Source organism: Sphingomonas sp. LY29, assembly GCF_035593985.1.
In the GTDB taxonomy this organism is placed as follows: domain Bacteria; phylum Pseudomonadota; class Alphaproteobacteria; order Sphingomonadales; family Sphingomonadaceae; genus Sphingomicrobium.
Genome location: NZ_CP141587.1, coordinates 845,853 through 902,560 on the forward strand (window position 1 = coordinate 845,853; position 56,708 = coordinate 902,560).

Annotated in this window: 57 protein-coding genes, 2 tRNA genes and 1 pseudogene (2 of these 60 cut by a window edge); 36 read left to right on the forward strand and 24 right to left on the reverse strand. The window is 64.6% G+C overall.

The genetic code is table 11. The annotated features are described in order from the left end of the window. Both SH584_RS04295 and SH584_RS04300 read right to left on the reverse strand, forming a co-directional pair. Positions 1-1,379 carry the 5' portion of a TolC family outer membrane protein gene (locus SH584_RS04295; RefSeq protein ID WP_324808822.1) on the reverse strand. The gene continues 76 nt to the left of window position 1, outside the view, so 1,379 of the gene's 1,455 nt are visible here — the first part of the coding sequence; its start codon is at positions 1,377-1,379; the stop codon falls past the left edge of the window. A gap of 22 nt (positions 1,380-1,401) precedes the next feature. Next, positions 1,402-1,983: a protein-L-isoaspartate O-methyltransferase family protein gene (locus SH584_RS04300; RefSeq protein WP_324808824.1), complete on the reverse strand. Its 582-nt coding sequence runs from the start codon at positions 1,981-1,983 to the stop codon at positions 1,402-1,404. Positions 1,984-2,150: 167 nt separating this feature from the next. On the opposite strand from SH584_RS04300, the gene SH584_RS04305 reads away from it, so the two are divergent. From SH584_RS04305 to SH584_RS04315, 3 genes are all read left to right on the forward strand, one after another. Then, a tRNA-Cys gene (locus tag SH584_RS04305) sits at positions 2,151-2,224 on the forward strand. Between the two features lie 22 nt (positions 2,225-2,246). Beyond that, entirely contained in the window at positions 2,247-2,684 is a 438-nt protein-coding gene (locus SH584_RS04310; protein ID WP_324808826.1) for a copper chaperone PCu(A)C, read from the forward strand. Between the two features lie 6 nt (positions 2,685-2,690). Continuing rightward, positions 2,691-3,287, forward strand: coding sequence for an SCO family protein (locus SH584_RS04315; protein WP_324808828.1), 597 nt, complete (start codon positions 2,691-2,693; stop codon positions 3,285-3,287). Here SH584_RS04315 and SH584_RS04320 read toward each other — a convergent pair. Continuing rightward, a complete protein-coding gene (locus tag SH584_RS04320) occupies positions 3,284-4,162 on the reverse strand; it encodes an alpha/beta fold hydrolase (protein WP_324808830.1) in 879 nt (292 codons plus the stop codon). The two genes, SH584_RS04315 and SH584_RS04320, sit on opposite strands and share 4 nt — an antisense overlap. A 41-nt stretch (positions 4,163-4,203) precedes the next feature. Here SH584_RS04320 and SH584_RS04325 point away from each other — a divergent pair, with 41 nt between their 5' ends. After that, complete coding sequence (locus tag SH584_RS04325; protein WP_324808832.1) at positions 4,204-5,565, forward strand: protein adenylyltransferase SelO family protein; 1,362 nt, start codon at positions 4,204-4,206, stop codon at positions 5,563-5,565. 49 nt (positions 5,566-5,614) lie between these two features. Continuing rightward, positions 5,615-7,060: a succinylglutamate-semialdehyde dehydrogenase gene (gene astD, locus SH584_RS04330; RefSeq protein ID WP_324808834.1), complete on the forward strand. Its 1,446-nt coding sequence runs from the start codon at positions 5,615-5,617 to the stop codon at positions 7,058-7,060. 3 nt (positions 7,061-7,063) lie between these two features. Here the strand turns inward: astD and SH584_RS04335 are convergent, their stop codons facing one another. Beyond that, entirely contained in the window at positions 7,064-7,501 is a 438-nt protein-coding gene (locus SH584_RS04335) for a VOC family protein (protein ID WP_324808836.1), read from the reverse strand. Between the two features lie 64 nt (positions 7,502-7,565). Further along, entirely contained in the window at positions 7,566-9,083 is a 1,518-nt protein-coding gene (locus SH584_RS04340; RefSeq protein ID WP_322842590.1) for a replicative DNA helicase, read from the reverse strand. Between the two features lie 149 nt (positions 9,084-9,232). Between SH584_RS04340 and dcd the strand changes: the two genes are divergently transcribed. Together dcd and kynU are read left to right on the forward strand one after the other, a co-directional pair. Continuing rightward, positions 9,233-9,787, forward strand: a complete 555-nt coding sequence (dcd, locus tag SH584_RS04345; protein ID WP_322842591.1) for a dCTP deaminase — start codon at positions 9,233-9,235, stop codon at positions 9,785-9,787. Beyond that, positions 9,784-11,007: a kynureninase gene (gene kynU, locus SH584_RS04350; RefSeq protein WP_324808839.1), complete on the forward strand. Its 1,224-nt coding sequence runs from the start codon at positions 9,784-9,786 to the stop codon at positions 11,005-11,007. The genes dcd and kynU overlap by 4 nt, the downstream gene beginning before the upstream one ends. Here kynU and SH584_RS04355 read toward each other — a convergent pair whose 3' ends face one another. The 5 genes from SH584_RS04355 to SH584_RS04375 all read right to left on the reverse strand — a co-directional run bounded on the left by SH584_RS04355 (position 11,008) and on the right by SH584_RS04375 (position 17,846). Continuing rightward, the gene (locus tag SH584_RS04355) at positions 11,008-11,607 is read right to left on the reverse strand and encodes an NADPH-dependent FMN reductase (protein WP_324808841.1); all 600 of its coding nucleotides are present in this window, start codon (positions 11,605-11,607) and stop codon (positions 11,008-11,010) included. A 34-nt stretch (positions 11,608-11,641) separates the two neighbouring features. Then, positions 11,642-12,862, reverse strand: a complete 1,221-nt coding sequence (locus SH584_RS04360; protein ID WP_324808843.1) for an ArnT family glycosyltransferase — start codon at positions 12,860-12,862, stop codon at positions 11,642-11,644. Continuing rightward, the gene (locus tag SH584_RS04365; protein ID WP_324808845.1) at positions 12,862-15,138 is read right to left on the reverse strand and encodes a ribonuclease R family protein; all 2,277 of its coding nucleotides are present in this window, start codon (positions 15,136-15,138) and stop codon (positions 12,862-12,864) included. Before SH584_RS04365 ends, SH584_RS04360 begins: the two co-directional genes overlap by 1 nt. Positions 15,139-15,220: 82 nt before the next feature. Beyond that, complete coding sequence (locus tag SH584_RS04370; RefSeq protein WP_324808847.1) at positions 15,221-16,303, reverse strand: S8 family serine peptidase; 1,083 nt, start codon at positions 16,301-16,303, stop codon at positions 15,221-15,223. A 121-nt stretch (positions 16,304-16,424) separates the two neighbouring features. Continuing rightward, positions 16,425-17,846 carry a M28 family peptidase gene (locus SH584_RS04375; protein ID WP_324808849.1) on the reverse strand — a complete coding sequence of 474 codons (1,422 nt, stop codon included), beginning with the start codon at positions 17,844-17,846 and terminating at the stop codon, positions 16,425-16,427. 91 nt (positions 17,847-17,937) lie between these two features. On the opposite strand from SH584_RS04375, the gene SH584_RS04380 reads away from it, so the two are divergent. The 21 genes and pseudogenes from SH584_RS04380 to metK all read left to right on the forward strand — a co-directional run bounded on the left by SH584_RS04380 (position 17,938) and on the right by metK (position 36,836). After that, positions 17,938-19,437, forward strand: a complete 1,500-nt coding sequence (locus tag SH584_RS04380; protein WP_324808851.1) for a CoA-acylating methylmalonate-semialdehyde dehydrogenase — start codon at positions 17,938-17,940, stop codon at positions 19,435-19,437. A 1-nt stretch (position 19,438) separates the two neighbouring features. Continuing rightward, positions 19,439-19,837 carry a RidA family protein gene (locus tag SH584_RS04385; RefSeq protein ID WP_324808852.1) on the forward strand — a complete coding sequence of 133 codons (399 nt, stop codon included), beginning with the start codon at positions 19,439-19,441 and terminating at the stop codon, positions 19,835-19,837. Beyond that, the gene (locus tag SH584_RS04390) at positions 19,824-20,339 is read left to right on the forward strand and encodes a hypothetical protein (RefSeq protein ID WP_324808854.1); all 516 of its coding nucleotides are present in this window, start codon (positions 19,824-19,826) and stop codon (positions 20,337-20,339) included. Before SH584_RS04385 ends, SH584_RS04390 begins: the two co-directional genes overlap by 14 nt. Positions 20,340-20,350: 11 nt before the next feature. Then, a complete protein-coding gene (gstA, locus tag SH584_RS04395) occupies positions 20,351-20,956 on the forward strand; it encodes a glutathione transferase GstA (RefSeq protein ID WP_324808856.1) in 606 nt (201 codons plus the stop codon). 27 nt (positions 20,957-20,983) lie between these two features. Beyond that, entirely contained in the window at positions 20,984-22,126 is a 1,143-nt protein-coding gene (locus SH584_RS04400) for an acyl-CoA dehydrogenase family protein (protein WP_324808858.1), read from the forward strand. Then, a complete protein-coding gene (locus SH584_RS04405) occupies positions 22,123-23,808 on the forward strand; it encodes a PHA/PHB synthase family protein (RefSeq protein WP_324808860.1) in 1,686 nt (561 codons plus the stop codon). The genes SH584_RS04400 and SH584_RS04405 overlap by 4 nt, the downstream gene beginning before the upstream one ends. A gap of 13 nt (positions 23,809-23,821) precedes the next feature. Continuing rightward, positions 23,822-24,904: an enoyl-CoA hydratase/isomerase family protein gene (locus SH584_RS04410; protein ID WP_324808862.1), complete on the forward strand. Its 1,083-nt coding sequence runs from the start codon at positions 23,822-23,824 to the stop codon at positions 24,902-24,904. After that, positions 24,901-25,677, forward strand: a complete 777-nt coding sequence (locus tag SH584_RS04415) for an enoyl-CoA hydratase (protein WP_324808863.1) — start codon at positions 24,901-24,903, stop codon at positions 25,675-25,677. The genes SH584_RS04410 and SH584_RS04415 overlap by 4 nt, the downstream gene beginning before the upstream one ends. Positions 25,678-25,715: 38 nt before the next feature. Then, positions 25,716-26,621 carry a 3-hydroxyisobutyrate dehydrogenase gene (gene mmsB / locus SH584_RS04420; protein WP_324808865.1) on the forward strand — a complete coding sequence of 302 codons (906 nt, stop codon included), beginning with the start codon at positions 25,716-25,718 and terminating at the stop codon, positions 26,619-26,621. 31 nt (positions 26,622-26,652) lie between these two features. After that, complete coding sequence (locus tag SH584_RS04425; protein WP_324808867.1) at positions 26,653-27,231, forward strand: NifU family protein; 579 nt, start codon at positions 26,653-26,655, stop codon at positions 27,229-27,231. Between the two features lie 16 nt (positions 27,232-27,247). Beyond that, on the forward strand, positions 27,248-27,916 hold the full coding sequence (gene tsaB, locus SH584_RS04430; protein WP_324808869.1) for a tRNA (adenosine(37)-N6)-threonylcarbamoyltransferase complex dimerization subunit type 1 TsaB: 669 nt from the start codon (positions 27,248-27,250) through the stop codon (positions 27,914-27,916). 83 nt (positions 27,917-27,999) lie between these two features. Then, on the forward strand, positions 28,000-28,410 hold the full coding sequence (locus SH584_RS04435) for a GNAT family N-acetyltransferase (RefSeq protein ID WP_324808871.1): 411 nt from the start codon (positions 28,000-28,002) through the stop codon (positions 28,408-28,410). Between the two features lie 111 nt (positions 28,411-28,521). Continuing rightward, positions 28,522-28,944 carry a Ros/MucR family transcriptional regulator gene (locus tag SH584_RS04440; RefSeq protein WP_322842609.1) on the forward strand — a complete coding sequence of 141 codons (423 nt, stop codon included), beginning with the start codon at positions 28,522-28,524 and terminating at the stop codon, positions 28,942-28,944. A gap of 74 nt (positions 28,945-29,018) precedes the next feature. Then, entirely contained in the window at positions 29,019-29,441 is a 423-nt protein-coding gene (locus SH584_RS04445; protein ID WP_322842610.1) for a Fur family transcriptional regulator, read from the forward strand. Between the two features lie 22 nt (positions 29,442-29,463). Further along, positions 29,464-30,183 (forward strand): lysophospholipid acyltransferase family protein, encoded by a 720-nt coding sequence (locus SH584_RS04450; protein WP_324808874.1) that lies wholly within the window; start codon positions 29,464-29,466, stop codon positions 30,181-30,183. Further along, positions 30,180-31,521 (forward strand): annotated as a pseudogene (gene miaB / locus SH584_RS04455) (tRNA (N6-isopentenyl adenosine(37)-C2)-methylthiotransferase MiaB). Before SH584_RS04450 ends, miaB begins: the two are co-directional and overlap by 4 nt. After that, a complete protein-coding gene (locus SH584_RS04460) occupies positions 31,521-32,522 on the forward strand; it encodes a PhoH family protein (protein ID WP_322842612.1) in 1,002 nt (333 codons plus the stop codon). Before miaB ends, SH584_RS04460 begins: the two are co-directional and overlap by 1 nt. Then, positions 32,519-33,025, forward strand: coding sequence for an rRNA maturation RNase YbeY (gene ybeY / locus SH584_RS04465; protein ID WP_324808876.1), 507 nt, complete (start codon positions 32,519-32,521; stop codon positions 33,023-33,025). The genes SH584_RS04460 and ybeY overlap by 4 nt, the downstream gene beginning before the upstream one ends. Continuing rightward, complete coding sequence (locus SH584_RS04470; RefSeq protein WP_322842614.1) at positions 33,025-33,921, forward strand: hemolysin family protein; 897 nt, start codon at positions 33,025-33,027, stop codon at positions 33,919-33,921. Before ybeY ends, SH584_RS04470 begins: the two co-directional genes overlap by 1 nt. A 128-nt stretch (positions 33,922-34,049) precedes the next feature. Beyond that, positions 34,050-35,567: an apolipoprotein N-acyltransferase gene (gene lnt, locus SH584_RS04475; RefSeq protein WP_324808878.1), complete on the forward strand. Its 1,518-nt coding sequence runs from the start codon at positions 34,050-34,052 to the stop codon at positions 35,565-35,567. A 57-nt stretch (positions 35,568-35,624) separates the two neighbouring features. Further along, a complete protein-coding gene (gene metK, locus SH584_RS04480; RefSeq protein ID WP_324809468.1) occupies positions 35,625-36,836 on the forward strand; it encodes a methionine adenosyltransferase in 1,212 nt (403 codons plus the stop codon). 40 nt (positions 36,837-36,876) lie between these two features. On the opposite strand, the gene SH584_RS04485 is transcribed toward metK, so the two are convergent. Beyond that, positions 36,877-38,931: a catalase gene (locus tag SH584_RS04485; protein WP_324808881.1), complete on the reverse strand. Its 2,055-nt coding sequence runs from the start codon at positions 38,929-38,931 to the stop codon at positions 36,877-36,879. 173 nt (positions 38,932-39,104) lie between these two features. Here SH584_RS04485 and SH584_RS04490 point away from each other — a divergent pair, with 173 nt between their 5' ends. Both SH584_RS04490 and SH584_RS04495 read left to right on the forward strand, forming a co-directional pair. Next, on the forward strand, positions 39,105-40,898 hold the full coding sequence (locus SH584_RS04490) for a M28 family peptidase (protein ID WP_324808882.1): 1,794 nt from the start codon (positions 39,105-39,107) through the stop codon (positions 40,896-40,898). A 37-nt stretch (positions 40,899-40,935) separates the two neighbouring features. Continuing rightward, a complete protein-coding gene (locus tag SH584_RS04495; protein ID WP_324808884.1) occupies positions 40,936-41,808 on the forward strand; it encodes a dienelactone hydrolase family protein in 873 nt (290 codons plus the stop codon). Between the two features lie 89 nt (positions 41,809-41,897). On the opposite strand, the gene SH584_RS04500 is transcribed toward SH584_RS04495, so the two are convergent. Beyond that, complete coding sequence (locus SH584_RS04500) at positions 41,898-42,635, reverse strand: Bax inhibitor-1/YccA family protein (protein WP_324808886.1); 738 nt, start codon at positions 42,633-42,635, stop codon at positions 41,898-41,900. Positions 42,636-42,725: 90 nt separating this feature from the next. Between SH584_RS04500 and thpR the strand changes: the two genes are divergently transcribed. Then, positions 42,726-43,295, forward strand: coding sequence for an RNA 2',3'-cyclic phosphodiesterase (gene thpR, locus SH584_RS04505; protein WP_324808888.1), 570 nt, complete (start codon positions 42,726-42,728; stop codon positions 43,293-43,295). Positions 43,296-43,396: 101 nt separating this feature from the next. Continuing rightward, positions 43,397-46,363 carry an excinuclease ABC subunit UvrA gene (uvrA, locus tag SH584_RS04510; protein WP_324808890.1) on the forward strand — a complete coding sequence of 989 codons (2,967 nt, stop codon included), beginning with the start codon at positions 43,397-43,399 and terminating at the stop codon, positions 46,361-46,363. Here the strand turns inward: uvrA and SH584_RS04515 are convergent, their stop codons facing one another. The 4 genes from SH584_RS04515 to SH584_RS04530 all read right to left on the reverse strand — a co-directional run bounded on the left by SH584_RS04515 (position 46,364) and on the right by SH584_RS04530 (position 49,058). Then, positions 46,364-46,987: a superoxide dismutase family protein gene (locus SH584_RS04515; protein ID WP_324808892.1), complete on the reverse strand. Its 624-nt coding sequence runs from the start codon at positions 46,985-46,987 to the stop codon at positions 46,364-46,366. It lies immediately after the preceding gene. Positions 46,988-47,041: 54 nt separating this feature from the next. Continuing rightward, positions 47,042-47,470: an OmpA family protein gene (locus tag SH584_RS04520; protein ID WP_324808894.1), complete on the reverse strand. Its 429-nt coding sequence runs from the start codon at positions 47,468-47,470 to the stop codon at positions 47,042-47,044. Positions 47,471-47,619: 149 nt separating this feature from the next. After that, positions 47,620-48,438 (reverse strand): outer membrane protein, encoded by an 819-nt coding sequence (locus SH584_RS04525; RefSeq protein WP_324808896.1) that lies wholly within the window; start codon positions 48,436-48,438, stop codon positions 47,620-47,622. 158 nt (positions 48,439-48,596) lie between these two features. Beyond that, on the reverse strand, positions 48,597-49,058 hold the full coding sequence (locus tag SH584_RS04530; protein ID WP_324809470.1) for a DUF2793 domain-containing protein: 462 nt from the start codon (positions 49,056-49,058) through the stop codon (positions 48,597-48,599). 220 nt (positions 49,059-49,278) lie between these two features. On the opposite strand from SH584_RS04530, the gene SH584_RS04535 reads away from it, so the two are divergent. Further along, complete coding sequence (locus SH584_RS04535) at positions 49,279-49,458, forward strand: hypothetical protein (RefSeq protein ID WP_324808898.1); 180 nt, start codon at positions 49,279-49,281, stop codon at positions 49,456-49,458. Here the strand turns inward: SH584_RS04535 and SH584_RS04540 are convergent. The 5 genes from SH584_RS04540 to SH584_RS04560 all read right to left on the reverse strand — a co-directional run bounded on the left by SH584_RS04540 (position 49,455) and on the right by SH584_RS04560 (position 53,338). Next, positions 49,455-50,972 carry a sensor histidine kinase gene (locus SH584_RS04540; RefSeq protein WP_324808900.1) on the reverse strand — a complete coding sequence of 506 codons (1,518 nt, stop codon included), beginning with the start codon at positions 50,970-50,972 and terminating at the stop codon, positions 49,455-49,457. The genes SH584_RS04535 and SH584_RS04540 overlap by 4 nt on opposite strands. Positions 50,973-51,060: 88 nt before the next feature. Next, complete coding sequence (gene folE / locus SH584_RS04545) at positions 51,061-51,672, reverse strand: GTP cyclohydrolase I FolE (RefSeq protein WP_324808902.1); 612 nt, start codon at positions 51,670-51,672, stop codon at positions 51,061-51,063. Continuing rightward, the gene (locus SH584_RS04550; protein ID WP_324808903.1) at positions 51,669-53,009 is read right to left on the reverse strand and encodes an FAD/NAD(P)-binding protein; all 1,341 of its coding nucleotides are present in this window, start codon (positions 53,007-53,009) and stop codon (positions 51,669-51,671) included. Before SH584_RS04550 ends, folE begins: the two co-directional genes overlap by 4 nt. Next, positions 52,999-53,244 carry a DUF6356 family protein gene (locus SH584_RS04555; RefSeq protein ID WP_322842671.1) on the reverse strand — a complete coding sequence of 82 codons (246 nt, stop codon included), beginning with the start codon at positions 53,242-53,244 and terminating at the stop codon, positions 52,999-53,001. The genes SH584_RS04550 and SH584_RS04555 overlap by 11 nt, the downstream gene beginning before the upstream one ends. A 17-nt stretch (positions 53,245-53,261) precedes the next feature. Continuing rightward, positions 53,262-53,338, reverse strand: a tRNA-Arg gene (locus tag SH584_RS04560). Positions 53,339-53,487: 149 nt separating this feature from the next. Here SH584_RS04560 and SH584_RS04565 point away from each other — a divergent pair. Further along, the gene (locus tag SH584_RS04565; protein WP_324808906.1) at positions 53,488-53,874 is read left to right on the forward strand and encodes a PilZ domain-containing protein; all 387 of its coding nucleotides are present in this window, start codon (positions 53,488-53,490) and stop codon (positions 53,872-53,874) included. On the opposite strand, the gene SH584_RS04570 is transcribed toward SH584_RS04565, so the two are convergent. The 3 genes from SH584_RS04570 to SH584_RS04580 are packed head-to-tail and all read right to left on the reverse strand — an operon-like array spanning position 53,871 to position 55,738. Beyond that, a complete protein-coding gene (locus SH584_RS04570) occupies positions 53,871-54,704 on the reverse strand; it encodes a carbon-nitrogen hydrolase family protein (protein ID WP_324808908.1) in 834 nt (277 codons plus the stop codon). The genes SH584_RS04565 and SH584_RS04570 overlap by 4 nt on opposite strands. Continuing rightward, positions 54,701-54,961, reverse strand: a complete 261-nt coding sequence (gene grxC, locus SH584_RS04575) for a glutaredoxin 3 (protein WP_322842668.1) — start codon at positions 54,959-54,961, stop codon at positions 54,701-54,703. Before grxC ends, SH584_RS04570 begins: the two co-directional genes overlap by 4 nt. Before the next feature lie 30 nt (positions 54,962-54,991). Further along, a complete protein-coding gene (locus tag SH584_RS04580; RefSeq protein WP_324808910.1) occupies positions 54,992-55,738 on the reverse strand; it encodes a ComF family protein in 747 nt (248 codons plus the stop codon). Positions 55,739-55,781: 43 nt separating this feature from the next. Between SH584_RS04580 and SH584_RS04585 the strand changes: the two genes are divergently transcribed. Together SH584_RS04585 and SH584_RS04590 are read left to right on the forward strand one after the other, a co-directional pair. Beyond that, positions 55,782-56,576, forward strand: a complete 795-nt coding sequence (locus SH584_RS04585) for a methyltransferase domain-containing protein (protein ID WP_324808912.1) — start codon at positions 55,782-55,784, stop codon at positions 56,574-56,576. A 75-nt stretch (positions 56,577-56,651) separates the two neighbouring features. Further along, positions 56,652-56,708, forward strand: partial view of a Flp family type IVb pilin gene (locus SH584_RS04590; protein WP_324808914.1) — the 5' end (the start) only. It continues 132 nt past the right edge of the window; the window shows 57 of its 189 coding nt (coding positions 1-57); the start codon lies at positions 56,652-56,654; the stop codon falls past the right edge of the window.

Below are 56,708 nucleotides of genomic sequence, written 5' to 3' on the forward strand. Positions count from 1 at the left end.
GGATCGTTCGCCCAGTCGTTCCAGTCGCCCGCGACGCGACGATAGTTGCCGAGCGGGTCGTAGAGCGGTCCTCCGTCGAGCCCGAGGTCGTCGGCTTCGGCCTGACCCATGGCGTTGAGCAGCTGGAAGCCCGCGACATACTGGTCGCGTCGCGCGGTCACAAGCGCGACCTGGCTGTTGAGCAATTCCTGTTCGGCGTTGAGGACGTCGAGGATGGTGCGGGTGCCGACGCTATTCTCGGCCCGCGCGCCTTCGAGCGCGAGTTCGTTGGCGCTGACTGCCACCTGGTTCGAATTGATGGCGTTGGTCGCGGCCTGGTAGGTCGCGAACGCCGAACGGGTGTTGGCGACAACCGCGCGTTCGGTCGCGACTCGCTGCTCAAGCACCTGGGCTTCGATCGCCTGTGCCTGGCGAATGCGCGCGGCAGGCAGTCCGCCCTGATAAAGCGGGATCCGGCCCTGAACGCCGATCGCGGTGGCGGTGCCGCTGCGCGGGTTCGACGAGCCGTCGAGGTTGGTACCGGAGCTGCCGCCGAGCGTGTTCACATAGTCGGCCGACGCGACGCCCGACACCGTCGGCAGGCGCGACCCTCGCGTCGAACGCACGTCGAAGTTTGCCGCCTCGGCCTGACGCGTGATCGCGATCAGGTCAGGGTTGTTGGCAAGCGCGATCTGCGCCGCCTGGTCGGGATTGGTCGGCAGCGGCGGAAGCGGCGGCGGTGGCGCAAGCGCGTCCGGACGGCGGCCGATCACGCGGCGATAATTTTCCTCGCTTGACTGGAGCCGCCCCTGCGCGGTGACGAGGTTGGCACGACCGAGCGACAGGCGCGCCTCGGACTGCGCCACGTCGGTGCGCGTCAGGTCGCCGATCTCGAATCGGTCGCGAGTCGCCTCGAGGTTGGTGCCGAGCACGCGAACGTTGTTGGTGTTGAGCTCAACGATCGCTCGATCACGAATAACGTCCATGTAGGCCGCGACCGCTTCGGTGAAGACATCACCTTCGACCGCGCGCAGCGTGGCCCGGCCCGCCGCGACGCGAGTGCGAGCGGCGTTTACGTCGTTGCGGACCTGGCCGCCCTGGAAGATCGGGACGCTGAGGTCGACGCCGCCATTGAGGAACGGCCCTTTGCTTCCGACCCGGCGCAGCGATCCCGACTGGGTGATGTCGCGGGTGACGCCGACGGTGCCGGCGACGGTCGGCCGTCCGGCCGCACGAGCGACCGCCACCAGCGCGTCGGTGCTGCGGAGGGCCTCACGCTGCGCGGTGATCGTCGGGTTGGTCGAATAGGTCGACACCAGCGCTTCGCGCAGCGTGTCGGCCGACGCCGTGCCTGCGACAAGCGCAGCGACGAGCGTGGCGAGGGCAAGATGGCGCGTCACGAAAACTCTCCGAACAACAGGGTTAGAACGTAAAGGCGCGTGGCCGGTCGAAACCGGGGAGCCGCGCGACGTCGGCATCGACGATGGTTCGAAAACCAAGCACGCCGCCCGACAGGCGACCGATTCCGAGGCGATTGACGCCGCGGTCGGCAAGGGCGACGGCCAGGCGGCCTTGAGGGGCAAGCAGCGCGGCGATCGAAGCGGGCACATGCTCGACCGCGCCTTCGATCAGGATCAGGTCGAAAGCGCCGCCTTCGACGCTTCCAGCCAGCGCGGCGTCGGCGGCGATGCTGGTCACGACGACGCCAATCGCCTTCAGGATCGCCGCCGAATAGCCATTTACAGGCCCAATCACGAGCGCGCGTTCGCCGGCCGCAGGCTCAGCCTCGCTGAGCAGGCGACCGAGCGCGGCCGGCGGCATCATCGAGCTACCGTCGGCGAGCCGAAGCGGGCGATCGAAATAGGCCAGGGCCTTCGCCTCGTCGGGAACATATTGTTCGCGCGGCACCGACCCCATCGCGGCGAGCACGCCGCGATCGATCACGCCTTCGGGGCGAAGCTGGCTGTCGACCATCGCCCGCCGGGCGAGGCTGTAATCCTGCATCTCGTCAAACCTCTTTCCGCCAAGCTGTCGTATGTCACTAATACAGCAAGGGATCAAGTTGCTCCATATCCGCTGCGGTCCGCATCGCCAAGCGAAGCCATCCCCCATTCGTCGAAAGCCCTGCATTGACAAGCGACCGACCCGTCCCCCAAAGCGCCACCCGCCGAGGCCCGATGGCGGAGTGGTGACGCAGAGGACTGCAAATCCTTGCACCCGGGTTCGATTCCCGGTCGGGCCTCCATCCTTTTGCATCAAGTGTGAATATGCGCCGCTCGCTGTCCCTTGCCCCCATCGCCCTGCTGCTGATCTCCTGCGGCCAGCCGGAACCCGCGAACATCATGGTAAGCGACGCCTGGGCGCGCGCGACCGCGCCGGGCGCGAAGATGGGCGCTGTCTATGCGACGATCGAGAATCGCGGCGGCACTTCCGATCGGTTGACCAAGGTCGACAGCGATCGCGCGATGATGGCGATGGTGCATGACAGCAGCAGCGAGAATGGCGTGATGCGGATGCGCGCGGTCGGACCGCTCGACATTCCCGCCGGCGGCTCGGTGGCGCTGGCGCCGGGGGCCAAGCATATCATGCTCGAGGGGCTCCAAACCCCGCTCGTCGCAGGGCAGAAATTCTCGATCACTGTTACGTTCGAAGGCAGTGGCGCGCGCGCCGTGCCCATTACCGTCGTAGCGCCCGGCGAGCGGTAGACGGCGATGAAGCGCCTTCGCCTCGTGCTTTGGATCCTGGTCGGCCTCGCTGCCGCGGCGGTCATCGCGCTCCTGCTCAGAACTCCGGAACCATCGACTGGGCAGGTCGAGCAGACCGTCATGGCGCCGATCGGCGGCCCCTTCACCCTGACCGGGACCGATGGCCAACCTTTCGCCAGCAGTCGGCTTGCCGGAAAGCCGGCGGCGGTGTTCTTTGGCTTCACCAACTGCCCGGACGTCTGCCCGACCACGCTTGCCCGCCTGACCAAGCTGCGGCGCCAGGTTGGCAAAGGCGAAGATGCCTTTTCGATCGTCTTCATCAGCGTCGACCCGGAGCGTGACACGCCTGCCGAAGTCGGAAAATATATGGCGCTCTACGACACGCCGGTGGTCGGCCTGACCGGAAGCGCGGCCGATATCGAGCGCGTGAAGAAGCAGTTCGGTGTCTACTCGGCGAAGGCACCGCAGCCGGGCGGCGGCTACAGCGTCGACCATACCGCCGCGGTGTTTCTGATGGACCGCAACGGCGGGTTCGTCTCGACGCTGGCGTACGAAGAGGGCGACGACGTCGCGCTGGACAAGCTCCGGCGGATTACAAACTAGGCTTCGGCGCTCTCGCGGGCGAGCACTCGCGTCAGCAGCCGTTCGATTCCATCCAGCGATTCGGGCTCCTCGAGGTTTGGCGTGTGGCCGACATCGGGCACGGTCACCAACTCGGCATCGTCGATCTCGCGAGTCATCCGTTCGGCCACTTCGGCGTCTAGCAGGTCGGTCAGCGCGCCGCGCAGGATGAGCACGGGGCGGCCGTCGAGCGCCTTGTAATAGGACCAGGTGTCGCGCGCCGGTTGCTCGACCGCGATCCGGAAATTGTCGGCGATCCGCATGTCGTAATCGAAGCGCACCTTGCCATTCTCGTCCTCGCGGCAGACGCGGCGCACGAAGCGTTCCCACTCCGCATCCGACCAGTTCGGGAATTTGTCGCGGTTGCGCTCGGCCAGTTGCCGCGTTGCGTCAGCCCAGTCGGCGTATTGCGTGTCCATACCGACATAACCGCTGATGCGGTCGATGCCCTCACTCATGACCTCAGGGCCGATGTCGTTGAGCATCGCGCCCGCGATCCGTTCCTGGTCGCTCGCCGCTATGACCATCGTCACGAGGCCGCCAAGCGACGTTCCGATGAAGACCGCGTCGGCGATTCCAAGCTGATCGAGCAGCTTGAGCACGTCTGCAGCGTAAGTGCCTGGATGATAGTTGGCGGGTACGGGATCGAATTCGCTGCCGCCGCGCCCGCGAAAGTCGAGACACAGCACGCGCCATTCGCCGGCGAAGCGATCGGCCACCGGCTCGAAATCGCGTGCGTTGCGGGTCAGGCCGGGGAGGCACAGGATCGGCGGGCGGTCGCGCGGTCCGTCATAATCGCGATAGTGAAGGGTCAGCCCATCGGCGCTGTTGATCGTACGGTCGGTCCATTTCGCCATCGGCGCTTTTCCCCTTGTCTCGCCTCCCCTATCGCGGGCCGATGGCCAGCCTGCAACCATATCGTGCCGACCCGGCGATCCTCACGCTCGGCGACGGCTTCTACGATCCTGTGAAGCCCGCGCAATTTCCAAAGGCGATCAAGCGCTTCGCCAATATCCGGTGGGCCGAGCGCGTCGGGCTTGGTCAAGTGAACTGGGAAGCACATTTCGCGCGGTTCGAGCCATTGCCAGACAATCTGCCCCTGCCGCTCGCGCTTCGCTATCATGGTCACCAGTTCCGCCACTATAATCCTGACCTTGGCGACGGGCGGGGCTTCCTGTTCGCGCAGGTGCGCGACGACCGCGGCCGCCTGCTCGACCTTGGAACGAAGGGCAGCGGCCAGACTCCATGGAGTAGACAGGGTGACGGACGACTGACGCTGAAAGGCGGCGTGCGCGAAGTGCTCGCGACCGAAATGCTGGAGGCGCTCGGCGTAAACACGTCGAAGACCTTTTCTCTGTTCGAGACCGGCGAGCAATTGTGGCGAGGGGACGAGCCTTCCCCGACTCGCTCCGCCGTGCTGACCCGACTCAATCATGGCCATGTCCGCATCGGCAGCTTTCAGCTGCTGGCGTTTTTCGAGGATGACGAGGGCCTTCGCGCTCTGACCGCCTATGCGCTGAACAACCTCTTCGACGAGGAAGGCGACGATGCAGTGCGCCTGCTCGACCTCGTCTGCAGCCGAACCGCGACGCTCGCCGCTTCCTACCTCTCCGCCGGCTTCGTCCATGGCGTGCTCAACAGCGACAACATCAACATCACGGGCGAGAGCTTCGACTATGGCCCATGGCGCTTTGTCGAGCACTGGGACGAGGAGTTCACCGCCGCCTACTTCGATCAGACCGGCCTCTACGCCTTCGGCCGCCAGCCCGAAGCGATCCAGTGGGACGTTGCCCAATTGGCCGGCTGCCTCGCCCGCATCGCGGAGGCGCCCGCCCTGGCCGACCTGCTCGCCGACTGGCCGAAGCGATTCGAGGGTCAACTCATCGAGCGCTTGCGTGTTCGGTTGGGGGTCGCCTCGGCGGATGAAACAGCCGACGGTGCGCTGACTTCCGCGCTTCTCTCAGCCCTGCGGTCGCGGAAAGTCGGCGTCGATCGCCTCTTCTTCGACTGGCGCGGCGGTCGAATTCCCGATGCGGACATTTATGCGGACCCGGCATTCGATGCACTGAAGTCGCAAGTGGAGGGACGCGAGCGACCGCGATCGCATCCATATTGGTCGGATGCGGTTCCCTGTTCGATGTTGATCGAGGAGGTCGAAGCGATCTGGTCCGCGATCGACCGCGACGACGATTGGACGCCGTTCAACGACAAGGTCGCTGCGATCCGCCGCATGGGCGACGCCATGGCGTCGGATGCTTGACCGCCGCGGGCCGGCGTGGGAACGGCGGCCAACGGACGTGGGAGCAGCAATGAGCGAGCGTGTCATCTCGACGGAGCCGGCCACCGGCGCCGAAATCTGGTCCGGAAGCGTCGGCGACGCCGCCACCGAAGTGGCCGCTGCACGCCTGGCCTGGCCGGAATGGGCCGCGCACTCGCTCAGTTACCGCATGGAAGCGCTGCGCCGCTTCGCCAATGTCGTCCGCGCCCGCGAGCAGGACTTCGCCGACCTGATCGCCCGCGAGACCGGCAAGCCCTTCTGGGAAGCGAAGACCGAAGTCGCATCGGTCGTTGCCAAAGTCGACATCAGCATCGGCGCTTATGCCGAACGCACCCCGACGCGCCGGCTGGAGGCCGCGATGGGGAACAAGGTCGCGGTCCGGCACAAGCCGCATGGCGTCCTGGCGGTGCTCGGCCCCTATAATTTCCCGGCGCATCTTCCCAACGGCCACATCGTCCCCGCGCTACTGGCGGGCAATGCGGTCGTGTTCAAACCCAGTGAGAAAACCCCGGCCACCGGCGCGTTCCTCGTCGATTGCTTGATCGAGGCTGGCATTCCCGAAGGCGTCATCCGCCTGCTGATCGGCGGGCCGGAAACCGGCAAGGCGCTCGCCGCCGAACCGGGGATCGACGGCCTGCTCTTTACGGGGTCGGCGCGCGCTGGGCTGGCGCTCAATCGCCAGTTCGCCGACACGCCGCAGAAGATTCTCGCGCTCGAACTGGGCGGCAACAACCCGATCGTCGCGTGGGACACGCCCGACCTGGAGCAGGCGGCGACGCTGATCGTACAATCGGCATTCCTGTCCGCGGGGCAGCGCTGCACCGCCGCTCGGCGCCTCATCGTCGAGGATGGCGTGCACCAGCCGCTGATCGACGAGATCGTCAAGCTGATCGACCGGATCATCGTCGATCATCCGCACGCCGATCCGCAGCCATTCATGGGCCCCCTGATCGACGTTGCGGCTGCCGATCACCTGCAGGAGCAGTTTGTCGGGCTGATGATGAAGGGCGGAAAGCCGATCCGGCGCCTGGACCGCGCCTATGAGGAACGTCCCTACCTCACCCCCGCGTTGATCGACGTAACAGACATTAAGGATCGCCCCGACGAGGAAATGTTCGGCCCTGTCCTCCAGTTGGTCCGCGTGAAGGATTTCGATGCAGCGATCGACGAGGCCAACCGCACCCGCTTCGGCCTTGCCGCCAGCATCCTGACCCGCGACCCCGCGCTCTACGACCGCTTCTGGGCGAACGCGCGTGCCGGGGTCATCAATTGGAACCGCCCGACCAACGGCGCTCCATCGACAGCTCCGTTCGGCGGCGTCGGCATGAGCGGCAACCACCGCCCGAGCGCCTTCTATGCCGCTGACTATTGCGCCTATCCCGTCACGAGCGTGGAAGCCGAAGCGGTCCGAGTGGCGATCGGCGAAGGCTTGCGCGCCGCTTATGTGCCAGAGAATGACCGGGTGACCGACCGCTAGGCGTCACTGCTTGAAATTGATTTCGATGCTGTCGGCGGAACGGTCCGCCTCACCGTGATAAACCGCCTCGATGTTGCTTCCGTCGGGATCGAGAAAGTAGCCGGCGAAATAGCCCGGGTGATACTGCTGCCGTTCGCCCGGCGCGCCGTGATCGGTGCCGCCGTTGGCCAGAGCGGCATCGTAGACGGCCTGTACCTGCTCACGGTCCTTGGCTTGGAAGGCGAGATGGACCCGGCCGGTCAGCCTGCCTTCCGATGCCTCTGAATCGGCGCTCGAAACGACCAGCTCGTCGGCATAGAAGAAGCCATGCTCGGTCTCGACGAGGTCGATCCCAAGTACCTCGAAAACCGCGGAATAGAAACGTTTCGATGACTCAAGGTCGCGGACGACCAGTTGGATATGGTCGATCAAGCGGCCGCGATGCAGTTTCTGGGCTTCCACGTTCGTCCTCCGCCACAGTGGTCAGGATAAAACGAGAAAGGCCCAGAGAGGTTTCGGCCGATGCCTAGCTGCGCATCTCCGGCATGTAGCCTTCGTCGATCGGATCGCTGAACTTGGTGATGCGCGCGTCGAAACGCATGCGGACCTTGCCGGTGGCGCCGTGGCGTTGCTTGGCGACGATCAGTTCGGCCATCCCGTAGACGCGCTCCATGTCGCGCTGCCACTGCTCGTGCGCTTCCCACACCTTGCCGTCGTCGCCGTCCATCGGCCGCTTCGGCTCCTTGGCTGCGACGTAATAATCCTCGCGATACACGAACAGCACGATGTCGGCGTCCTGCTCGATCGAGCCCGATTCACGAAGATCGGAAAGCATCGGCTTCTTGTCCTCCCGCTGCTCGACCGCACGGCTGAGCTGCGACAGCGCCATCACCGGTAGGTCTAGTTCCTTGGCAAGCTGCTTGAGCCCGCGGCTGATCTCCGAAATTTCCTGGACGCGATTGTCCCCCGACGATCCCTTGCCCGATCCCGACAGCAGCTGAAGGTAATCGACCATCACCATGCCGATGTTTTTCTGTCGCTTGAGGCGGCGCGCACGCGCCCGAAGCGACGCGATCGTCAGGCCGGGCGTGTCGTCGATGTAAAGCGGCAGGGTGCTGAGCTCCGCCGCCGCACGAGCGAGACTGCGGAATTCCTGCTGGCTGATCTTGCCCATGCGCAGGTTTTCGGAGCTGATCCCCGACTGCTCGGCAAGGATACGGGTGGCCAGCTGATCGGCCGACATTTCCAGGCTGAAAAAAGCCACCGGCGCGCCGGCGGTCTTGGTCATGTCGATGCCGTCTTCCTGGTCGCGGATATACCGCTGCGCCGCCGCGAAGGCGATGTTGGTCGCCAACGACGTCTTGCCCATGCCCGGCCGGCCGGCGAGGATGGTGAGATCGCTCTTGTGAAGACCGCCGATCTTCGCGTTGATCCCGTCGAGACCCGTCGTCAGGCCCGACAGGTTGCCGCCAGTGTTGAGCGCCTTTTCGGCCTGCTTGATGGCAAGCTGGCTCGCCTCTCCGAAGCTCTTGACCTTGCCCTCGTTGCCGCCCTCTTCGGCGACACGATAAAGCTCGCTCTCGGCGCGTTCGATCTGCGCCAGCGGCGCAACCTCTTCGGAGGTATCGAGCGCGCCTTCGACCATGTCGCGGCCGACTCCGACCAGCGCGCGGAGCAGCGCTAGGTCGTAAATCTGCGCGGCAAAGTCGCGGGCACCGATCACCGCTGCGCCCGACCCGGTCAGTTGGGCGAGATAACCGACGCCGCCGACCTGCTTGATGCCCTCGTCGCTCTCCAGGATCGGCTTCAGCGTGACCGGGTTGGCGACCATATTCTTGTCGGTCATCCGCAGAATCGCGTCATAGATGCGGCCGTGCAGCGGCTCGAAGAAATGGTGCGCTTTCAGCCGGATCTGGACATCCTCGACCAGTCGATTGTCGATCATCAGCGCGCCGAGCAGTGCCGCCTCGGCGTCGACGTTCTGCGGCAGGGTCTGGATCGCGGGCGCCTCGGCGCCCTCGTTAAGTCGGATAATTTCGGCCATGGCGGGACCTTAGCATGTTACCGCCGACGATGAATACGGACCCCGCCGATTTCGGTGGAGGAGCCTGTGGAAAAGTCCGGATGGGGTCGGCGTTTGGCAATTCGGCAACAGCGATTGATGGCGCGCGAGGCGCCCGCTACGCCATTGCCATGAGCATTCTTTCCGACCGCTGGATTCGCGAGCAGGCCACGACCCACGGCATGATCGAGCCGTTCGTCGAGGCGCAGCGCCGCGACGGCTGCATCAGCTACGGCCTTTCCTCCTACGGCTACGACGCCCGCGTCGCCGACGAGTTCAAGATTTTCACCAACGTCGATTCGGCAGTGGTCGATCCGAAGGACTTTGCCGCCAACAGCTTTGTCGATCGGAAGACCGACTGCTGCATCATCCCGCCCAACAGTTTCGCACTGGCCCGGACGGTTGAATATTTCCGTGTGCCCGAGGATGTGCTGGTCATCTGCCTCGGCAAGTCGACCTATGCCCGGTGTGGAATCATCGTCAACGTGACTCCGCTTGAGCCCGGCTGGGAGGGGCATGTCACGCTCGAATTCTCGAACACCACCCCCCTGCCCGCCAAGATCTACGCCAACGAAGGCGCATGTCAGTTCCTGTTCCTCAAGGGCAACGAGCGCTGCGAGACCAGCTACAAGGACCGCGCGGGCAAATATATGGGCCAGCGCGGCGTTACGCTGCCGAAGTTGTGACCCTCGACGAGGCGAAGGCGCGCGACGCCGCCGATCCGCTGCGCCACTGCCGCGATCGCTTCGCGCTTCCCGACGGCATCATCTACCTCGACGGCAACAGTCTTGGCGCGCTTCCCCGCTCAACCGCGCCTGCGGTCGCGGACCTGGTCGAGCGACAGTGGGGCGAGCACCTCATCACCAGCTGGAACCGCCACCGCTGGATCGAGGCGCCTCGCCGGCTGAGCGCCAAGCTCGCCCCCCTGATCGGCGCGGCACCTACCGAGATCGCCGTCTGCGATTCGACGTCGGTAAATCTATTTAAGCTGCTCGGCGCCGTTCTTTCGGCCCGACCGGGACGGCGGACGATCCTCACCGAAGCAGGTAACTTTCCCACCGATCTGTATATCGCCGAGGGCGTTGCCGGCCTAATTCCCGAGGCGCACGTTAAGGCTGTCGAGCGAGACGACCTCGAAGGCGCGCTCGACGATGACGTTGCGGTCCTGATGCTGACCCACGTCGATTATCGGAGCGGCGCGCGGCACGACATGGCAGCGCTCAGCGCCGCAGCGACATCGACCGGTGCGCTTAGCCTGTGGGACCTGTCGCACAGTGCGGGCGCATTGGCGCTTGATCTCAACGGATCGGGGGCAGATCTCGCGGTCGGGTGCGGGTACAAATATCTGAACGGGGGTCCCGGCGCGCCGGCGTTCCTGTTCGTCGCCGATCGCCATCAGGCCGAAATGTCGTCGCCGATCCGCGGCTGGATGGGGCACGCCTCCCCCTTCGCATTCGACGCCGACTATCAGCCGGTCGCGGGCATCGACCGTTTCCTTGCCGGGACGCCATCGATCGTCGCGATGACGGCATTGGAGCAAGGGATCGATAGCTTTGGCGATGTGGGCATGTCGATCGTCGAGGACAAAGCCGCCGCGCTGACCGACTATTTCATCGATCGGGTCAGTGAGGAAGCACCGTCGCTGGCGCTCGCTTCACCGCGACGGGCTGAGGATCGCGGGAGCCATGTCTCGCTCCGCCATCCAAACGCCTATGCCGTCATGCAGGCGCTGATCGCTCGCGGAGTCATCGGCGACGTTCGCATGCCCGACTTGATTCGCTTCGGCTTCGCGCCGCTTTATAACGGCTTCGAAGATGCATGGCGCGCGGCCGCGATCCTTGGCGAGGTGATCGCTCAGGAAAGCTGGCGCGACCCCGCCTACGAGGTTCGCGCCGCCGTCATTTGATTAGCCCTGCGTCGACGGATCGCCGGCCAGCTTCGATCGCCCATGCCGGATCAGGTCGACCCAATCGGCAAGCGACGATGCGAAAGCCTTCACCAACTTGCCCAGCATCTCATCGTTGATCGTGCCGTCGGTGGCCAGCTTCTCGTCACTCACCATGCCCCAATAGGCCTCGGGCTGCTGCATCACGGGCATGTCAAGGAAAACGCAGCTTTGGCGGAGGTGGTGATTGGAGCCGAAGCCACCGGTCATTCCCGGCGACGCGGAAAAAATGGCTGCGGGCTTCTTTGAGAAGACGCTCTTGCCGTACGGGCGCGACCCCACGTCGAGCGCGTTCTTCAACGCGCCGGTCATCGATCGATTATATTCGGGAGTTCCGAACAGGATGCCGTCGACCGGGCGAACCTCTTCGCGGAAGCGCTTCCACGCGACGGGCGTATCCGCGCCTTCGATGTCCTGGTTGTAGAGGGGGAGGTCGCCGATCGAGATCGCTTTCAGATCGAAGCGGTCCGTCCCCGCCTCCGCGATCGCGCGGCCGAGCCGTTCGTGGAAACTGTCCTTGCGGAGCGAGCCGCAGATGAAGCCGATGGTTGTTTTGGTCATGGGATGACGAAGCGACGAACGGCGGCGATGTTCCCTAGGCCCCTTCGACCGTTCGCTTCGTTCCCACGAGCAGCGTCACGCACGCAATCAGGAGAAACGGCGTCAGGAACAGTCGGTGCCGTTGGCTAAATTCGAACCAGATGCAGAACAGCAGGATATGCGCGACGCCCGCCAGAATCATGCGCGTGTTCGTCGATCGAGGAAACCGGATCATGGCAACGGCAGCGCAAATGAAAGCGACCACTTCGGCGTAAGTCGGGGTCGCGCGGAGCAAGGAGGGATGAGACATGCGATGCTGCCCCGGAGCGAAGACAATCTGGTCCACAGCCCAGTTCGAGAGGATCAGGCTTTTCGGCAATTTGGCCAAGCAGCGAACGACGTATCCAACTGGATCGGACCGAATGATCCGCCACGCCGCATCGCTCGCTTCCTTGGCCCCCGCCAATTCACCGCCCACGTAGAAAGCCGCAGGCGGCATCTGCCATTTCATCCCTCCGCCTGGGAGCGCACCCACCCACAGCGCCAAACCGCTGCTGGTCGTAATTGGGATGAAGCGATCGAAAACCAGTGCATTGCGCAACCACCATGGGGACATGGTCAGTCCCGCTACCACGGCCGCCATGACACTCGCTCGTAGCCAATGTGTCTTCGACTGAAACGTTGGGAGAAGGACTAGAAAAGCGAGAACGAAGAACGGTGCGATAGCGGGTTGCGCGAGGATGGTCAGACCAGCGCACGCTCCCGCAATAATAGACCACTTCCATTGGTTGGCCTTCGCCCCCGTTTGAAACGCAACGATCGTGGCCAACATCAGGGCGATCACCAGCCCCTCCTTGTAGGCGAATGGCGCCATGAGCGCGATCGATGGCCATAGAAGGTAGAAGGCGCCAACGAGGACCGACAGATCTGGCCGCCCCCATTGCGTCACCAACCGGCCGAGCAATACCGCGGCGCAGAGATCGATGACGGAATTTAAGGCGGTCAGCGTCAGCGCTGTTAGGGGAACGATCGACCCGACTGCGGCCAGCAATAAGGGCAACGCCGGGGGAAACGACGCCGTCGGCAAAACGATCGGATCAGTAGACCCGCGAACTGCTAGACCGTCTCCAGCAATGATCGAGTGCGCCATTCGCAAGTAATTCTCGGCATCGCCGACAGGCTCCGTCCCCGAAACAAGCCAGAGCGTCACCAACCGCATCGCCAGCGCAATGCCGAGCGCCAGGACGAGGATTGAAGTCCGCCCCCACATCTTCACTAACGGCGCTTGCCCTGATGACGGATGTTGGCGGGGCGGCCGCGCCTGGGCGAAACGCGGACGCGATCCTTTCGCGGAGACGAGCGAGGCGGCGCGGCAAACTTGCCTTCAGGAAGCTCAAAGCGAAGCGCGCCGCTCGCAGGATTGGCGTCCGCCAGCCTCAAGTCGATGTGCTGACCGACGCGGAAGGTTTCGCCGCTGTCGACGCCCACCAACGCCCGTGCGGCCTCATCGTAGCGGAAATATTCGTTGCCAAGGATCGCTGCGGGCACGAGGCCATCTCCACCCAAGTCGGTCACGGTCGCAAAGAACCCGAACGGTTGGACGCCGGTGATGCGGCAACGCAGGATCTGGCCAACACGGTCGGCGAGGAAAGCGGCAACGTAGCGATCGACGGTGTCGCGCTCGGCCTCCATCGCGCGCCGTTCGAGCATCGAAATCTGCTCGCCGATGCGTGAAAAGTCTTCGGCATCGGACGGCGGGAGCCCGCCCTCGCCCAACCGGTAGGACGTCACCAGTGCTCGGTGGACCAAGAGGTCGGCGTAGCGACGGATGGGCGAAGTGAAGTGGGCGTAGCTGCCGAGCGACAGGCCGAAGTGACCGAGCGGCTCCGGACCGTAGCGCGCCTGCATTTGCGTCCGCAGGACCTGCTCCATGATCTGCGGCCGCGCGTCATGTTCGGGACCGATCCGCTCCAGGACGCGATTGAAAGTGCCCGGCTTGATCACCTGACCAAGCGCGAATTCGATGTCGAACGTCGCCAGATATTCCTTGAGCGCGACCAGTTTCTCGCGGCCCGGCGCCTCGTGGATGCGATACATCACGGGCGCTTTCTTGCGCTCCAGCGCCTTCGCTGCGGCGACGTTCGCGGCGATCATGTAATCTTCGACGAGCCGGTGGGCATCGAGCCGCTCGCGGGGCGCGACCGAGAGAATGCGTCCCTTCTCATCGAGCACCACTCGTCGCTCCGGAAGATCGAGGTCGAGCGGCTCGCGCTTCTCGCGCGCCGAGAGAAGGGCGCGCCAGCACGCCCAGAGGGGCTTCAGCGCCGTCTCCACCAGTTCGGCATCGACCGGTCCGTCGGGCGCAGGCATCGAGCACGGCGACGAGGCGACGTCGACCTTGTCCTCGATCGCGGCATCGTAGGCGGCCTGCGCGTCTTCGTAGGCGATATTCGAGGCGACGATGATTTTCGCCCGGACAAAGCGCCACGCCTTCAGGCCGCCGTCCTTCCCGACATGGAGGTGGCACACCAATGCCGCACGGACCTCGCCTTCCTTGAGCGAGCAAATGCCGGATGAAAGCTCGTGGGGAAGCATCGGGATGACCCGGTCTGGAAAGTAGATGCTGTTGCCCCGCGCGCGCGCCTCGCGGTCGAGCTCGCTGCCGGGGCGAACATAGAAGCTGACATCGGCGATCGCGACGATCGCATCCCACCCGTCGCCGTCCTCGCGCGCGGCCGCCCAGATCGCGTCGTCATGATCGCGCGCATCCTCGGGATCGATCGCGACGATCGGCAGATGCGTCAAATCCTCGCGGTCGTCACCAATCAGGAGGCCTGCGGCGCGGGTCGCTTCCTCGATCGCCTCGGGCCGAAATTCGTCGCGCAGCCCGTGCTTGTGGATCGCGATCATCGAAAAACTGCGCGGCGCGAATGGATCGCCCAGGATCGCGTCGATCCGCGCGGTCACCCTTGGTGGTCGGCCCGACGGCTCGGCCAGCACCAGGTCGCCCGGTTGTGCGTCCTTCAAGTCGGCGATCATCAGTTCGCGCCGCTCGCGCTTGTCGACCGGGGTAAGGAAGTGACGGTCGCCCTCCTTGCGCACAACGCCGAGCACGAGGTCCGCCGACTTTTCGAGCTTCTTCATAACGTGGGCGACGTGCCCGTTCCCGGCTTCCTCCGTCCGGGCAAGGATGCGGTCGTTGAGCGTCAGAGCGGATCGCCGGCTGCGCTCGATTACGCGCAGTCGCGGTGCGGGCGTGTCGGCGTGCCAACTTTCGGGGATGGCGAGGACCTGCCCGTCGTCCACGGACACGACGCGAAGGACGGTCACGCGGGGAATGCCGCCCGACTTGTGGAAGGCGCGTCCCGGGGCGGAGTCGATCAGCCCTTCGTCGGCCATGTCCTTGAGCAGAGCCTTGAGCATGACCTTGTCATGCCCGTGCAGGCCGAATGCCCGCGCGATCTCGCGCTTGCCGGCAGGCTGGCCCGACTGTTCGATGAATTCGAGGATTTGCTTGGGGGTCGGAAGACCCGGCGCGGATTTGCGAGGCATGTCGCGACCCTAGCGCCCATTGTTCGCGATGCGAAGCAGTCTACCCGCGCATGGCGAATAGACTGCTTCGTCGCAAGATCGATTAGCGGATGCCGATGCGATCCGGGTTGCCGTCGGGATCGCCCGACACGGCGCCGCCGTCGCGGACGGCCCCGGTCATCAGGATACCCGCGAGATGCGGGGCAGCCATCGACGTTCCCGACAGGGTGGCATAACCGCCATCCTTGTAGGTCGACTTGATGCTCGCGCCCGGTTCCGCCCAATCGACGGGCGGATTGCCGTAGTTGGAGAATGACGCCCACACCTTGCCTTTGGCATAGGCCGAGACGGTGTAGACATTCGTCCCGTTGGCGCGTGCCGGGCTGTGGTTGTTGGCATCGTCGCTCTCGTTGCCGGCGGCGAGGACGAACTTCACGCCCGTCGCGGCGGCCGCGACCACGGCATTGTCGAGCAGCGTCGAAACGCCGCCGCCAAGGCTCATGTTCGCGACATCGCCCGATGCGCCGTTGGCACCGACATAGTCGACACCGGCGATGACGTCGGCGTTGGAGCCGCTGCCTCGACGATCGAGGACGCGGATCGCGACGACCGGTGCACCCGGCGCAACGCCGACGACGCCGACCGAATTGTTGCGCGCGGCGATGGTGCCGGCGACGTGGCTTCCGTGACCGTTGCCGTCATCGGGCGAGGTGTCGCGGATGAAGCTGCGGCTGCGGCCGACATCGACGTTGAGGTCGGGATGGGTCAGGTCGACACCGGTATCGATCACCCAGGCAGTACGCCCGGAAACGGGCACGCCCGGACCACCGACGTCGGTGACGCCCCAATCGGTCACCTGACCCGTGGTCGTCCCGCCACCACCGGGCTTGCCCTGATAGCTGACTTCCATGATCTGGTTGCGCTCGCACCCTGCGACGTTCGCATTGTTGCGGCGAAGCTGCGCGACGTGACTGGAGGCGTTCTCCGTCGGCATCTTGACCGCGAAACCCTTGATCGTGTTGCCGTAGACATGGATCAGCGCGCCGCCGGAATTGCCGACGGCCTTGCTGGCCTCGGCACGGACGTTGCCGCGCGCGACCGACGGCGAGAATGCGCAGACATATTCGTTGGCAATGAAGCGCGGAGCGGCGCTGGCGGCACTGGCGCCGAAGACAGCCGTCGACACCAACAACGCGGAAGCAATCAATCGCATGTTCAACCCCCCTGTTTCCCTTTTGGAACACATTAAAGTCAGCCTCGAAATTCAGCTTGTCAATCGGCAATATCCTGTTGAATTACCATGACGTTTACTGCGCTGCCGGAGGCGCTACCCAAGGCTTGAACGCGCCACCCGGAACCGCGGAGGCGACGGGACTTTCATAGCCGTTTTTGCTCACGGACGAGACGCCAAAGACCCAGTCGTCGACGCGAACGCCTTTCAGGACGACGTCGCAGATCAAATCGGTTTCCGACGCGCCGGCAGTCACGATCGGCGGTGGGAAACAACCATTCCCGATTGGGACGCTCCGCCCATCGACGACCAGATTCTGTTGCCAGAGATTCGAGTCCGTTCGCCGCCACCGGACGACATATCGCGCGGCACCGACAACGCGTGGAAAGGTGATGGTCGTATCGGTACTGACCGCTCCCTCGACCTTTGGCTCGGTCGGCGGCGGGGCGCTCGCCAGCGCGGCCAGGGCGGCGACGTTGAGCCGGGTAACCTTGGCGAGATACGGAAAATCCATCTCGTCGATCGTGTCGCCGAACTTGGTACCGTTTTCGGTGCGCAAATCCTGGTGCTGGTGATCGTAATCCTCGACCGCGACCGAGAAGCGCACCGCCGGAAATCCGGCGTTGAGAAATTCGGTATGATCGCCGCCACGGCCGAAGCGGTCGTTCCGCCACACCTGCATCACGTCGAGCCCGATCTGTGGCAGGCGCTCGGCAAGGGTGTCGAGGTAGCGCGAAATGTTGCGCGACGGGCTGTCGTTCTCGCCGCCCAGGCTCCGTTGTGCCGCGGCCAATCCCTCACGCCCCTGCCAGCGCGGCCCTTCGGAAAAGACCCGCACGGTCTTGTCGTTGCAGACCTTGTCGGACCCGCAACTGTTGCCGATGATGTCGTTGTTCAGGTTGGCGATCACGTTCCAGCCCTGCGCCTTGGCGTAGTCGGCCAGGATCTTGCCGCCCAGCAGCCCCTGCTCTTCCCCCGATAAAGCGGCATAGACGATCGTGCCCGCGAATTTGTGCTTCGACAGCACCCGCGCCGCTTCCAGCGTTGCCGCGGTGCCCGATCCGTCGTCGTTCGCACCTGGCGCGTCCTTGGTGAAGTCCATGACGTCGGTGACCCGACTGTCGATGTGCCCAGTGATGATGACGACGTCGTTCGGCCGCTCGGTCCCGCGCTGGATCGCGACCGCGTTGCACACCTTGGTCGGGGTCGGGACTCGCCGTCCGGTGACGGTGTCGCACGTCTGGAGCGTGGTGAGGCCGAGTCGTTTCATCTCCGCCTCGGCCCAGCGAACCGACGCGCCGATGCCTCGCTTGGGGTCGCTCTGCGACGACAAGGTGTGCCGCGTTCCGAAGCTCACCATCTTTTCGATGTCGCGCTTCAGCCGCGCCTGATCGACCTTGCCGCTGATCTCGACCAGCCGCCGGTCCTGTGGGGCGGCTTGCGCCAGCGCGGTGCCCGATACCGACAGCATCAGCAGGGTAAGCGGAATATTACGCATGCATCATCTCCTTGGCCTCGCACGCTGGCATTCGGAAACGCGCTTGGCTAGGGCACGGCCAAATCAAACATCAGGTGTCGAGGATATCCCCATGCGTAGCATCGAGCATTTCATCAACGGCAGCAGCGTCGCCGACTCCGCGCGGTCGAGCGACGTGTGGAACCCGAGCCAAGGCGAAGTGCAGGCGACCGTCGGCCTTGGCACCGCCGCGACGCTGGAAAAGGCGATGGACGCCGCCCGCGCCGCGCAGCCGAGCTGGGCCGCGACCAATCCGCAGCGCCGCGCCCGTGTCATGTTCAATTTCAAGGCGCTGGTCGAAGCGCACATGGACGAACTCGCCGAGACGCTGTCGAGCGAGCATGGCAAGGTCATCGCCGACGCCAAGGGCGACATCCAGCGCGGGCTCGAGGTCATCGAATTCTGCTGCGGGATCCCGCACGCGTTGAAGGGCGAATATACCCAGGGCGCCGGACCCGGCATCGACGTCTATTCGATGCGCCAGCCGCTCGGGATCGGCGCGGGCATCACCCCGTTCAACTTCCCAGCGATGATCCCGATGTGGATGTTCGGCGTCGCCATCGCCACCGGGAACGCCTTCATCCTGAAGCCGTCGGAGCGCGATCCCTCGGTACCGGTGCGCCTGGCCGAACTGATGAAGGAAGCGGGCCTTCCCGACGGAATCCTCAACGTCGTCCACGGCGACAAGGAAATGGTCGATGCGATCCTCGACCATGACGACATCAAGGCGGTCAGCTTCGTCGGATCGTCGGACATCGCGCAATATATCTACAGCCGCGGCACCGCCAACGGGAAGCGAGTGCAGGCGTTCGGCGGCGCGAAAAACCATGGCATCGTCATGCCCGACGCGGACCTCGACCAGGTCGTCAACGATCTCGCCGGTGCGGCCTTCGGATCTGCCGGCGAGCGCTGCATGGCCTTGCCGGTGGTCGTCCCCGTCGGCGACGAGACCGCCGCGCGCCTGCGCGAGAAACTGGTGCCGGCGATCGAGAAGCTTCAGGTCGGTATCTCGACCGATCCTGACGCGCATTACGGCCCGGTCGTGAATGAAGCGCACAAGCGCAAGGTCGAGAATTACATTCAGATGTGCGCCGACGAAGGCGGCGAGCTCGTCGTCGATGGACGCGGCTTCACGCTTCAAGGGCATGAGAAAGGCTTCTTCGTCGGCCCGACCCTGTTCGATCACGTCAAGCCGCACTTCCAGAGCTACCAGGAGGAAATCTTCGGTCCGGTGCTGCAGATGGTCCGCGCCGACACCTTTGAGGAGGCCGTGCGCCTGCCGAGCGAGCATCCCTACGGCAACGGCGTCGCGATCTTCACCCGCAACGGCCATGCCGCACGCGAATTCGCGGCGCGGGTCAACGTCGGCATGGTCGGCATCAACGTCCCGATCCCGGTGCCGGTCGCCTATCACACCTTCGGCGGCTGGAAGCGCTCGGGCTTCGGCGACACCAATCAGCACGGCATGGAAGGCGTGAAGTTCTGGACCAAGGTCAAGACGATCACGCAGCGCTGGCCCGACGGCGGCGTCGGCGAACTCGCTAACGCCTTCGTCATCCCGACGATGGGGTAGCATGATCGCTCGACGACGAACCTCCGGCACCTCCCCGTTCGAAGCAGCGTTCGGCTTTTCGCGCGCTGTCCGGATGGGGAACCGGATTGTCGTGTCGGGCACTGCTCCGGTCGAGGCAGACGGATCGTCCATGGCAGGTGACGCGGCGACGCAGGCCCGGCGCTGCTTCGCCATCATCGGGCAGGCGATCGACGATCTTGGCGGCACGCTGAGCGACGTCGTTCGGACTCGCATGTACATCGTCGATCCCGACGACGCCGAAGCCGTCGGCGCCGTGCATGGAGAGCTATTCGGCGACGTTCGGCCTGCCGCGACGATGGTCGTGGTTGCGGCACTGCTTCGTCCCGAATGGCGCATCGAAATTGAGGCAGAGGCGTTGGTTGGGGATGAGACAGTCTAATCTTGCCGCCGCCGCGCTCCTCGCGCTTGCGCTCGCCGCCTGTCAGCAGGCCGATGACAATAATATCGCGATCGATTCCGCGAACGACGTCGAGAATGGGACGGAGGCTTTGCCGCCCAGCGATATGAGCGGTGCGCCGATCGAGGCCGACAATGGTGCCGACATTCCGGGCACCGTCACTGACAATGCCGCCGAACCCGCGACCGGGGCTGCCATTCCAGCGCAGTATCGCGGACGGTGGGGGATGGTGCCGCTCGATTGTACCGGCGATCCCTCTGCGGCGAAGGGCCTGATCGCAATCGACGGCTCATCGATAAAATTCTACGAATCGCGCGCCACCCTGAAAGAGCAGCGTCCCGCGATTGCCACCAGCTTCTCGGGCCTGTTCGGCTTCACCGGGGAAGGCATGACCTGGGAGAAGACCGTCACGCTGACACGAACCGGCGACAAGCTGAAGCGCGCCGATGACGAAGGCAGCTACGATTACACCCGCTGCGCCTGAAGGATCGAACGATGAAGCTTTATTATTCCCCCGGCGCCTGCAGCCAAGCCGCGCACATCGTCCTTCACGAAGCGGAGATCCCCCACACGTCCGAGAAGACGGACATTCGCGCGAAGCAGACGGCGGATGGGAGCGATTACTTTATCATCAATCCCAAGGGCGCTGTCCCGGCGCTCGACATCGGCGGCGGCGAAGTGCTGACCGAAAATGGTGCGGTTCTGCAGTATCTGGGCGACTTGGCGCCCGAGAGCGGGCTGCTGCCGGCCGACGGCGTCGAGCGATATCGCGTGATCGAATGGCTATCCTATCTGGGCAGCGACGTTCACAAGAGCTTTGGGCCCCTGTGGAACCCGACCTCAAGCGACGATGCCAGACAGGCGGCGCGCGACTTGGTCGGCAAGAAATTCGACTTCATCGAGCGCAGCCTGATGGGCCGCGACTATCTGATGGGCGACCGCTTGAGCGTAGCCGATCCTTACCTGTTCGCAATGCTCGGCTGGACCGGGATGCACGGCATCGATTTGTCGCGCTGGCCCAATCTTTCCGCTTTGCGCGAACGCATCGCGCAGCGCGAAAGCGTCCAGACCGTGCTTCGCGCGGAAGGGCTGGCGGGGTAGCCGAGCCCGGTGCTAGGGGCCGTGTCCATGACCCAATTCGACCTGACCGACGACCAGCGCCAGATCCAGGAGATGGCGCAGAAGTTCACCGCCGACGCGATCACTCCTTTCGCCGCGGAGTGGGACGAAAAGCACATCTTCCCGCGCGACACGATCCGCTCCGCTGCCGAACTCGGCTTCGGCGCAATTTACGTCAGTGAGGAAAGCGGCGGGATCGGCCTTGGCCGGCTCGAATCCGCGCTGATCATGGAAGCGATGGCCTATGGCTGCCCGTCGACCAGCGCGTTCATTTCGATCCACAACATGGCCGCGTGGATGATCGACCGGTTCGGTTCGGCCGAGGTGAAGTCAAAGTATCTGCCGTCGATGATCAGCATGGAGCGGATGGGCAGCTATTGCCTGACTGAGCCATCCTCGGGCTCCGACGCTGCCGCGCTCAAGACCCGTGCGGTCAAGGATGGCGACGATTATATCGTCAGCGGCTCCAAGGCGTTCATTTCGGGCGGCGGCGAGAATGAAGTCTATGTCACCATGGTCCGTACTGGCGAGGACGGGCCCAAGGGCATCAGTTGCCTGGTGATCGACAAGGACATGAAGGGCGTCAGCTTCGGCGCGCAGGAAAAGAAGCTTGGCTGGCACAGTCAGCCGACCGCGCAGGTCAATTTCGACGAGGTGCGGGTCCCCGCCGCCAACCGCGTCGGCGGCGAAGGCGAAGGCTTCCGCATCGCGATGATGGGCCTCGACGGCGGACGGCTCAACATTGGCGCCTGCTCGCTCGGCGGTGCCCAGCGCTGCCTCGACGAGGCGGTGGCCTACACCAAGGATCGCCACCAGTTCGGCAAGGCGATCGCCGATTTCCAGAACACACAGTTCACGCTCGCCGACATGGAAACCGACCTGCAGGCGGCGCGGATGCTGCTCTACGTCGCGGCGGCAAAGGTCACCGCAAACGCCCCCGACAAGACCAAGTTTGCGGCGATGGCCAAGCGTCTTGCCACCGACAGCGGTAGTTCGATCGTCGATCGCGCGCTGCAGCTTCACGGCGGCTACGGTTACCTTCAGGATTATCCGATCGAGCGCTTCTGGCGTGACCTTCGTGTCCACTCGATCCTGGAAGGCACCAACCAGGTCATGCGAATGATCGTCGGGCGGGAGCTGACGCGCCAGTGACCAATGCCTTCGCGAAGATGCAGCAGCGCTTGACCAAGGCCGCGCAGGCGATTGCGTCGGGCAAGGCGTCGCTGCCGTTCGATCCCTTTGCGATCGCCCAGGCGACCAGCGACGTTGCGATGAGCATGGCGATGCGCCCGCAGGACCTGATGCAGGTTCAGGTCGAAGCGGCGCGTCAGTGGAGCGGGTTCTGGCTCGATGCCATGTCCGGAAAGGCGGGCGACAAGCCGCGCGACCGCCGCTTCCATTCGCCCGAGTGGCAGGACGACGTCTATTATCGCTCGCTCCGCGACGCTTATCTGCTCGCGTCGAAGCAACTTCGCGACGCAGTCGGCGCGGCGGGCAGCACCGGCTCCAACCAAGCGATGGCGCGCTTCCTGCTTGACCAATATCTAAACGCGGTCAGCCCGGCGAACTACGCCTTTACCAATCCCGACGTGGTCAAGCGCATCCAGGAAACCGGCGGCGCCAACCTCGTTCACGGCTTTGCGCACCTGCTCGAGGACGTGTCGAGCGGCAAGGGCATCGTCCAGCGTCGATCCGACCCGAATGCATTCGAGAAGGGTAAGACCATCGCCGCCACTCCGGGCGAGGTCGTGTTTGAAAACGAGCTGTTCCAGCTGCTCCAGTACACGCCCACGACCGAGAAGGTCGCCGCCGAACCGCTGCTCTACGTGCCGCCCCTGGTCAACCGCTACTACATGATCGACCTCGTGCCGCGTCAGTCGATGGTTAAGTGGCTGGTCGATGAAGGCCGCACCGTCTTCGTCGTCAGCTGGGTCAATCCCGGACCCGAGCTCAAGGACAAGGGCGTCGAAGACTATGTCGTCGACGGAGTCGTCAAGGCGATCGAGCAGGTCGGCAAGCGCGCCAGTACCGCGCCCGACTTGTTCAGCTTCTGCCTGGGCGGGACGTTGGTCGCGATTGCACTGGCTTACCTTGCCGCCGACAAGCGCGACGACCAGGTGAACTCGGCAACGCTGATCGGCAGCCTCGTCGATTTCGCCGACATGCGCGACTGGTCGGCCTTCGTGCACGAAGGTCATCTAGCCGCGCTCGAGGATCATCTTGAGGGGCAGGGCTTTATCGACAGCCTGGAACTCCAGCGTCTGTTCGCGGCGATGCGCGCCAATGACTTGATCTGGTCGAGCGTCATCAATCATTACTTGCTCGACAAGCCCGCCCCCGCCTCCGACCTGCTCTACTGGTTCGAGGATGGGGCGCGAATTCCGGCGGCCTTCCTCAAGAGCTACAATCGCGACCTGTTGCTCGACAACCGGTTGCGCGAGCCCGCCGGTTTCGAAGTTCGCGGCAAGGCGATCGACCTCGCCGCGATCAAGACCCCGATGCTCGTCATTGCGCTGAAGGATGATCACGTATCGGCGTGGGAAGCGGTCTATCGCGGCGCGCGGCACCTCAACGCCGACTTCATGCTCGGCGGGTCGGGCCACAACGCCGGCGTCATCAACCCGCCTGCCGCCAACAAGCACGGCTTCTGGACCGACGACGACTATCCGCCGACGGCCGAGGAATGGCTGGAGGGTGCGCTGCGCCACGAAGGCAGCTGGTGGCCTTGGTGGACCGAATGGCTCAACGCACGCGGATCGAAGTCCGCCGTGCCTGCCCGCACTATCTCCGACGGGATTGAACCGGCCCCCGGCCGCTACGCCAAGGCAGACTGACAAAGTGAATGTGATGACCGATATTTCGACCGACGTTATTGCGGCCAAGGAAGGCTTTGCCGGACGCCTCCGCCTCAATCGGCCGCGCGCGCTGCACAGCCTGAACCGCTCGATGGTGCGCGACATGGCGGCCGCTCTCAACGAATGGCGCGACGATCCCGATGTGCGGATCATCCTGATCGACCATGCCGATGGCCGCGGCTTTTGCGCCGGCGGCGACGTGGTCGATATCTCGCAGAACGTCGAAGGGCATGAGGCTGCGGCGCGCGCCTTCTTCTTCGACGAATATCGGCTCAACCACCTCGAATACACCTATCCCAAGTCGGGGGTCGCTTTCATGGACGGCGTGACGATGGGCGGCGGGGTCGGCGTCGCCTGCCCGTGCCGCTACCGCGTCGCCACCGAGCGCACCTTGCTCGCCATGCCCGAGACCACCATCGGCATCTTTCCCGATGTCGGCGGCGGTCGTTACCTGTCGCGACTTCGCGGTCGGCTCGCCCAATTCCTCGCGCTCACCGGTGCGCGTCTCGACGGCGCGGAATGCCTCAAGCTGCGGCTGGCGACGCATTATCTCCCGTCCGATCGCCTAGAAGAGGCGAAGGAGCGGATCATGGCACAGCCGTTCCGCGTCACCGCCATCCTCGACGAATTGTCCGAAGAGAATGTCCCCGAAGCGCGCATCGCCGCGAACCTGGCCAAGATCGACCGCTACTTCGCGTCGGACCGGTTGGAGGATATCCTTGCCGCGCTCGACGCCGGCGCCGCCGAAGGTGACGAGTGGGCCGCGACCGAGGCCAACACTATCCGAAAAAAATCGCCGATGGCGTGCAAGGTCAGCCTGAAGCTGCTGGTCGAAAGTCCGTACCAACTTCACTTCGTCGACGAGATGCGGATGGAATATGGGATCATGGTCCGCCTAATCCGGCATCCCGACTTTCGCGAGGGCGTGCGTGCGCTGCTGATCGACAAGGACAATGCGCCGCGCTGGTCGGCGAGCGACCCGACCGAGATCAGCGATGCGGAGGTCGACGCCTTTTTCGAGCCGCTTCCTGCGGCGGAGGAATGGACCCCGTTCGACGCCGAGGAGCAAAGATGAGCGAGTACGAAACGATCCTGGTCGAGCAGCGCGAGGCAGTCACGCTCGTCACGCTCAACCGTCCGCAGGCGCTCAACGCGCTCAACTCGACCGTCCTCAAGGAATTGATCGAGGCCTTCACCGCCTACGACGCTGACGCGTCGCAGCGCTGCCTGGTCCTGACAGGTAGCGACAAGGCGTTCGCTGCGGGTGCCGACATCAAGGAGATGCAGGCGCAGGGCTTTGCCGACATGTATTCGTCGAACTTCTTCGCCGGGTGGGAGCGCGTCACCGCGACCCGCAAGCCGTGGATCGCGGCCGTGTCGGGCTTCGCGCTCGGCGGCGGCTGCGAAGTCGCAATGATGGCCGACTTCATCATCGCCGCGGACAGCGCCATGTTTGGCCAGCCCGAAATCAAGCTTGGCGTCACGCCGGGCATGGGCGGGTCGCAACGCCTGACGCTCGCAGTCGGCAAGGCCAAGGCGATGGAGATGTGCCTGACCGGCCGGATGATGGGTGCCGAAGAAGCCGAGCGTTCGGGCCTGGTCGCCAAGGTCGTCCCGGCGGCCGACCTGCTCGACGAGGCACTCAAGACCGCACAGACGATTGCCGGCATGGCTCCCCTCGCCGCGATCGCGACCAAGGAAATGGTCAACGCTACGTTCGAGATGGGCCTGGCGCAGGGCATCGGCTTCGAGCGCCGCCTGTTCCACGGGCTGTTCGGTACTCAGGACCAGAAGGAAGGCATGGCCGCCTTCGTTGAAAAGCGTCCGGGGAACTGGACGGGTAAGTAAGTTGCGCTCCGGCCGAGGCCGGGGAACGAGGAGTAATTATGGCACGCGTCGCATTCATCGGGCTGGGCAATATGGGCGGCGGAATGGCCGCGAACCTCGCGAAGGCCGGGCATGAGGTCCACGCCTTCGACCTGAGCCAGGATGCGCTCGATCGCGCCGCCGCCAATGGCTGCGACATCGCCGATAGCGCAGAGGCGGCGGTCAAGGACGCCGAGGCGGTGGTCACGATGCTTCCGGCAGGCAAGCATGTCGCCGACGTCTATCGCGGCACTGTCCTCAAGACCGCGCCCAAGGGCGCCATCCTGATCGATTGCTCGACGATCGACGTCGCCACGGCCAAGGCTGTCGAAGGCGAAGCGGCAGCGGCGGGCTTCACCATGGTCGATGCGCCGGTGTCGGGCGGGATCGCGGCCGCCGACGCGGGCACGCTGACCTTCATGGTCGGCGGCACCGCCGAGGGTTTCGATCGCGCCAAGGGCATTCTCGACAAGATGGGCAAGGCCGTCATCCACGCCGGCGGCGCCGGGTCGGGACAGGCCGCGAAGATTGTCAACAACATGCTGCTCGGCGTCACAATGGCGGGCACGTGCGAGGCGTTCGTGCTGGCGCAGAAGCTCGGACTCGATCCGCAGACCTTTTTCGACATCAGTTCCAAGGCCAGCGGCCAGAGCTGGTCGATGACCAGCTATTGCCCTGTCCCCGGGGTCGGCCCCGAAACCCCTGCCGACCGTAATTATGACGGCGGGTTTGCTGCCGCGCTGATGCTCAAGGATTTGAAGCTCGCGATGGAGGCCGCCAAGGAAAGCGGCGCCTACACTCCGATGGGCGGCGAGGCCGAGGAATTGTACCAGCGCTTCGTCGACCGCGGCGGCGCGACCAAGGACTTTTCCGCGCTGATCAAGATGATCGACGACAGCTGGCAGGTTCCGCCCGAAAAGGCTTGATCGCGGCCCTCCCCGCGCCCACATCGCGGAGATGCTGATCGAAATCGAAAAGACGCCCAATCCGGCGACGCGCAAGTTCCTGCCTGGCCGCATCGTCATGGAAACGGGCGGACGCGATTTTCCCAACGCCGATGCGGCCGAGGCGAGCCCATTGGCCGAAGCGCTGTTCGCGACTGGCGCGGTCGACGGGGTCTACTTCGGGCGCGACTTCGTCTCGGTCTCCGCCGCACCGACCGTCGAGTGGCAGACGCTCGAGCCCGACATCCTTTCGATCCTGCTCGACCATTTCATGCTCGGCGCCCCACTGTTCCGCGGCGGAAGTGCCGCCGGGATCGAGATTGCGCCCGAGGTCGACTTTCACGTCGAGGAAGATCCGGCGGATGCCGACATCATCGACCAAATCAAGGACTTGATTGAAACGCGCGTTCGCCCAGCGGTCGCTCAAGACGGTGGTGACATCGTCTATCGCGGCTATCGCGATGGGAAGCTGTTCCTGAACATGCAGGGCGCTTGTGCGGGCTGCCCGTCGTCGACGATCACGCTGAAGCGCGGGATCGAGGGCCTCATCAAGCATTATGTTCCCGAGGTGGAGACCGTCGAGGCGATCTGACGCCGACGCTTTTTGCTTGCGGCGGGCCGTCGCCTGTGTCTCGATACCGTCGTCTGCAAACGGGAGATTTTCGCTGATCCTTGCGATCGACACGTCGACGGCGGCCTGCACCGCGGCGCTACTGACCAGCGACGGCACGATCATTGCCGAGCGCGACGAGCAGATCGGCCGTGGCCATGCCGAACGGCTGGTCCCGATGATCTCCGAAATGATCGAGGGGCACGTCCCCACTCGCCTGCTGGTCGGGGTCGGCCCGGGAAGCTTCACGGGGCTGAGGGTCGGGATCGCCGCTGCACACGGCCTTGCCGTCGGCTGGAACATCCCGCTGGCAGGAATGAATTCGCTGGCGCTGATCGCCGCGACCGCGCCGGACGGCGACAGACCGGTTACCGTTGCGGTCACAGGCGGTCATGGCGAACTGTTCGTCCAGACCTTCCGTCGCCCTACGCTTGACCCGACCGGGGTGTCACGGAATCTGACCCCGGCGGAGGCGGCAGCCAAGATCGACACCGACCTCGTCGTGGGCAGCGGTGCCGAGGCCCTTGTCGCGGCGCGCGGATCAGGCACGGCCTTGCCCCTGATGCCGAGCGCATCGCGGGCGCTTCGCCTTCCTGAATTGCTGCGGATGCTAGACTGCAAGCCTCATTATGGCCGGGCCCCCGATGCCCGCCCCCGCGCCGCGTGATCGAGGGTCGACCCGAACCCGCGTTCGACGCACTGCATCTTAGATGCGGTACTCTTGAAGATCTTAACTCTGTCATCCGGGTGATGGATGCGGCCTTTTCACCCATTTACGGGGAGGGTTGGACGCGCTCCCAATGCGCCGGCATCCTGCCCATGTCGGGAGTCATTCTGACGCTGGCGGAAATGCAGGGCGAAGTCGTCGGCTTCTCGCTGTTGAGGGCGGTCGCCGACGAAGCCGAATTGCTCCTTCTGGCGGTGTCACCGCGCGCGCAACGACAGGGCGTCGGACAGAAATTGCTCGACCGCTTCATGACCGACGCACGGATGCGGGGCGCGCATCGCCTTCACCTGGAAGTCCGCGATGGCAACGAAGCGATTGCTTTGTACCGAGCGGCCGGGTTCGAACCGGTCGGACGCCGCGTCGGCTATTATCGCGGGCTCGACGGGTCGCGTCGCGACGCAGTCACGATGGCGCTTGAGACTCCCCAATATTGATTTGAAGCAAGTTTTCTATTCTTGAATGAATAGTAGACGAGGTCTAATTGTTTTCGAGTAGACAGATGAAACTGTCCAGTTCCTATTAGTCATGCTCGGAAAGCTATGAAAATGGACAATCAGGATAATGACGACACGCTGATCACATTGACCGCAGACATTGTCGCGGCCCATGTCAGCAACAATAGCGTGGCGGTCAACGACCTTCCGCAGCTGATTTCGAACGTGCACGGTGCGCTTGCCGGTCTAACCGGCAGTGGCAAGGCCGCCGACGTCAAGCTTGAACCGAAGGTGCCGATCCGCTCGTCGGTCAAGCCGGACTTCATCGTCTGCCTCGAAGACGGCAAGAAACTGAAGATGTTGAAGCGGCATCTGATGACCCATTATCAAATGACCCCGGATCAGTATCGGCAGAAGTGGGGCCTTGCGGCCGACTATCCGATGGTCGCGCCGAACTATGCCGAACAGCGCCGGACGCTCGCCAAGTCGATCGGGCTTGGCACCAAGCGCCGCAAGACCACTCGCGCCAAGTAAGGCGAACAAGAAAGGGGACGGTGCGCGGCATCGTCCCCTTTTCTTTGTGCGGCGCGGGCCTTAGGTTCACAGCCATGCACCGTCAGATCGATATTGAACAATTGTGCGCCGACAAGGGCCTGCGCATTACCGAACAGCGCAAGGTCATCGCGCGCGTCCTCGGCGAAAGCGAGGATCATCCCGACGTCGAAACGCTCCACCAGCGTGCCGCCGCGATCGACGCGAACATCTCGATCGCAACGGTCTATCGCACCGTCCGCCTGTTCGAAGAGGCGGGAATCCTGGAGCGGCATGAGTTCGGCGATGGCCGCTCGCGTTACGAGGCGGCGTCCGAGACCCACCACGATCACCTGATCGACGTAGAGAGCGGGAAGGTTATCGAATTCGCCGATGACGAGCTTGAGAATCTGCAGCGCAAGATTGCCGAGCGTCTGGGCTTCCGGCTGGTCGACCATCGGATGGAATTGTACGGCGTCGCCATTGACCGCGACCACTAAGGGGTCACTTTCTCCTTCCCTGATGGCCGTGCGTATTGCCGGCCTCATCCTCCTATTCGTCGCATGCCTTCCGCTTCACCTGTCGGCGAAGCTGGTGCGTGGACCCTCGCCGTGGCCCAAGCGGTTTCTCCGCTCCGCCGCGTGGATTGTCGGTGCGCGGGTCGATCTCGAAGGTCAGCCGCTGACGTCCAAGACATTGGTCGTCGCCAATCATACGAGTTGGCTTGATATCTTGCTTCTCGGCGGCACAGGTGCGGCATTCGTGTCGAAGGCAGAAATCGAGCGGATCAAGCTGATCGGCTGGCTGGCCGACCAGAATCACACCGTCTACATCGAACGAACCGCCCGCACCGATGCCCATGCGCAGGTGCGACAGATTGCAACTGCGTTGGACCGGCCCAAGCCGCTCGTCGTTTTCCCGGAAGGGACGACCACCAGCGGACGCGAGCTTCTGCCTTTTCGCCCGACGCTTCTTGACGCCGTTGCGCCGCCTCCATCTGGTGTCATCGTACGCCCGGTGGCGATCGATTTCGGCGACGCGGTCGACCAGATCGCCTGGCATGATGGAGAGCCGGCGATGGACAACGTCCGGCGAGTACTCGGTCGGCGCGGTGTGCTTCCGGTCACGATCCGGCTGCTCGATCCCATGCCCTCGACCAATGATCGCAAGCAGTTGGCTCGCGAAGCGCGCTCGCGGATCGCGGCTGCTCTCTCTTCCGTCACCACGACACGGCGCGTATAGGCCGCGGTCATGAACGACCTTCCCAAGACTTTCCGCGTCAAGAGTTTCGGCTGTCAGATGAATGTCTATGACGGCGAGCGGATGAGCGAGATGCTCGCCGCACAGGGCATGTCGGCCGCGGAGGGCGAAGACGCCGACCTGGTCGTGCTGAACACCTGTCACATCCGCGAGAAGGCGGCAGACCGGGCCTATTCGGACGTCGGTCGCCTCAAGCGCGAAGACGGCAGCCGGCCGATGATCGCTCTCGCGGGCTGCGTAGCTCAAGCCGAAGGCGAGGAAGCCCGTCGGCGCTCCGGCACGATCGACATGGTCGTCGGGCCCCAAGCCTATCATCGCCTGCCCGAGATGGTGGCTGCGGCGGCGCGCGGCGAGCGCCCGGTCGACACCGACATGCCGCTTCGAACCAAGTTCGACGCCCTGCCCGCTCGCCGACGGACGGGGCCGAGCGCGTTCCTGACGGTGCAGGAAGGGTGCGACAAATTCTGCACCTATTGCGTCGTTCCCTATACACGCGGGGCCGAGGTCAGCCGCCCGTTCGCCGACATCGTCGCCGAGGCGCGGTTGCTGGCTGACGGCGGCGCGCGGGAAATCACGCTGCTGGGCCAGAACGTCAACGCGTGGATCGGAGACGATGACCGGGGTCGTCACGCCGGACTGGATTCGCTGATCCGCGCCATCTCGCGCATCGATGGCGTCGAGCGTATCCGCTACACGACCAGTCACCCGACCGACATGACCGACGCGCTGATCGCCGCGCATGCCGAAGTGCCGGAGCTGATGCCCTACCTGCATCTGCCGGTGCAGGCGGGATCGGACCGGATTCTGAAGGCGATGAATCGTAGCCACACCGCCGATTCATACCTGAAATTGCTCGATAAGGTGCGCGCCGCACGGCCCGACATCGCCATCAGCGGCGACTTCATCGTCGGCTTTCCCGGCGAGACCGATGAAGATTTCACCGACACTCTCGCTATCGTCGATGCGGTCGGTTACGCTTCGGCATATTCGTTCAAATATTCGCCCCGGCCGGGGACGCCCGCGGCGACGATGGAAGGAGCGGTTGAGGCCCGAGTGATGGATGATCGACTGCAGCGGCTTCAGGCCCGCCTCGCCGAGCATAGCCTCGCCTTCAACCACGCGACCGTCGGCAAGGACACGCGGATCCTGATCGACCGCAAGGGTCGCCTACCCGGCCAGATGATTGGAAAGTCGCCCTGGCTCCAGTCGGTGTTCGTCGATACCGGCGCGTCGATCGGCGACATGCTCGACGTGACCGTCACGCGCGCGCTTCCGAACAGCCTTGGTGGCGTCCTGCGCGACGCACGGGTTGCCGCCTGATGGCCAAACGCGACCTTCCGGCGCCCGCGAACCTAGAGGAACGCGCGCGGCTCGAGCTTTTGTTCGACCAGCCCTACCTGCTCGGCCCGCTGTTCGGCGATTATGACCGCCACTTGGTGATGATCGAGGATCGCTTGGGCGTGAACATTGCCGCACGTGGCAATCGCGTGATGATCGATGGCGAGCCCGACGCCGCCGCGCGCGCGCGCGATGTGCTGATGGGCCTCTACAATCGGCTCGATCAGGGGCAGGACGTCGACTCCGCCGCGGTCGAAGCGGTGATCGGCATGGCCAACCAGCCCGCGCTGGACGGCATCATTTCTCCGCAGGTCGCGAAGCCGTCGTCGGTCATGATCCGCACGCGGAAAAAGACCATCGTGCCGCGGTCGAACGTGCAGACGGCCTATATGGAAGCGCTTGCCCGCGACGACATGATCTTCGCGCTTGGGCCGGCGGGCACGGGCAAGACCTATCTCGCGGTCGCGCAGGCCGTCGCCATGCTCATTTCCGGATCGGTCGAGCGCCTGATCCTGTCGCGGCCGGCGGTCGAGGCCGGCGAGCGGTTGGGCTTCCTGCCCGGCGACATGAAGGAGAAGGTGGATCCCTATCTCCGCCCGCTATACGACGCCCTCTACGACATGTTGCCCAACGAGCAGGTCGAGCGGCGCATTGCGTCGGGTGAAATCGAGATTGCCCCGATCGCGTTCATGCGCGGTCGCACCTTGAGCGACGCATTCATCATCCTCGACGAGGCGCAGAACACCACGCCTCAGCAGATGAAGATGTTCCTGACCCGCTTTGGCATGCGGTCGCGAATGGTGATCTGCGGTGATCCCAATCAGACCGATTTGCCGAACGGCGTGCAATCGGGCCTGAATGACGCCGTGACGAAGCTGGCGGGGATTCCGAAGCTGTCGATGATCCGCTTCAGCGCCGCCGACGTCGTTCGCCACCCGCTCGTCGGGCGGATCGTCGAAGCTTATGAGGGAACAGGCGCGTGACGCTCGACGTCATCCTCGACGCCGATCCCGAATGGGACAGTAGCAGCGACTGGGACGCGCTTGCGCAGCGTGCCGCCGAAGCGGCCGTCGCCGAAAGCGCGTTTCCGCAACTTGGGTCAATCGACCGCGCCGTCGAGCTTTCGGTTCGACTGACCTCCGACGCGGAAGTGCACTCGCTCAACGCGCAGTGGCGCGGCAAGGACAAGCCGACCAACGTCCTGTCCTTTCCGATGGCCGAACCCGACGAGATTGAGAATGCGGCGATCGACGGTCCCGAATTGATGCTTGGCGACATCGTCATGGCGCACGGGGTATGCGCCGCCGAAGCAATGGAGAAGAACATCACGATCGATCAGCATGCGACGCACCTGTTGGTGCACGGCACGCTTCACCTGTTGGGCCACGACCATATGGACGACGACAGCGCCGTCGACATGGAAGGGCGCGAGACACGGGCCTTGGCGCGGCTGGGCATCGCCGATCCCTACGCGGGGGACCAGTAATGGCGACGCGGCAAGACGACGACGAACCGCCATCAAGGCTGTGGAGCGGAATGCGCGCGCTGATCTTCGGCGAAGATCATGACGCGACGCTTCGCGACCGGCTGGAGGATGCAATTGACGAGGCCGACGCGGCAGCACCCCGGCGCGGCGATCTCAGTCCGCTCGAGCGGCAGATGCTGCGCAACCTGCTCCACTTCGGTGACCGCACGGCTGGCGAAATTGCCGTCACCCGCGGCGACATCATCTCGGTGTCCGCGAGCGTCAGTTTCGAAGAGCTGATCGCGGCGTTCGCCGACGCCGAACATAGCCGCCTGCCCGTCACCGGCGATGGTCTCGACGAGGTCATCGGCATGATTCACATCAAGGACGTGTTCAAGGCTCAGGTCGACCCGTCGCGCCCGCGCTCGATTGAAGGCCTGCTCCGCACGCCGCTGTTCGTTCCGGAATCGATGGGCGTGCTCGACCTTCTCGCTCGAATGCGGACCGAGCGCGTTCATCTGGCGATCGTGGTCGACGAATTTGGCGGGACCGAAGGCCTCGTCACGATCGAGGACGTCGTCGAGGAAATCGTCGGAGAGATTGAAGACGAGCATGACGAACAGGCCGCCGGCATGCTCACGCTCCTTGAAGAAGGGCTGTGGGAAGCGGACTCGCGCGTCGAACTCGACGAGGTCGCTCGCGATGTCGATGCCCGCATCATCGCCGAGGACGACGAGGTCGACACACTGGGCGGGCTGACGTTCCTGCTCGCAGGGCGGCTGCTGCAACCCGGCCAGTCGGTCGAACATCCTTCGGGATGGCGGATCGAGTGCGTGGCCGCGGACGCGCGGCGAATGACTCGCCTCAGGCTCCACGCGCCCGAACCCTTGGCGCAAGACCCTTCCTCCGACGAGTGACGGTCAATTTGTCGTTGCGGTGGTGAAGTCGGCGAGGCAAGTCGGGCCTCCGCACGGCCTTCACGCCGCTGCGCAGCAATAACCGGGTGATCGCGTTGCCTTTTTTCCTGTCCGTCCTGCTGGGCGCAGTGTCCGCCTTTTCCTTCCAGCCTTACGGTCTGTGGCCGTTGATGCCGCTGGCCTTGGCGCTGCTGCACGAGCTTGTTGCGCGCAGTGCCGGAATGTGCGGCGCTCTCGCCATTGGCTGGGGATTTGGGCTTGGGCAGTTCTGCGTCGGCCTCAACTGGATCGCGACCGCCTTCACCTTCCAGGCAGCGATGCCCGCATGGCTAGGCTGGATCGCGGTCGGACTGCTCAGCCTCTACCTCGCCATCTATCCGATGATGGCCGCCGGACTGGCGTGGCGCTTCGGCCGGGACAATCGCGGCGCGATGGTATTGGCTCTGGCCGGCGGATGGGCACTCACCGAATGGCTTCGCGCGACCATGTTCACCGGCTTCGCGTGGAACCCGGTCGGCGTCGCACTGGTCGACACGCCTTTGATTGGCGCCAGCCGCATTGTCGGCACCTACGGGCTCTCGGCACTGACGGTCTTGCTCGGCGGCGCGCTGTGGATGCTTGCAAGGAAGCAATGGCGATTGCCATTCGGCATTGCGGTTGCCGGCATACTGCTGGCCGCCTTCCCGGCACCGTCAGAACAGGCGCCGCGCGTTCGGACCACTTCCGAAGACCCGCCCGGAACGGTCCGACTTCGTCCGATCCGGATCGTGCAGCCAAACATTGGGCAGCAGGACAAATGGCGTGAGGGGTTCGAGGATGTCGCCTCGGAGCGTCTGACACGACTGTCGGGCGTTCGTGACGACGTTCCGCGGTTGCTGTTCTGGCCAGAAGCGGCGGTGACCCGGCCGCTTGCCGACAACCGCGCCATCGCGCGACCGGGGGTCGAACTCGAGCGCCGGGTTGCGAGCCAGACCCTTGGCGCCGGCGACATCCTGCTGACGGGCGGTCTCGCTTTCACGTCGCCCGACGGTCAGGTCGTCGATTCCGCCGCCAACAGCGTGTTCGTGATCGCGCCAAATGGAAGTCCGGTCGGCCGATACGACAAGGCGCATCTGGTGCCCTACGGAGAGTATCTGCCGATGCGACCCCTGCTCTCGGCAATCGGCCTGTCGCGGCTCGCCCCCGGCGATATCGACTTTGCGCCTGGCCCTGGCCCGCAGACGATCTCGCTTCCCGGCGACTGGGGCCGCGTCGGGTTCCAGATTTGCTATGAGGTCATTTTTTCGGGGCAGGTCGTCGATCGACGCAACCGGCCGGACCTGATCTTCAATCCTTCGAACGACGCCTGGTTCGGGCGCTGGGGCCCGCCGCAGCATCTGGCCCAGGCCCGCCTACGCGCGGTGGAGGAAGGCCTTCCGGTAGTCCGCTCGACGCCGACGGGCATCAGTGCGCTCGTCGATGCGAACGGACGGGTACTCGCCTCCATCCCGTGGCAAACCGAAGGAGTCATCGACGCGGTCCTTCCCGCTACGCTCGCGCCGACGATCTTCGCCCGGGTCGGCAATATTATTCCGATCGTGATCGGGTTCCTCCTGCTGATCGCGGCGATTGCCATGTCACAGCGGTCCCGCTACAGCAGGACATAAGGATATCTTTATATCCTGATATCTTCATAAATTTCTCCAAGGATCAACAGCTTGGCTATCCGCAGTTCCTACCTCTTCACGTCCGAATCGGTTTCGGAAGGTCATCCCGACAAGGTCGCCGACCAGATCAGCGATGCGATCGTTGATCTCTTTCTGGGCATCGACAATGAAGCGCGCATTGCCTGCGAAACGCTGACGACGACGCAGTTGGTGGTTCTGGCGGGGGAAATCCGTGGCAAGGGCATCTACGAGAATGGCGAGTGGGCTGCCGGCATTCCGGAGCGGGTCGAACAGGCCGTTCGCGATACGGTGAAGTCGATCGGTTACGAGCAGTTGGGCTTCCACTGGAACCAGTTCCGGTTCGAGAACAACCTGCACGGTCAGTCGTCAGAAATCGCGCAGGGCGTCGACGCCAGCGGCAACAAGGACGAAGGCGCAGGCGACCAGGGCATCATGTTCGGTTACGCGACCGACGAGACCCCTGATTACCTCCCCGCGACTCTCTACTACAGCCACAAGATCCTGGAGCGCATGGCTGCCGACCGTCACTCGGGCGCGGCGCCGTTCCTCGAGCCTGACGCCAAGAGCCAGGTCACGCTGCGCTACGAGCAGAGCAAGCCGGTCGCGGCGACCGCGGTCGTCGTGTCGACCCAGCATGCGAAGGGCTATCACGAGGGCGAGCAGGAGGCCGAGTTGAAGGCCTATGTGAAGCGCGTTGTCGCCGACGTCCTCCCCGCCGAACTGCTGAGCGACGAGACCGTCTATCACATCAATCCGACCGGCGCGTTCGAGATCGGCGGACCCGATGGCGACGCCGGCCTGACCGGTCGCAAGATCATCGTCGACACCTATGGTGGCGCAGCCCCTCACGGCGGCGGCGCGTTCAGCGGCAAGGACCCGACCAAGGTCGATCGCTCGGCCGCCTACGCCGCGCGCTATCTCGCCAAGAATATCGTGGCGGCCGGACTTGCCACGCGCTGCACCATCCAGCTCGCTTACGCGATCGGGGTGTCAGAGCCCCTGTCGCTGTACGTCGACACGCATGGTACCGGCACCGTCGGTGACGACGTGATCGAGGCGGCGATCGGGCGCATCGCCAAGCTCGGCAAGCTGACCCCGCGCGGGATCCGCACGCACCTAGGTCTCAACAAGCCCATCTATGCCAAGACCGCAGCCTACGGCCATTTTGGGCGCAAGGCTGAGGGCGACCACTTCCCGTGGGAGCGGACCGACCTCACCGAGGATCTCAAGGCCGCACTCGCCGCCTGATAAATTACGGGCCGCGCCACCAGGTGCGGCCCGTTTTTCGTTAAGCGAGCATGCGAACCTTGGGTTCGCGGTCCCAATGGCGCTTCGGGGCGACCTTCGCGAACTGATCGTTCGGAACCACGCCGGCATCGACCTCGAGACCAAGCCGCTCGATCAGCGCCATCGACCCCTTGCAATGACCGATCGTCTTGCAGTGGGCGTAGGCGTCCATCAGCCAGCCGAGCGCGGCGCTGTCGTTCTTCAGCGCGTCGACGCGGTCGGGCATAAGTACCATCGCGACGGCGTCGAACAGCACCGAAGGCGATCCGGCCAACTGTCCGTCGGCCTTCAGGCTGCCACCCTTGAGCGTCAGCTCGCCTACCTTCGGCGCCACGGTGAATGCCGTTCCGCCGCCTGCTTCGATGGCTTCCTTCAAGTCGTTGATCGCCGCCAAGTCGGACCCTTCGTCGAAGAGGACCGCCACCTTGCGTCCCTTCATCGGGACGTCGCCATGCTTGACGATCGAAAGCGCATCCGAGGTCTCCATGTCGATCGGCGCGCTCGCTGCCTTGTTGGCCGCGGGCAAGTCCATCGCAAGCCCGTCGGCGACGCGCTTCGCAAGCGCTTCATCGACATTGCGCAAATTGCCGAGCACCCGGGTCCGGATCGCTTCGATCGTCACCTTCGACAATTCGAAAACGATCGCCGATGCCAAATGCGCCTGCTCGATCTCGGTCTGCGAACGGAAGAACAGCCGCGCCTGGCTGTAATGGTCGGCGAAGGTTTCCGATCGGATGCGCAGCTTCTCGCTACCGTCGTTGCGTTCGTCGTTCCGCGCGACGGTGCGGAAGCCCTGCTCGCTTTCGCGCGGACCGCCTTCCTCGCCAAATTCGGCCAGCGTGTTCGGTTCGTAGTTAGCGCGGCCCTTCGGCACCATCGTCTGCATCATCCCGTCACGCTGGAAGTTGCCGAACGGGCAGCGCGGCGCGTTGATCGGAATCTGGTGGAAGTTGGTCGTCCCCAACCGCGACTTTTGCGTGTCGAGGTAAGAGAAGAGGCGTCCCTGCAACAGCGGATCGTTGGAGAAATCGATTCCCGGCGGCACATTGGTAGGCAGGAAGGCGACCTGCTCGGTCTCGGCAAAGAAATTGTCGACGTTGCGATTGAGCGTCAGGCGACCGATTACGCGAACCGGAAGCACTTCTTCGGGGATCAGCTTGGTCGCATCGAGCACATCATAGGGTTGCGCCGCCGCGAATTCCTCATCGAACACCTGAATGCCCAAGTCCCACTGCGGAAAGTCGCCGCCGTCGATCGCTTCGAACAGGTCGCGGCGATGATAATCGGGATCGGCACCGGCAATCTTGACCGCCTCGTCCCAGCAGGTCGATTGCAGGCCGAGCACAGGCTTCCAGTGGAACTTGACGAATTTGCTGTCGCCAGCGTCGTTCACCAGGCGGAAAGTGTGAACCCCAAAGCCCTCGATGAAGCGCAACGAACGCGGAATTCCGCGGTCGCTCATCGCCCACATGATCATGTGGGTCGATTCGGGCATCAGGCTGATGAAGTCCCAGAAGGTGTCGTGCGCCGACGCCGCCTGCGGGTAGCCGCGATCGGCTTCCATCTTTACCGAGTGAACAAGGTCCGGGAATTTCAACGCGTCCTGGATGAAGAACACCGGGATGTTGTTGCCGACGAGATCCCAATTGCCCTCGGTGGTGTAGAATTTCACCGCGAAGCCACGCACGTCGCGGGGGGTGTCGACCGATCCGGCGCCGCCCGCGACGGTGGAGAAGCGCACGAAGGTTTCGGTCTTCTCGCCTTTCTTGAACACCGCCGCGCGGGTGATGTCGCTGATGTCGTCGGTCGCTTCGAACACGCCATGCGCACCCGAACCGCGCGCATGAACGATGCGCTCGGGGATCCGCTCGTGATCGAAGTGGAAGATCTTTTCGCGAAGCACGAAATCCTCGAGCAGGGTTGGCCCGCGCGCGCCGGCCTTCAGGCTGTTCTGGTTGTCGGAAATCGGGACGCCGTGGTTGGTGGTCAGCCCCCCGCCGGTCTGATGCGTTTCGCCGCCATTGCCGGCGGTCGTCGGGGTCGACGTCTTGGTCATGCTGAAAATCCTCTTGGCTGAACTTACCCAACGCGCCCTGCTCGACTGTCTTTCCCTCCAATGACGAATGCTAGAAAATAAAAGCGCGCGCAGCGTCCGCCGAGACGCGCGTCCTTGACGAGCCGAGCGAGGCGCGGCCACAGTCGCCGCAATTCCTCATCAGGAGACCGGCCATGCGTTTCATCCGCCTCGCACTTCCTCTTTCAATGGCGCTCGGCGCCACGGCCTGCGCCACGACGCAGCCCGAACCGCTTCCCGTTGCACCGGTCGCCGATGCCAACACGCCAGTTTCCACCGCAGCCTATGAACCGACTTTCGATGCGGCGCGCCTCGACGCCCATGTCAAAACGCTCAGCGACGACAGCTTCGAGGGTCGCGGCCCGGCGACGGCCGGTGAGACAAAGACCGTCAAATATCTGATCGACCAACTTACCGCGGCGGGGGTCGAACCCGGCGGCGAAGTCATCGACGGGCGGCGGCAGTGGACCCAGCGCGTGCCGTTGCTGAAGTCGGACATCGTCGGCGATCCCGTCGTCACTCTTCATCGTGGCGCAACGGGAACGCGGCTTGCCCAAGGAACCGAGGTCGCCATTCGCGCGCCGATGAACGGCCAGACGCAAGTCCGCCTGAACAAGGTGCCGATGCTCTTCGCCGGCTATGGCGTGACCGCCCCCGAGCGCGGCTGGGACGATTTCAAGGATGTCGACGTTCGCGGCAAGGTGATCGTCGTGCTCGTCAACGATCCCGACTTCGAAGGCGGGGAAGGCGACTTCGGCGGCAAGGCGATGACCTATTATGGCCGCTGGACCTACAAATATGAGGAAGCCGCGCGTCGAGGGGCGGCAGGCGTCATCATCGTCCATGAGACCGCGCCCGCCAGCTACGGCTGGCCGACGGTCCAGAACTCGAACACCAACACGATGTTCGACATCGTGCGCGCCGATCCTGCAAAGGCTCACGCACCGGTCAATGGCTGGATCCAGCAGGACAAGGCTGCGGCGATGTTGGCGGCCGCCGGATTGAACTTCGACACGCTGAAAGCCGCCGCGCGGCGCAAGGATTTCCGTCCGGTCGACCTGAAAACGTCGATGAGCGTGACGCTGAATGCCAAGACCGAAGTCATCACCAGCTACAATGTCGCGGGACGAGTGACGGGGTCGGCCTATCCCAACGAGACGGTGATCTACACCGCGCACCACGACCACATCGGCGTCGGCCAGCCTGACGCCAATGGCGATCGTATCTTCAACGGGGCGATCGACAACGCGACCGGGACCGCGCACGTCATTGAACAGGCCCGCGCCTTCGCGGCCGGACCCAAGCCGAAGCGCTCGGTCTTGTTCCTGTTCGTGGGAGCCGAGGAAAAAGGGCTGCTGGGGAGCGAATATTACGCCTCCAACCCGCTTTACCCGCTCTCGACCACCGCGGGCGTGCTCAACACCGACAGCATGGGTGTCTATGGGCGCGCTCGGAATTTCTCGATGTCGGGCAGCGCGCGCTTCGGCTTGCTGGACATGATGGTCGAGGAGGCGCGCCGTCGCGGCCGCAGCTTCACGCCCGATGCCAACCCCGGTGCCGGACTCTTCTTTCGCTCGGACCACTTTCCGTTCGCAAAGGGCGGCGTCCCCGCAATCAGCTTCCGGTCGGGCAACGACCTCGTCGAAGGCGGAACGGCGCGCGGAGAAGCGATCGGCGCCGACTATACGACCAAGCGCTATCACCAGCCGGACGACGAATGGCAGCCGGGCTGGGACTATAGCGGCCTGATCGACGATGCCGGCCTTCTCCATGCCGTCGGTCGCAACCTCGCCAATTCGCGCGATTGGCCGAACTGGAGCCAGGACAGCGAATTCCGCGCGGCACGCGACCGGTCGGCCGGAGAGCGCGGCGAGACCGCCACGTCTCCGCTTCCGGCCCCGGCCGCACCCGCGCCAGAAGCGAGCCCGATCGCCGGCGAACGCGGTTAGGCTTTTCAAATCAATCGACAATCAGGAGACGGTGAACATGCTCGACGACGACAAGCGCAAGCAGGCGATCGACCTCTACGACCGCTTCACGCACGAAGGGATGGACCGGCGCGACTTCTTCACCCGCATGACCGCGATCGCGGGAAGCGCGGCGGCGGCGAGCACCCTCATCGCCTCGATCGCGGCGAGCCCCGCGGCGGCGGCGATCATTCCCGCGGACGACAAGCGACTGACGACCCGCACGATGGCCTTCACCGGCGCCGCGTCGGCGTACCGCGCCTACGTCGCCGAGCCGCGCAGCCGCTCGCTCAAGGCCAGCGTCATGGTCATCCACGAGAATCGCGGATTGACCGAGCATATCCGCGACGTCGCTCGCCGGGTCGCGCTCGCCGGCTATCGAGCGGTCGCGGTCGATTTCCTGTCGCCCGGTGGCGGCACGCCCACGAATGAAGATGCCGCGCGGGAGGCGATCGGCAAGCTCGACCTTGCCAAGTCCACGACTGACGCGGTGGCCATGCTCCGCGAACTGGCCGGCTCCAGCCGCGGCGGAAAGGTCGGGGCGGTCGGGTTCTGTTGGGGTGGTGCGTTCGTCAACCGCCTGGCGGTTGCGGCGGGCGCGGATCTTGATGCGGGCGTCTCCTATTATGGTCCCGCACCCGATCCTTCGGAAGCGACCAAGGTACAGTCGCCGCTTCTCATCCATCTTGCCGGCCTCGACGAGCGCGTCAACCGCTCCGCCTATCCGTGGGTCACTGCCCTTCGGGCCGCGAACAAGCCGGTAATTTATCAGGAGTATGACGGGATCAACCACGCCTTCAATAACGATACATCGACCGAGCGTTACGACAAGGCGGCCGCCGACTTGGCATGGGAGCGCACGTTGCGGTTCTTCAAGCGGAACCTCGCATAGCGAAAAGGCCGGCCTAAAGCCCAAAGAAAAAGGGCCGGCGGATCGCTCCGCCGGCCCTTCTCTTTCCGCCCTGCCAGGCGGGCAAGCGACTAGTCGCGGTTGCCCATGAAGCTCAGCAGGAACTGGAACATGTTGATGAAGTCTAGGTACAGCGTCAGCGCGCCCATGATGACCGTCTTGCCCATCATGTCGGTGCCGGCAACGTAGGCGTACATCGACTTGATCTTCTGCGTGTCATAGGCGGTCAGGCCTGCGAACAGCAGGACGCCGATCGCGCTGATTGCCAGCTGCATCGCCGTCGACTGAAGGAACAGGTTGATCACCATCGCGACCAGCAGGCCGACGACGCCCATGATCAGGAACGTGCCGAAGCCCGACAGGTCCTTCTTGGTCGTGTATCCCCACAGGCTGAGACCCATGAAGGCCGCTGCGACCGCGAAGAAGGTCTGGGCGATCGACGTCCCGGTGTAGACCAGGAAGATCGTCGACATCGACAGGCCCATCGCAAAGGCGAAGCCCCAGAACAGCGCCTGAAGCGTCGATTCCTTCATCTTGTTGACGCCGAAGCTCATCGCGAAGACGAACCCGAGCGGCGCCAGCATAATCACCCAGCGCAGCGGCGTGGCCATCACCTGTGCGGCGATGCCGCTGTTGGCGAACAGCAGGGCGACGATGCCGGTCAGCAGCACCCCCGACGCCATGTAATTGTAAACCTTGAGCATGTAGGACCGCAGGCCCGCATCGCGCGCGGCCCGGGGCACGCCGACGGATACGGCCGGGCCGAAGCCTGACGCATTCGTCGTGCGCGGGTCATACTGGTTCTGCATTCTCACTCCTCTTCTGGGGGGCCTCGACGACACATCCCCGAATAGGGACAATATCGGGAATGTTCGTGCGTTCTTCAAGCGAAACACGACATGAGCCGCGACGTTCATTCAAGGGAAAGAAATCGGGTGCACCGCTTATTCGTCGCCTTGCCGTTACAACAGAACATTCGCGAGGGTCTGATCGACACGATGGAGGGGCTTCCCTCCGTCAATTGGCAACCCGAAGACCAGTTGCACCTGACCCTGCGCTTCGTCGGCGAGGTCGAGCGGCCCGTGGCGGAGGACCTCGCCGTCGCCCTGTCTGCCCTCAAAAGCCCAGCCGTCGACATCTCGATCAGCGGGGTCGGTCGATTTGATCACCAATCTCGCGGCGTGCTTTGGGCCGCCGTCCAGCCTCGCGAGCCGATCGTTACGCTGGCAGGAAAGATCGAGCGCATTTGCCAGCGCATCGGATTGCCGCCCGAACGCCGCGCCTACCACCCGCACATCACCTTGGGTCGCTGGAACCGCTTTCCCGGCTCTGACCTTGACCGGTTTCTTGCGCGGCACGCCACGTTGCGCAGCGATCCTTTCCGGATCGACCGGTTCACGTTGTTCGAAAGCCATCTTGGCCACGCCGGCGCGCATCACGAGGTGATCGCGGACTTCCCGCTCGCCTGAGGCGGTTGTCTGGCGGCGGTGACGCACCCATCTACCAAGCTTCGCGTTGACCATGCGAGCCGCCCCGCGCTATCAGAACATAAACGGAACGAGATCGATTCATGCTGACCCACATTTCCGTCCGCGGCGCGCGCGAGCATAACCTCAAGGGGGTCGACGTCGACATCCCGCGCGAAAGCCTGACGGTGATCACCGGCCTGTCGGGATCGGGCAAGTCGAGTCTCGCGTTCGATACCATCTATGCGGAAGGACAGCGCCGCTACGTCGAGTCCCTGTCGGCCTATGCCCGCCAGTTCCTGGAGATGATGCAGAAGCCCGACGTCGAGCACATCGACGGCCTCTCGCCCGCCATTTCGATCGAGCAGAAGACGACCAGCCGCAATCCGCGGTCGACCGTCGCGACCGTTACGGAAATCTACGATTACATGCGACTCCTGTGGGCGCGAGTGGGTGTTCCCTACTCGCCCGCCACCGGCCTTCCAATCGAAGCGCAGCAGGTCAGCCAAATGGTCGACCGAGTCATGGCGCTCCCCGAAGGCACCCGCCACTATCTCCTCGCGCCCGTCGTCCGCGGCCGGAAGGGCGAGTATCGCAAGGAATTGGCCGAATGGCAGAAGGCGGGCTTCACGCGCGTCCGCATCGACGGCGAGTTCCACGAGATCGACGAGGCGCCAGCGCTCGACAAGAAGTACAAGCATGACCTCGAGGTCGTGGTCGATCGCATCGTCATCCGCGACGGGATTCAGAGCCGCTTGGCCGACAGTTTCGAGACCGCGCTGAAGCTGGCGGACGGGCTCGCCTACCTGGATCCTGCCGACCCACCCGCCGAAGAGGCAACGACCGCATCCGGAATGAAGCTCGACTTCGGCGCCCCCGGACGCATCGTTTTCTCGGAAAAATTTGCCTGTCCCGTGTCCGGCTTCACGATCGCCGAGATCGAGCCACGGCTGTTCTCGTTCAACGCGCCGCAGGGAGCATGCCCGGCGTGCGATGGGCTTGGCGAAAAGATGCTGTTCGACGAGGATCTCGTCGTCCCCAACCACGCGCTCTCGATCACCAAGGGTGCGGTCGTCCCCTGGGCAAAGTCGCAGCCGCCCTCGCCCTACTATATGCAGGTGCTTGGAAGCCTCGCGCGGGCCTACGACTTTGATCTCGCGACTCCGTGGGGCGATCTTCCCCAGGAGGCGCGCGACCTCATCCTTCGCGGAACCAAGGGCAAGCCCGTCACGCTTCGCTTCATCGACGGCCGCAAGAGCTATGAAGTGAAGAAGCCGTTCGAAGGCGTGCTCGGCAATCTCGAGCGGCGGATGCTGTCGACCGAGAGCGCGTGGATGCGCGAGGAGCTCTCACGTTATCAGGCAAGTCACCCGTGCGAAGTATGCCACGGCGCGCGCCTGAAGCCCGAAGCCTTGTCCGTGAAGATCGCCGCGGAAGACATTTCGCTGTCAGCGCGGCGCTCGGTCGCCGACGCGCTTGCCTGGTTCTCCGCTCTAGAAGAGCAGCTCGGCCCGCAGCAACGCGAAATAGCGCATCCAATACTGAAGGAAATCAACGCGCGTCTCGGATTCCTTCACAACGTCGGGCTCGATTATCTCAATCTCGACCGGACCAGCGGAACGCTGTCGGGCGGTGAAAGCCAGCGTATCCGCCTTGCGTCGCAGATCGGCAGCGGCTTGTCGGGGGTGCTCTATGTGCTCGACGAACCGTCGATCGGTCTGCACCAGAAGGACAATGACCGGCTGCTGGAAACACTCAAGCGCCTCCGCGGCCTCGGCAACACCGTTCTGGTCGTTGAGCATGACGAAGACGCGATCCGCACCGCCGATCACGTCATCGACATGGGTCCCGGCGCCGGCGTTCATGGCGGCACCGTCGTGTGCGCAGGTACCCTCGACGAATTGCTGGCATGCGAAGACAGTTTGACCGCGGATTACCTCTCTGGCCGTCGGTCGATCCCGATCCGCGACACGCGTCGCAAGGGTAACGGCAAGAAGCTCACCGTGAAGGGCGCGACGGCCAACAACCTGCGCAACATCACCGCTTCGATCCCGCTCGGTACCTTCACCTGCATCACCGGCGTTTCCGGGTCGGGCAAGTCGAGCTTCACGATCGACACGCTCTACGCCGCCGCGGCTCGTCAGCTTAACGGCGCACGAATTCTTGCCGGAAAGTTCGACAAGATTGTTGGGCTCGAGCATCTCGACAAGGTCATCGACATTGACCAGTCGCCGATCGGGCGCACACCGCGGTCGAACCCGGCCACCTACACTGGCGCCTTCACCCAGATCCGCGACTGGTTCGCTGGTCTGCCGGAAAGCCAGGAACGCGGCTACAAGCCCGGCCGGTTCAGCTTCAACGTCAAGGGCGGGCGCTGCGAGGCCTGCACCGGCGATGGACTGCTCAAGATCGAGATGCACTTTCTGCCCGACGTCTATGTTACCTGCGACGTTTGTCACGGTCAGCGCTACAACCGCGAGACGCTGGAGGTGAAGTTCAAGGGAAAGAGCATCGCCGACGTTCTCGACATGACCGTCGAGGACGCCGTCGAATTCTTCAAGGCCGTACCCGGCATCCGCGACAAAATGGCGATGCTGGCCGAGGTCGGCCTTGGCTACATCAAGGTCGGGCAACAGGCGACGACGCTCAGTGGCGGCGAAGCGCAGCGCGTCAAACTGTCGAAGGAATTGTCACGCCGCGCAACAGGTCAGACGCTCTACATTCTCGACGAGCCGACGACCGGTCTCCACTTCGAGGATGTTCGGAAATTGCTCGAGGTGCTTCATGCCCTCGTCGAGCAGGGCAACACTGTCGTCGTCATCGAGCACAACCTCGATGTGATCAAAACCGCCGATTGGGTCCTCGACCTCGGCCCGGGCGGCGGCGTCAACGGCGGCGAGATCGTCGCCGAAGGCATTCCGGAGCAGGTCGTTGCCGAGCCGCGCAGCTTCACCGGTCAGTATCTGGCCCCGCTCTTGCAGCGTTCGCCAGTGCCGCCGCCCCCCTCGTCCTCTCGACGAAAAAAGACGGCGGCGCCGGTCGCTAAAGCCGAATTGGAGTCGGCGAAGTAATCAGGACTTAGGCGCGGCGAGCACCGTGCATGCGATACGGTCGCCGCTGTCGCCGCTTGGATCGGTCTTATAATCGTCTGCCTTGGCGTGGACGACCAAGGCCGTGCCGTCGGCGTCGGCAAGCATGTTCGACCCGCTTGTCATCATCGCATCGGCAATCTGGACGGTCGAAGTAACCGTTCCATCCGCTCCGACTTCGATGTTGGCCAGATCGCCCAAGTGCGCCCCCTCGGGATTGTCGCGACCATGCTTCTTGCCGGCGGGGTTCCAGTGCGAGCCCGCACTCTCAAACTTCGGGCCTTCGCAAAGGCCCTTTTCATGCAAGTGGATGCCATGAATCCCGGCGGGCATGCCCGTCCCATTGACGTTCAGCGTGAGGCCGGTCGGGCCTTCGCTAACAGTGACACTTCCCAAGGCCGCGCCATCCGCACCCGCGAACTGAAACATCTGCGTCGCGCCGGCGCCGGTCGCGGCCATATTGCCGGTCGTCGAATTGTCGGCCGATCCCATCGCCGTGGTGTCGGCATTAACTGTTTCTGCCGGGGTGCGTTCTTGCGAGCACGCAGCAATCGCCAAGGTCGAAGCGGCGATCGTTATGGCTGCAAATTTCGAAAAATGGATCATGTCTGGCTCCTGTTGCGTCATGGCGAAACGCGCCACCGGCAAGCAGGGTCCGAATCAGTTGGCGCTCGCGTTAATGCGCACGTCGACGCGGCGGTTCTGCGGTTCGCGCACACCGTCTGCAGTCGCAATCAACGGTCGCTGCTCTCCGTAGGCGCTTACACGCATCGACGCCATCGGCACTCCGCGCCCAGCGAGATATGTCCGCACCGTTTCCGCCCGCCGCCGCGACGCTTCCAGATTGGCCCCGGACGGGCCTGAGCGATCGCTGTGCCCCTCGATCGAAATGACTGCACCCGGACTCTGGAGGTAAGCTGACGCAGCGTCATCCAACGACGCCGCACCGTCACGGTCGACGTCCGGCCGATCCCAGCCGAAGAAGACCATGGTCACGCCGGGCACCGGGCGAACTGGCTGCTGCGTCGCAGCGGCAGGCGCGATCGCCGCGACTCCCCACGCTGCAAGTAAATACAGACTGATCTTCATGCGTGCCTCTTCCTCACGCGCTATTTCTAGGATGCGCTCTCGCGTGCGGCAACCTGCCGCAGTCGAGATCGAGCCGCACGCAAAAAGAAACCCCGGAAAAGCCTTGGCTCTTCCGGGGTCGCTTTGTTCAGGCCTAAGCCCGCTGTCGCTTAGCCGCGCTCTGGAGCGGGCGGCGGCGGCGGCGGCGGCGGCGGCGGCGGCGGAGCCGGGCACACGTCGGTCGCCAGGATCACCGAACCGTCCGGGCACGTCTGCGTGGCAGGCGGCGGGGGCGGCGGGGGCGGCGGGGGCGGCGGCGGCGGCGGCGGCGGAGCGAAGTTGTAGATCAGGCTCGCGAGAAGCGAGTGCGACCGGAACTTGCCGTCGAGCGACGAGCCGTCCGACGAATAGTCGAACTTGGTGTTGAAGAAGCGATACTTCACACCGAAGTCGACGTTCGGCGAAAGGGCACGGCGAACGCCGGCCGTGACCTGCCACGCCAGGTTGGTATCGCTTTCGCTGACGTCGCCGAGGTCGTCGTCACCAAAGCGATGCTTGATGCGAGCAACACCGACACCCGGTCCAACGAAACCGCTCCAGCCGTCGTCGTCACCGAAGTCGAGCAGGCCGTTGGCCATTGCCGACAGTACGCTGACGCGGCCATCGACGTCGCCGACGACGGTGTTTCCACCGATCAGGCGGCCGTCGATCTGGGCTTCGCCGATCGATGCGCGCTTGTAGCCGAGTTCGGCTTCAAGGCGGAACATCCCGAAGTCATAACCGGCGACGGTATCGACATCGAAGCCCGTCTTGTGGTCCAGGATGATGGCGTCATCGACGGTCACGGTGCCAAGGTTGGCATCGAGACGGGTGTCTTCGACGAGCATCGCGCCGCCTTCGAGGCCGACGTACCACGACTGGTCGCGAGCGACCGCCGGAGTGGCCAACACGGTCGAAGCGAGCGCCATCGTGATGGCTAACTTCCGCATAGGTAAATCCCCTTTCGTATGCGTTCAAAATTCAGAACTGCTTGAACATAGTATGAGAGGGGAAGTTGCCGCGCAAGAATCCAAATTTCGCGGATGTTGCCCAAATGCACCACTCGGAGACGCCACCCGTCGGAAGGCCCTGCGCGGGCGGCTGAATTTTAGCTTCCGATGAGGCCATGTCCTTTCATGGCCGCGAGGATCGCCGCCACCGTCTCCCGGCACTCGCTATCGACGGTAGCCCCGCCCGCCGGTTGATCGATAGGGGCTGCTCTCTTGCCGATGACGCGCACGCCCTCCACGCGCACTTCGGCGAGATGCTCGATACCAACCTGCCAGTCCCCGTTACGGCGGTGGACGCATAGGCCGCTCGATCGCTCGGTGACGCGCATCCCGACCGGCGGATCGATATATCGCCACCCGCCTTCACCAAACGCCGCCAATTGCCCTTCGCGCCCAATCCAGGCTCCGGTTCGCTCGGCGCCGATCCTGAAGCATCGACCGACGACCGCATCGGTCGGCGGTTCGACATGCGCCCCATCCTCCACCACGGGGACGATCAGCGCGTCGAGCAGCGACAGTGCCTCATTGTGAAAAACTTCTTCTTGCGCCTGGCCGGCAATTCTTCACTGTTCCTAAGCGGTACCGAATGAGCGCGACGATGTCAACACAAAAGTGCGTATTTGGTTAGTGGGATGATTTTGATCTTATTCAATTCGTCGCAAACCCGCCAAATCCGACTCCCGGTCGTTTCGGCAAGGGTATAAACAAGTTCCCGCCGCCTCTCATTTCGAGTCGGCCTCCACGCGTTGCGCTCTTCACCTTGGTCTTGAGGGTTGATCGATGACGAACAGCCAAAGCTATTACCAACGGCGCGCCGCCGAAGAACGGCGCCAAGCACTCGCCGCGCGCGATCACTGCGTGGCCATGATCCACCGCCAGCTCGCCGAACGCTATGAAGTTCTCGCGATCGGCGCGCGTCACAACGTCGCCCATCATTCACGAACGATGCTCGACGCCTAGGCGAACGCCCGCCGCGGCACGCGGACCTTTACTTCCAGGCCCTGCTCGTTCCAGCGATGCTCGATGTCGCCGCGCAATTGCCGGCGAACGCTCATCTCGACCAGTTCCGACCCGAAGCCCTTGTCCTCGGTCGGTGCGTCGATGCGCTCGTTGCACTGCTCGATCCAGTCGATGTGGACTTGGTCGTCGGCGCTCGCCATGCGGATCTCGACCGTGCCCTCGGGCCGTCGCAGCGCTCCATATTTCACCGCGTTGGTCGCCAGCTCGTGAAACAGCAGCGCGATCGGGGTCACCGACGTCGGCGACACCGGCAAATCCTCGCCCTCGATCCGGATGCGCACGTCGGCACTATCCTGATACGGTGCCATCAGGTCGCCGATCAGCCGCTTCAGCGACGCGGCCCGGACGTCGCTGTCCTCCTCGCGAACGACATGATCGTGCGCGCGGCTCAGCGATTCGATCCGGCTCCCGACCTTGCCCGCCAGTGGCTTCAGCTCGGGAAACTCGCGCGCGCTGATCGACACCAGCCCGGCCACGACGGAAAAGATGTTCTTGATGCGGTGGTTGAGCTCGCGGCTCAGCAAATTGCGCGATTCGGACAGCTCGCGGTGCGCGTGGATGTCGGTGTTGCTTCCGAACCAGCGGACGATCGTCCCCGAATCGTCCTTCATCGGAACGCCCCGCGCCAGCGTCCAGCGATACTCGCCGTCCTTGCCGCGAAGCCGATACTCGGTCTCGTAGAATTCGCCCTCGTCGACCGCGCGGCGCCACACCGCGTTCGCGCCCTCGCGATCGTCGACATGCAGCGCGTCGATCCAGCCGACGCCGTCATGCTCGCCCGGCTTTGCGCCTGTATATTCGTACCAGCGCGCGTTGAAATAATCGGTCTTGCCGTCGGCGTCGGTCGACCATGCCATCTGCGGGATCGCGTTCGCCAGCGCCTCGAACCGCGTCTCGCTATGCTCGAGCGCGCGCTGCGCCTCGATCTTCGCGCGGCGATCCTTCAGCCGCCGCATTACCGCGCGCGCCAGCACCTTCAGCCCCTCGGCCTGGACCTCAGTCAGCCCGTCGCGCGGCTCCGGCGAAATCACGCACAGCGACCCCAGCGGCGCACCTTCCTCCGACACCAGAGGCGCGCCGGCATAGAAGCGGATATGTGGCGGTCCGGTGACCAGCGGATTGTCAGCGAAGCGCGGATCGAGCGTCGCGTCGCTCACCTCCATGACGTCGTCGCGCATCATCGCATGCTGGCAAAAGCTCATCGACCGCGGCGTCTCGCCCGCGCTCAATCCCTCGCGCGCGACGAACCGCTGCCGCTCGTCCTCGACAATGCTGACCAGCGCGATCGGTGCGTCGCACAGCTTGGAGGCAAAGTGGGTGATCGCGGCCAGTTCGGGATCGCCCTCGAGCCCCTGGACGTCATGCGCCGCGAGGACCTCAAGGCGCGCCTCTTCGGGACCGACGAAACCGGCCGTGCCCTCGTGCAGGCTGTCCTGAGTTGGTTCCGCCCCCATAATGAGCGACTGCTATCCAATCCTGTCCGCACTCACAAGCCGGAAAAAGTCACAACTTCCTGAATTTCCGACTGAAATGGCGAGCCGCTTAATAGCCCATAAGCGCGAGGACTTCCTTGCGGCTGCGCTCGTCTTCGCGGAACGTCCCCATCATCCGGCTGGTGGTCATCATCACCCCGGGCGTGTTGACCCCGCGCGCCGACATGCAGGCATGGCTCGCCTCGATCACCACCGCGACGCCCTTGGGGTCGAGGTGCTTCCAGATGCAGTCGGCGACCTCGGCGGTCAGGCGCTCCTGCACCTGCAACCGCCGCGCAAAGCCGTGCAATACGCGCGCCAGCTTCGAAATCCCCACGACCCGGTCGCCGGGCAGATAGGCAATCGCCGCATTGCCGATGATCGGCGCCATGTGATGCTCGCAGTGCGACTGGAACGGGATGTCCTTCAGCAGCACGATCTCGTCATAGCCGCCGACTTCCTCGAACGTCCGCGACAGATGCACCGCCGGGTCCTCGCCATAGCCGCGCGCATATTCCTTCCACGCCCGCGCCACCCGCGCCGGAGTGTCGACCAGTCCCTCGCGTTCGGGATCGTCGCCCGCCCAGCGGATCAGCGTCCGCACCGCGTCGGCGACCTCGTCGGGCACCGCGATCTTGGGGGTTGGCTGGATCAGGTCGCCGTCATCGGGGCTGGCAGTCATCGGTGAAGCTCCTTGGCGATGTCGTCGGCGACCGCCGCTACTTGGGTGCGAATGTCGGGAACCGCAACGATTTCCCAAAATTGACCCTTCGCCAGCGGCCCAAGTGCCCACACGCGGTCACCCGCGCGGCTGCCGCCATCGACCATCAGGCCCATCCCCAGTGCATCGATCGCGACCGTCCCCTCGCCAATCAACTGCCGCAACAACGGATCGCGGCTCCGCGCCATCGACCCCAACGGCCCCGTGCAATTGATCACAAGCGCAAAATACTCCCGCTCGCGGGAGGGGGCCGGGGAGAGCGCCCGTCCGCGACGGGCGATCGAAACCTCGACCCCGTCGCCAGTCTCGCGCATCTCCGTCACGCGCCCGGCGACGATCTCCAGCCGCCCCTCGCCGATCAGCTCCTTGAGCCGCGCTGCAATTCGCGGCGCGATCCGGTGCCGATGGACATCCCACCACGGCCGCGCATGGCGCAGGAACCGCCGTTGCTCGGCCGGCGAGAAGCTTTGCCAAAGTCGCTGGCTATGCGGCCGAAGCGAATCCACCGCCCCGCGCCATCCCACCGCCGACGCCCGGCGCCGAAGCCAGCGCCACAGGCCCAGCACCGACCCGTGCGGCACCGCGTCTGCCTCGACCGGCGCGGCGTCGTGCGGTGCATGACCGCGCGGCACTTGCCCCCGCCGCGACAGCGCGACGATCCGTCCCCGGTGCCCCGCGTCCGACAAGCTCAGCACCACGTCGACCATCGTCAGCCCGGTACCGAGCACCAGCACGTCGCCGCCGCTCGCCACCGCGTAGCGGATCGCCGCACGCCCCTGGTCGCTCCACGGATCGTTGACGAACGCCTTGCCCGACAGCCCCTCGGCGACGCGCAGGCGCTCGGGCGGCTGGTTGCCGTTCGCCAGCAACAAGGCCTTGCCCGTCAGCACCGACCCGTTATTCAGCGTCACCGCCCAGCCACCTTCGACCCGCGAAGCCGACTCCGCGGTCGCCTCGACCACGCGAAGCCCCGCCGCCTTCGCCTCTTCCAGTTGATCGGTCAGGTAAGTCCCAAAGCGCCGCCGCGGCACGAAGTCGCCCGGTTCGAACCCATCGCCCGCCATCGCCTGCGCGAAATGGTCGGGCTGGTCGGCCCATGCGCTCATTTTCGCGGCGGGCACGTTGAGCAGATGCACGTCCTCGGGCGTCGAATAAGCCGTCCCGCGCCCCGCGCGCCCCGCGCCCTCGACCAGCGCCGTGCTGATCCCGCGCCGCACCAGCTGCGCCGCCGCCATCGTTCCCGAATAGCCACCGCCGACGATAATCGCGTCGGCGACTACCCCGTCGTCAGATCTCATAGTCGGGCCAGGCGTTCGGATTGGCCGCGCCCGCCTTGCGCCGTTTCATCTGCGCATGGAGCCCCTCGACCGTCCGCCCCGCCGTCTCGGTGAACAGCGCGGGGACCAGCGCGTGGACAATGCAGGCCGCGCCCGCGCCCATCATCCGCATCCCGATCCCGATCGCACCGATGCCATGCCCGGCCCAGCTCATCCCCAGCGACTGCGGGTGATCGCGAAATAGCCGGCTCAGCATCTTGCCCTCCTATATTCTGGTGGCCCCGGAGGGACTCGAACCCCCGACCTGCGGTTTAGGAAACCGTCGCTCTATCCTGCTGAGCTACGGAGCCAAGGCCCCCGTCCCTAGGATTCGCCCGCAGGCCGGTCAATCGCTCGCCTGTTCCACATTCGGCGCCCGCAACTGTCGGGAAGCGAACGCAACTCCGAAAGCAAGGGCACGTTCTTGGTAGGTGTTGCGTAGCGTTGCGTGGGGGTAGGAATGGCGTTCGGTAGTCGGATCGATGGTATCTCGGGAAAGCGGAACGCGGTCCGGAGCCCTTTGAAGATGGAAGCCATGGCCGAGACGATCGGCCATCGCGAAAATATCGTCGTCGTCGACGTCTCCGTCACGGGCGCGAAGATCCGTGGCGCCTGCGCCATCGATGCGGGGCAGGAATTGCTGCTGCGGGTCAACGACTCGGTCATCTTCGCCGAAGCGATGTGGTGCGACCCCGCGTCGCAGGAGTGCGGCCTTCAATTCGATCCCCCGCTCGACGGACCGACCTACGCGGCGCTGAAGGTCGAAAGCCTCAAATTCTCGGCCTCGACGCTGTCGCCCGACGAATATCGCGCGTTGGAGGATTGGCGTACCGGTAAGGCGCGTTAGCGCGACGACACGGCATCGATTGGACGCCGATGCTGCATCACCGGGACCCGCGCCCTGACCTCGGCGATCTTGGCTAGGTCGATCTCGGCAAAGGCCAGCCCGGGCTCGTCGCCCATTTCGGTCAGCACCTCGCCCCACGGGTCGGCGACCAGCGAGTGGCCGAAGGTCACTCGGCCGTCTTCGTGCGTCCCCGCCTGCGCCGCCGCGACGACGAACAGCGCCGCCTCGATCGCCCGCGCGCGCATCAGCACCTGCCAATGCGCCTGCCCCGTCGGCACGGTGAAGGCCGCGGGCACCGCGATGACGTCGGCGCCTGCCTCGCTCAATCGCTCGAATAGGGCGGGGAAGCGCAAATCGTAGCAGATCGTCAGGCCAAGCGTCCCGACCGGCGTTCCCGGCACGATCACCGCCTCATCGCCGCCGCGATACATCGCCGACTCGCGCCAGCTTTCGCCGGTGGGAAGGTCGACGTCGAACAGGTGGATCTTGTCGTAGCGCCCGCGCACCTCGCCGGAATCGTCGATGACGAAGCCGCGATTAGCGAGCTTGCCGCCCTCCGCCAGCACCGCCAGCGACCCCAGATGGATCCAGATGCCATGCTCGGCCGCCGCCGCGCGGACGGCTGCGAGCACGGCGTCGTCACCTTCGGCCCGCGCCTTGCCCAGCGCCCGCTCGCGGTCCCGGTCGAGCATCCCCGACATTTCCGGGGTGAACAGCATTCGGGCGCCGCCCGCCGCGGCCTCGGCGACCGCCCCGACCAGCGCGCGCGCGTTGGCGGCGGGGTCGATCCCGCTTTGCGCCTGGTAGAGCGCGATCCGGACTGGGCTCACGCGTCGGCCAGCATCGCGTCGAGCTTGCCGTCATACTCCAGGTTCATCAGGTCGTCGCAGCCGCCGATGTGCTTGCCGTCGATGAAGATCTGCGGGACCGTGGTTCGGCCATTGGCGCGCGCCAGCATTTCCTGCTTCTTCGGGCCGCCGAAATCGACGGAGATTTCCTCGTAGGGCGCTTTCTTCATGTCGAGCAGCCGCTTGGCGCGAACGCAGAAACCGCAGGTCGACTTGGTGTAGATTTCAATCGTGGGCACAGGGGTTCCTTTTCATGTCGGTTGGGCCTTCTAACGCATGAGGTGCGAGGGTCGCACCACGCGCGTCCAGCAAATCAGTTCGATCCGCCCCGCCCCGGCCTTGCGAAGCGCCTTCGCGCAGCCCTCGGCGGTGCTGCCGGTGGTCATGACGTCGTCTACCAGGATGATCGATCGACCGCGAAGATCGGTTCCCGGCGCGACCGCGAACACCCTTCCGACCGTCTGCCGGCGCTGCGCCAAGCTCATGCCCTTCAGCGGCGCGGTGCGCTTGACGCGCTTCAGCATCGCCTGCTCGACCGGCAAGTCCCATCGCCGCCCAAGCTCGGCCGCGACCAGTCCCGCCTGGTTGAAGCCGCGCCCCCACAGCCGCCAGCGGTGGAGCGGCACCGGCACCACCAGCGGGGCGGCGTCGCTCGGCTCTCGCAGCGGCGCCATGTAGCGCGCCATCGTCCGCGCCAGCGCGACCTTGCGGCCATACTTCAGGCGAAGCGCCACCGACCGCGTCAGGTCGCCATAAGCCGTCGCCGCGCGCATCCGCTCGATCGTCGGCGGCTCGGCCAGGCAGCGCGCGCAGGTCGTCGCCTGCATCCCCTCCAGCGGCAACCCACATTGCTCGCAGCCCGACTGGCCCAGCCATTCGACCTTGCTCCAGCACGGCCCGCAAAAGGCGTGGACGTCCTCGATCACCTCGGAACAGCCCGCGCAGCGCGGCGGCAACGCAAAGTCGACGATCGTCCGCGCGGCGCCGGTCAGGACATTCATGGGCAGGCTGGCCATCGCCCCCTTGTCCAACGGGACGCGCCGCTGCACAAGCGCCCCGATGCCACCCCTACCCGACCTGTTCGACCGACGCCTTCGAGCGCTTCGCCGCGACCGCGCCGCCGCGATCGGGGGCGACGGCTTTCTCCACGAACGCGCCTTCGACGAGTGCCTCGACCGGCTCGCGGCGATCGCGCGCCGCTTTGAGCGCGCCCTGCTGGTCGGCTGCTTTGGTGCAGACTGGCCCGCGCGGCTCGGCGCCTTCGCCGACGTGGTCGAGGTGGTCGAGCCCGGCCCACGCCTCGCCGCCGCAGTGGGGGCGATCCCGGTCGAAGAGGATCGCGTCGCGCTCGAGTCCCAGGCCTATGATTTTATCGTCGCGGTGGGCTCGCTCGACACCGTCAATGATCTCAGCCGCGCCTTCGCCGGTTTCGCCCATGCGCTTCGCCCCGACAGTGTGCTAATCGGCGCGCTGGCCGGGGGCAACAGCCTGCCGACGCTTCGTGCCGCGCTGATCGAGGCCGAGCGCGCGACGGGTCGGGTCGTTTCGCGCACCCATCCGCGCATCGACGCGCCGAAGCTCGCCGGACTGCTCGGGGCGGCGGGGTTCACGATGCCGGTGGTCGACGTCGACCGGGTCAGCGTCCGCTACCGCGACCTCTCGTCGCTCGTCCGCGACCTGCGCGCGATGGGGGCATCGTCGCAGTTGGCGGAACGAGCGCCGCCGCTCGGCCGGACAACACTTGCCGCCGCAGCGGCCGCATTCGAGACGATGGGAATCGATGGGCGCACCGCCGAGCAATTCGACCTGCTCCATTTCCTCGGCTGGTCGCCGTCAGGGCAAGCACGCCGTTAACCTGTCTTGTCCAATCAATTCTTAATGTCTTTGCGCGTAACGTCGCGGCGTGGACCAAGACCAGAGGAGGGTGGCTTGAACGCTATCCGGACATACGGTCGCATGCTTCGTTCGGACAAACGAGGCGCGACC

Coding starts and splice junctions, on each gene's coding strand:
- SH584_RS04300 (WP_324808824.1), bottom strand. CDS start 1,983: ATGCAGGATTACAGCCTCGCCCGGCGGGCGATGGTCGACAGCCAGCTT.
- SH584_RS04310 (WP_324808826.1), top strand. CDS start 2,247: ATGCGCCGCTCGCTGTCCCTTGCCCCCATCGCCCTGCTGCTGATCTCC.
- SH584_RS04315 (WP_324808828.1), top strand. CDS start 2,691: ATGAAGCGCCTTCGCCTCGTGCTTTGGATCCTGGTCGGCCTCGCTGCC.
- SH584_RS04320 (WP_324808830.1), bottom strand. CDS start 4,162: ATGGCGAAATGGACCGACCGTACGATCAACAGCGCCGATGGGCTGACC.
- SH584_RS04325 (WP_324808832.1), top strand. CDS start 4,204: ATGGCCAGCCTGCAACCATATCGTGCCGACCCGGCGATCCTCACGCTC.
- astD (WP_324808834.1), top strand. CDS start 5,615: ATGAGCGAGCGTGTCATCTCGACGGAGCCGGCCACCGGCGCCGAAATC.
- SH584_RS04340 (WP_322842590.1), bottom strand. CDS start 9,083: ATGGCCGAAATTATCCGACTTAACGAGGGCGCCGAGGCGCCCGCGATC.
- dcd (WP_322842591.1), top strand. CDS start 9,233: ATGAGCATTCTTTCCGACCGCTGGATTCGCGAGCAGGCCACGACCCAC.
- SH584_RS04355 (WP_324808841.1), bottom strand. CDS start 11,607: ATGACCAAAACAACCATCGGCTTCATCTGCGGCTCGCTCCGCAAGGAC.
- SH584_RS04365 (WP_324808845.1), bottom strand. CDS start 15,138: ATGCCTCGCAAATCCGCGCCGGGTCTTCCGACCCCCAAGCAAATCCTC.
- SH584_RS04375 (WP_324808849.1), bottom strand. CDS start 17,846: ATGCGTAATATTCCGCTTACCCTGCTGATGCTGTCGGTATCGGGCACC.
- SH584_RS04380 (WP_324808851.1), top strand. CDS start 17,938: ATGCGTAGCATCGAGCATTTCATCAACGGCAGCAGCGTCGCCGACTCC.
- SH584_RS04385 (WP_324808852.1), top strand. CDS start 19,439: ATGATCGCTCGACGACGAACCTCCGGCACCTCCCCGTTCGAAGCAGCG.
- SH584_RS04390 (WP_324808854.1), top strand. CDS start 19,824: ATGAGACAGTCTAATCTTGCCGCCGCCGCGCTCCTCGCGCTTGCGCTC.
- gstA (WP_324808856.1), top strand. CDS start 20,351: ATGAAGCTTTATTATTCCCCCGGCGCCTGCAGCCAAGCCGCGCACATC.
- SH584_RS04400 (WP_324808858.1), top strand. CDS start 20,984: ATGACCCAATTCGACCTGACCGACGACCAGCGCCAGATCCAGGAGATG.
- SH584_RS04410 (WP_324808862.1), top strand. CDS start 23,822: ATGACCGATATTTCGACCGACGTTATTGCGGCCAAGGAAGGCTTTGCC.
- SH584_RS04415 (WP_324808863.1), top strand. CDS start 24,901: ATGAGCGAGTACGAAACGATCCTGGTCGAGCAGCGCGAGGCAGTCACG.
- mmsB (WP_324808865.1), top strand. CDS start 25,716: ATGGCACGCGTCGCATTCATCGGGCTGGGCAATATGGGCGGCGGAATG.
- SH584_RS04425 (WP_324808867.1), top strand. CDS start 26,653: ATGCTGATCGAAATCGAAAAGACGCCCAATCCGGCGACGCGCAAGTTC.
- SH584_RS04435 (WP_324808871.1), top strand. CDS start 28,000: ATGGATGCGGCCTTTTCACCCATTTACGGGGAGGGTTGGACGCGCTCC.
- SH584_RS04440 (WP_322842609.1), top strand. CDS start 28,522: ATGGACAATCAGGATAATGACGACACGCTGATCACATTGACCGCAGAC.
- SH584_RS04445 (WP_322842610.1), top strand. CDS start 29,019: ATGCACCGTCAGATCGATATTGAACAATTGTGCGCCGACAAGGGCCTG.
- SH584_RS04450 (WP_324808874.1), top strand. CDS start 29,464: ATGGCCGTGCGTATTGCCGGCCTCATCCTCCTATTCGTCGCATGCCTT.
- SH584_RS04460 (WP_322842612.1), top strand. CDS start 31,521: ATGGCCAAACGCGACCTTCCGGCGCCCGCGAACCTAGAGGAACGCGCG.
- SH584_RS04470 (WP_322842614.1), top strand. CDS start 33,025: ATGGCGACGCGGCAAGACGACGACGAACCGCCATCAAGGCTGTGGAGC.
- SH584_RS04485 (WP_324808881.1), bottom strand. CDS start 38,931: ATGACCAAGACGTCGACCCCGACGACCGCCGGCAATGGCGGCGAAACG.
- SH584_RS04490 (WP_324808882.1), top strand. CDS start 39,105: ATGCGTTTCATCCGCCTCGCACTTCCTCTTTCAATGGCGCTCGGCGCC.
- SH584_RS04495 (WP_324808884.1), top strand. CDS start 40,936: ATGCTCGACGACGACAAGCGCAAGCAGGCGATCGACCTCTACGACCGC.
- SH584_RS04500 (WP_324808886.1), bottom strand. CDS start 42,635: ATGCAGAACCAGTATGACCCGCGCACGACGAATGCGTCAGGCTTCGGC.
- thpR (WP_324808888.1), top strand. CDS start 42,726: ATGAGCCGCGACGTTCATTCAAGGGAAAGAAATCGGGTGCACCGCTTA.
- uvrA (WP_324808890.1), top strand. CDS start 43,397: ATGCTGACCCACATTTCCGTCCGCGGCGCGCGCGAGCATAACCTCAAG.
- SH584_RS04515 (WP_324808892.1), bottom strand. CDS start 46,987: ATGATCCATTTTTCGAAATTTGCAGCCATAACGATCGCCGCTTCGACC.
- SH584_RS04520 (WP_324808894.1), bottom strand. CDS start 47,470: ATGAAGATCAGTCTGTATTTACTTGCAGCGTGGGGAGTCGCGGCGATC.
- SH584_RS04525 (WP_324808896.1), bottom strand. CDS start 48,438: ATGCGGAAGTTAGCCATCACGATGGCGCTCGCTTCGACCGTGTTGGCC.
- SH584_RS04535 (WP_324808898.1), top strand. CDS start 49,279: ATGACGAACAGCCAAAGCTATTACCAACGGCGCGCCGCCGAAGAACGG.
- SH584_RS04540 (WP_324808900.1), bottom strand. CDS start 50,972: ATGGGGGCGGAACCAACTCAGGACAGCCTGCACGAGGGCACGGCCGGT.
- folE (WP_324808902.1), bottom strand. CDS start 51,672: ATGACTGCCAGCCCCGATGACGGCGACCTGATCCAGCCAACCCCCAAG.
- SH584_RS04550 (WP_324808903.1), bottom strand. CDS start 53,009: ATGAGATCTGACGACGGGGTAGTCGCCGACGCGATTATCGTCGGCGGT.
- SH584_RS04555 (WP_322842671.1), bottom strand. CDS start 53,244: ATGCTGAGCCGGCTATTTCGCGATCACCCGCAGTCGCTGGGGATGAGC.
- SH584_RS04565 (WP_324808906.1), top strand. CDS start 53,488: ATGGCGTTCGGTAGTCGGATCGATGGTATCTCGGGAAAGCGGAACGCG.
- SH584_RS04580 (WP_324808910.1), bottom strand. CDS start 55,738: ATGGCCAGCCTGCCCATGAATGTCCTGACCGGCGCCGCGCGGACGATC.
- SH584_RS04585 (WP_324808912.1), top strand. CDS start 55,782: ATGCCACCCCTACCCGACCTGTTCGACCGACGCCTTCGAGCGCTTCGC.